At 66.2% G+C, this 57,671-nt stretch carries 47 protein-coding genes (1 of these 47 running past the window's edge); 17 read left to right on the top strand and 30 right to left on the bottom strand.

The annotated features are described in order from the left end of the window. The 13 genes from V6M49_RS13930 to V6M49_RS13870 form a co-directional block, all read right to left on the bottom strand. Positions 1–36, bottom strand: the beginning of a protein-coding gene (locus V6M49_RS13930) for an ABC transporter ATP-binding protein (protein WP_332761491.1). The gene continues 1,494 nt to the left of window position 1, outside the view; only the first 36 of its 1,530 coding nucleotides appear in the window; it begins with the start codon at positions 34–36; the stop codon falls past the left edge of the window. After that, entirely contained in the window at positions 37–783 is a 747-nt protein-coding gene (locus tag V6M49_RS13925) for an energy-coupling factor transporter transmembrane component T (RefSeq protein ID WP_332761490.1), read from the bottom strand. A 10-nt stretch (positions 784–793) separates the two neighbouring features. Then, positions 794–1,642, bottom strand: coding sequence for an ECF transporter S component (locus V6M49_RS13920; protein WP_332761489.1), 849 nt, complete (start codon positions 1,640–1,642; stop codon positions 794–796). Between the two features lie 112 nt (positions 1,643–1,754). Beyond that, on the bottom strand, positions 1,755–1,967 hold the full coding sequence (locus V6M49_RS13915; protein WP_332761488.1) for a hypothetical protein: 213 nt from the start codon (positions 1,965–1,967) through the stop codon (positions 1,755–1,757). Between the two features lie 114 nt (positions 1,968–2,081). Next, on the bottom strand, positions 2,082–2,375 hold the full coding sequence (locus V6M49_RS13910) for a Beta-galactosidase C-terminal domain (protein ID WP_332761486.1): 294 nt from the start codon (positions 2,373–2,375) through the stop codon (positions 2,082–2,084). 84 nt (positions 2,376–2,459) lie between these two features. Continuing rightward, entirely contained in the window at positions 2,460–3,485 is a 1,026-nt protein-coding gene (locus tag V6M49_RS13905; protein ID WP_141140159.1) for a nucleoside hydrolase, read from the bottom strand. A gap of 12 nt (positions 3,486–3,497) precedes the next feature. Then, positions 3,498–4,475, bottom strand: coding sequence for an aldo/keto reductase (locus V6M49_RS13900; RefSeq protein WP_332761483.1), 978 nt, complete (start codon positions 4,473–4,475; stop codon positions 3,498–3,500). 11 nt (positions 4,476–4,486) lie between these two features. Next, a complete protein-coding gene (locus V6M49_RS13895) occupies positions 4,487–5,047 on the bottom strand; it encodes a hypothetical protein (RefSeq protein ID WP_332761482.1) in 561 nt (186 codons plus the stop codon). After that, positions 5,044–5,661, bottom strand: coding sequence for a DUF402 domain-containing protein (locus tag V6M49_RS13890; RefSeq protein WP_141140156.1), 618 nt, complete (start codon positions 5,659–5,661; stop codon positions 5,044–5,046). The genes V6M49_RS13895 and V6M49_RS13890 overlap by 4 nt, the downstream gene beginning before the upstream one ends. After that, positions 5,658–7,631, bottom strand: a complete 1,974-nt coding sequence (gene dxs, locus V6M49_RS13885) for a 1-deoxy-D-xylulose-5-phosphate synthase (RefSeq protein WP_141140155.1) — start codon at positions 7,629–7,631, stop codon at positions 5,658–5,660. The genes V6M49_RS13890 and dxs overlap by 4 nt, the downstream gene beginning before the upstream one ends. Positions 7,632–7,760: 129 nt before the next feature. Beyond that, complete coding sequence (gene acnA, locus V6M49_RS13880) at positions 7,761–10,571, bottom strand: aconitate hydratase AcnA (RefSeq protein ID WP_332761479.1); 2,811 nt, start codon at positions 10,569–10,571, stop codon at positions 7,761–7,763. Between the two features lie 152 nt (positions 10,572–10,723). Continuing rightward, positions 10,724–12,139, bottom strand: a complete 1,416-nt coding sequence (locus tag V6M49_RS13875; protein ID WP_332761477.1) for a class I SAM-dependent RNA methyltransferase — start codon at positions 12,137–12,139, stop codon at positions 10,724–10,726. Next, entirely contained in the window at positions 12,136–14,112 is a 1,977-nt protein-coding gene (locus tag V6M49_RS13870; protein ID WP_141140152.1) for an APC family permease, read from the bottom strand. The genes V6M49_RS13875 and V6M49_RS13870 overlap by 4 nt, the downstream gene beginning before the upstream one ends. A gap of 120 nt (positions 14,113–14,232) precedes the next feature. On the opposite strand from V6M49_RS13870, the gene V6M49_RS13865 reads away from it, so the two are divergent. Together V6M49_RS13865 and V6M49_RS13860 are read left to right on the top strand one after the other, a co-directional pair. Beyond that, complete coding sequence (locus V6M49_RS13865; RefSeq protein ID WP_056345371.1) at positions 14,233–14,904, top strand: potassium channel family protein; 672 nt, start codon at positions 14,233–14,235, stop codon at positions 14,902–14,904. Then, positions 14,904–15,653 (top strand): potassium channel family protein, encoded by a 750-nt coding sequence (locus tag V6M49_RS13860; protein WP_332761472.1) that lies wholly within the window; start codon positions 14,904–14,906, stop codon positions 15,651–15,653. Before V6M49_RS13865 ends, V6M49_RS13860 begins: the two co-directional genes overlap by 1 nt. Here the strand turns inward: V6M49_RS13860 and V6M49_RS13855 are convergent. The 4 genes from V6M49_RS13855 to dut all read right to left on the bottom strand — a co-directional run bounded on the left by V6M49_RS13855 (position 15,620) and on the right by dut (position 18,109). Beyond that, a complete protein-coding gene (locus tag V6M49_RS13855) occupies positions 15,620–16,372 on the bottom strand; it encodes a DUF3159 domain-containing protein (protein WP_332761470.1) in 753 nt (250 codons plus the stop codon). The two genes, V6M49_RS13860 and V6M49_RS13855, sit on opposite strands and share 34 nt — an antisense overlap. Then, the gene (locus V6M49_RS13850) at positions 16,369–16,683 is read right to left on the bottom strand and encodes an OB-fold nucleic acid binding domain-containing protein (protein ID WP_058929327.1); all 315 of its coding nucleotides are present in this window, start codon (positions 16,681–16,683) and stop codon (positions 16,369–16,371) included. Before V6M49_RS13850 ends, V6M49_RS13855 begins: the two co-directional genes overlap by 4 nt. A 40-nt stretch (positions 16,684–16,723) precedes the next feature. Next, a complete protein-coding gene (locus V6M49_RS13845) occupies positions 16,724–17,461 on the bottom strand; it encodes a DUF3710 domain-containing protein (RefSeq protein ID WP_332761467.1) in 738 nt (245 codons plus the stop codon). A gap of 105 nt (positions 17,462–17,566) precedes the next feature. After that, the gene (dut, locus tag V6M49_RS13840; RefSeq protein WP_332761466.1) at positions 17,567–18,109 is read right to left on the bottom strand and encodes a dUTP diphosphatase; all 543 of its coding nucleotides are present in this window, start codon (positions 18,107–18,109) and stop codon (positions 17,567–17,569) included. A 115-nt stretch (positions 18,110–18,224) separates the two neighbouring features. Here dut and V6M49_RS13835 point away from each other — a divergent pair, with 115 nt between their 5' ends. Then, a complete protein-coding gene (locus tag V6M49_RS13835; RefSeq protein WP_332761465.1) occupies positions 18,225–18,713 on the top strand; it encodes a DUF3093 domain-containing protein in 489 nt (162 codons plus the stop codon). A 31-nt stretch (positions 18,714–18,744) separates the two neighbouring features. Here V6M49_RS13835 and V6M49_RS13830 read toward each other — a convergent pair whose 3' ends face one another. Further along, the gene (locus V6M49_RS13830) at positions 18,745–19,044 is read right to left on the bottom strand and encodes a DUF4193 domain-containing protein (RefSeq protein ID WP_056345352.1); all 300 of its coding nucleotides are present in this window, start codon (positions 19,042–19,044) and stop codon (positions 18,745–18,747) included. Positions 19,045–19,325: 281 nt separating this feature from the next. Here V6M49_RS13830 and sepH point away from each other — a divergent pair, with 281 nt between their 5' ends. Further along, the gene (gene sepH, locus V6M49_RS13825; protein ID WP_332761464.1) at positions 19,326–20,708 is read left to right on the top strand and encodes a septation protein SepH; all 1,383 of its coding nucleotides are present in this window, start codon (positions 19,326–19,328) and stop codon (positions 20,706–20,708) included. A 4-nt stretch (positions 20,709–20,712) separates the two neighbouring features. Here the strand turns inward: sepH and V6M49_RS13820 are convergent, their stop codons facing one another. From V6M49_RS13820 to V6M49_RS13810, 3 genes are read right to left on the bottom strand one after another with little or no spacing between them, the layout of a single operon-like run. Next, on the bottom strand, positions 20,713–21,957 hold the full coding sequence (locus tag V6M49_RS13820) for an alkaline phosphatase family protein (protein ID WP_332761463.1): 1,245 nt from the start codon (positions 21,955–21,957) through the stop codon (positions 20,713–20,715). Between the two features lies 1 nt (position 21,958). Then, positions 21,959–22,705, bottom strand: a complete 747-nt coding sequence (locus V6M49_RS13815; RefSeq protein ID WP_141140144.1) for a DUF5998 family protein — start codon at positions 22,703–22,705, stop codon at positions 21,959–21,961. A gap of 42 nt (positions 22,706–22,747) precedes the next feature. Then, entirely contained in the window at positions 22,748–25,432 is a 2,685-nt protein-coding gene (locus V6M49_RS13810; protein ID WP_141140143.1) for a bifunctional acetate--CoA ligase family protein/GNAT family N-acetyltransferase, read from the bottom strand. A gap of 111 nt (positions 25,433–25,543) precedes the next feature. Here V6M49_RS13810 and V6M49_RS13805 point away from each other — a divergent pair, with 111 nt between their 5' ends. Together V6M49_RS13805 and V6M49_RS13800 are read left to right on the top strand one after the other, a co-directional pair. Continuing rightward, positions 25,544–28,054, top strand: a complete 2,511-nt coding sequence (locus V6M49_RS13805) for a DNA gyrase/topoisomerase IV subunit A (RefSeq protein ID WP_141140142.1) — start codon at positions 25,544–25,546, stop codon at positions 28,052–28,054. A gap of 9 nt (positions 28,055–28,063) precedes the next feature. Further along, positions 28,064–28,582, top strand: coding sequence for a DinB family protein (locus tag V6M49_RS13800; RefSeq protein ID WP_332761460.1), 519 nt, complete (start codon positions 28,064–28,066; stop codon positions 28,580–28,582). A gap of 6 nt (positions 28,583–28,588) precedes the next feature. Here the strand turns inward: V6M49_RS13800 and cydD are convergent, their stop codons facing one another. The 3 genes from cydD to V6M49_RS13785 are packed head-to-tail and all read right to left on the bottom strand — an operon-like array spanning position 28,589 to position 34,736. Next, a complete protein-coding gene (gene cydD / locus V6M49_RS13795; RefSeq protein WP_332761458.1) occupies positions 28,589–32,065 on the bottom strand; it encodes a thiol reductant ABC exporter subunit CydD in 3,477 nt (1,158 codons plus the stop codon). Positions 32,066–32,071: 6 nt separating this feature from the next. Beyond that, positions 32,072–33,121, bottom strand: a complete 1,050-nt coding sequence (gene cydB / locus V6M49_RS13790; RefSeq protein WP_141140139.1) for a cytochrome d ubiquinol oxidase subunit II — start codon at positions 33,119–33,121, stop codon at positions 32,072–32,074. A 22-nt stretch (positions 33,122–33,143) separates the two neighbouring features. After that, positions 33,144–34,736, bottom strand: a complete 1,593-nt coding sequence (locus tag V6M49_RS13785) for a cytochrome ubiquinol oxidase subunit I (RefSeq protein WP_332761457.1) — start codon at positions 34,734–34,736, stop codon at positions 33,144–33,146. A 264-nt stretch (positions 34,737–35,000) separates the two neighbouring features. Here V6M49_RS13785 and V6M49_RS13780 point away from each other — a divergent pair, with 264 nt between their 5' ends. Together V6M49_RS13780 and V6M49_RS13775 are read left to right on the top strand one after the other, a co-directional pair. Further along, complete coding sequence (locus V6M49_RS13780) at positions 35,001–35,387, top strand: BlaI/MecI/CopY family transcriptional regulator (RefSeq protein ID WP_056345326.1); 387 nt, start codon at positions 35,001–35,003, stop codon at positions 35,385–35,387. Between the two features lie 6 nt (positions 35,388–35,393). Then, on the top strand, positions 35,394–36,431 hold the full coding sequence (locus tag V6M49_RS13775) for a M56 family metallopeptidase (RefSeq protein WP_141140136.1): 1,038 nt from the start codon (positions 35,394–35,396) through the stop codon (positions 36,429–36,431). Positions 36,432–36,449: 18 nt separating this feature from the next. Here the strand turns inward: V6M49_RS13775 and V6M49_RS13770 are convergent, their stop codons facing one another. Further along, positions 36,450–38,558 (bottom strand): DNA gyrase/topoisomerase IV subunit B, encoded by a 2,109-nt coding sequence (locus V6M49_RS13770; RefSeq protein ID WP_332761454.1) that lies wholly within the window; start codon positions 38,556–38,558, stop codon positions 36,450–36,452. Between the two features lie 257 nt (positions 38,559–38,815). On the opposite strand from V6M49_RS13770, the gene V6M49_RS13765 reads away from it, so the two are divergent. Next, positions 38,816–39,037, top strand: coding sequence for a DUF7455 domain-containing protein (locus V6M49_RS13765; RefSeq protein ID WP_056345317.1), 222 nt, complete (start codon positions 38,816–38,818; stop codon positions 39,035–39,037). Positions 39,038–39,206: 169 nt separating this feature from the next. Here V6M49_RS13765 and V6M49_RS13760 read toward each other — a convergent pair whose 3' ends face one another. From V6M49_RS13760 to V6M49_RS13745, 4 genes are all read right to left on the bottom strand, one after another. Then, entirely contained in the window at positions 39,207–40,514 is a 1,308-nt protein-coding gene (locus V6M49_RS13760) for an RNA polymerase sigma factor (protein WP_141140135.1), read from the bottom strand. A gap of 266 nt (positions 40,515–40,780) precedes the next feature. Further along, positions 40,781–42,040: a DUF4192 domain-containing protein gene (locus V6M49_RS13755; protein WP_332761448.1), complete on the bottom strand. Its 1,260-nt coding sequence runs from the start codon at positions 42,038–42,040 to the stop codon at positions 40,781–40,783. Positions 42,041–42,121: 81 nt separating this feature from the next. After that, complete coding sequence (locus V6M49_RS13750; protein ID WP_141140133.1) at positions 42,122–43,477, bottom strand: MFS transporter; 1,356 nt, start codon at positions 43,475–43,477, stop codon at positions 42,122–42,124. A 69-nt stretch (positions 43,478–43,546) separates the two neighbouring features. Next, positions 43,547–44,485, bottom strand: coding sequence for a proteasome assembly chaperone family protein (locus tag V6M49_RS13745; protein WP_332761446.1), 939 nt, complete (start codon positions 44,483–44,485; stop codon positions 43,547–43,549). 260 nt (positions 44,486–44,745) lie between these two features. On the opposite strand from V6M49_RS13745, the gene V6M49_RS13740 reads away from it, so the two are divergent. The 5 genes from V6M49_RS13740 to V6M49_RS13720 all read left to right on the top strand — a co-directional run bounded on the left by V6M49_RS13740 (position 44,746) and on the right by V6M49_RS13720 (position 50,967). Beyond that, positions 44,746–46,272 (top strand): leucyl aminopeptidase, encoded by a 1,527-nt coding sequence (locus tag V6M49_RS13740; protein WP_141140131.1) that lies wholly within the window; start codon positions 44,746–44,748, stop codon positions 46,270–46,272. A 282-nt stretch (positions 46,273–46,554) separates the two neighbouring features. Next, positions 46,555–47,937, top strand: a complete 1,383-nt coding sequence (gene lpdA, locus V6M49_RS13735; RefSeq protein ID WP_141140130.1) for a dihydrolipoyl dehydrogenase — start codon at positions 46,555–46,557, stop codon at positions 47,935–47,937. Between the two features lie 124 nt (positions 47,938–48,061). Then, positions 48,062–49,804, top strand: coding sequence for a 2-oxoglutarate dehydrogenase, E2 component, dihydrolipoamide succinyltransferase (gene sucB / locus V6M49_RS13730; protein ID WP_332761442.1), 1,743 nt, complete (start codon positions 48,062–48,064; stop codon positions 49,802–49,804). Positions 49,805–49,966: 162 nt separating this feature from the next. After that, positions 49,967–50,317 carry a hypothetical protein gene (locus V6M49_RS13725; protein ID WP_104061942.1) on the top strand — a complete coding sequence of 117 codons (351 nt, stop codon included), beginning with the start codon at positions 49,967–49,969 and terminating at the stop codon, positions 50,315–50,317. A 221-nt stretch (positions 50,318–50,538) separates the two neighbouring features. Continuing rightward, entirely contained in the window at positions 50,539–50,967 is a 429-nt protein-coding gene (locus V6M49_RS13720) for an OsmC family protein (protein ID WP_332761439.1), read from the top strand. Positions 50,968–51,093: 126 nt separating this feature from the next. Here the strand turns inward: V6M49_RS13720 and V6M49_RS13715 are convergent, their stop codons facing one another. Beyond that, a complete protein-coding gene (locus V6M49_RS13715; RefSeq protein WP_332761437.1) occupies positions 51,094–54,588 on the bottom strand; it encodes a S41 family peptidase in 3,495 nt (1,164 codons plus the stop codon). A gap of 73 nt (positions 54,589–54,661) precedes the next feature. Between V6M49_RS13715 and V6M49_RS13710 the strand changes: the two genes are divergently transcribed. The 3 genes from V6M49_RS13710 to V6M49_RS13700 all read left to right on the top strand — a co-directional run bounded on the left by V6M49_RS13710 (position 54,662) and on the right by V6M49_RS13700 (position 57,497). Beyond that, entirely contained in the window at positions 54,662–55,555 is an 894-nt protein-coding gene (locus tag V6M49_RS13710; RefSeq protein WP_332761435.1) for a TIGR01777 family oxidoreductase, read from the top strand. Positions 55,556–56,055: 500 nt separating this feature from the next. Then, positions 56,056–56,712 carry an alpha/beta hydrolase gene (locus tag V6M49_RS13705; protein ID WP_332761433.1) on the top strand — a complete coding sequence of 219 codons (657 nt, stop codon included), beginning with the start codon at positions 56,056–56,058 and terminating at the stop codon, positions 56,710–56,712. A 131-nt stretch (positions 56,713–56,843) separates the two neighbouring features. Then, positions 56,844–57,497 carry a hypothetical protein gene (locus V6M49_RS13700; RefSeq protein WP_332761431.1) on the top strand — a complete coding sequence of 218 codons (654 nt, stop codon included), beginning with the start codon at positions 56,844–56,846 and terminating at the stop codon, positions 57,495–57,497. The last annotated feature ends 174 nt before the right edge of the window (positions 57,498–57,671 follow it).

Here is a 57,671-nt window from a genome sequence, read left to right as displayed (position 1 = left end):
ACCCGCGGCCAGAGCCGGAGGTGAGCCTTGCGCCACTTAAGAAGCACCCGCCGTCGGCTGCCAGAGGCGGGCGGCGATGGCCGCCACCGCCGCCACCACCAGCACGAGGCGAACCCACCGCTGGACCGGAGAATCCTGGACCGCCCGGTAACTGGTGCGATGCCCGGCGCTGCCGAACCCGCGGGCCTGTAAGGCTGCCGCGCGGGTGCCGGCTTCCTCCACGAGGGACAGCACCAGGGGAACCGCCTGCCACCGGAACGCGCCTGCGCGCCCGACAATTCCAGGCCTGATCACCAGGCCACGCGCTTCCTGGGCCTGCCGGATCCGCCCCAGCCGTGAACTGATGGCCGGCAGCAGTGTCAGGGTGGAGGCGAGCACAAACGCGAACCGCGCGTGGACGCCGCGGGCGGACAGGGCAGCCACCAGGTCCGGGACGCTGATGGTGAAGGAACATAGCAGCAGCACCAGCACCGCAGCGGAAAGCTGTGCAGCCCGCTCGAGGGCAAAATGGAGCCCTTCCACGGTGACCCGCGCAGGGCCCCACTGCGCCAGGACCGTGGTGCCCTCCGGAAAAAAGAGTCCGTGCATGGCCAGCAGTGACAGGACCAGCGGAGCCAGGATGACCGCCCCCGCCGGCAGCATCCGGCCGGCCACTCCCCCGGCTACCGCCAAGCCCGCGGCCGCGGCGATCACGGTGAGGGACAGCGGCCAGCTGGCAGCCGCCGTCGTGATGACTGCAGTGCTGCCGGCAGCCGCCAGCGACGTCAGGGGGTGAAGACGCATCAGGGCCGGGTCAGGCGTCCTGGCCGGTGGATTCGCCGGTGGATTCGCCGATGGGCTGGCTGATGGCTGTTCCTGCAAGCACGCGGTACCGCCGGACAAACGGGAACTGCAGGCGGGTGCGGCGCGGCAGGGCATACACCAGGACGGCCACCAACGTGAAGACGATGGCCTTGTCCATGGGGTCCGAGATGAGTGCCTGCTTGGTGATGGCCGCCAGGAGGGTGTCACCCATGGAGCGGAAGGCGCTGACGATGGCGCCGGTGGCCAGGCCGGAGGTGCCGCCGAAGACGAACGCAGCAACGGGAGCGGAGACCACACCGCCGATAATGCCGGCCAGGAACCCCGCCACCGGTGCCAGGTAGAAGCGCCGGAACAGGCCGTGGCGTGCGGCGACGCCGGCCAGGAAGCCGATCAGGGCGGCACCGGCGGCGAACGGCAGGACGGTGGGGTTGAAGAAGGACCAGACAATGCTGCTGAGGGCGCCCGTGGCTGCTCCGGCGGCGGGTCCGGCCAGGACGGCGATCAGGACGGTGCCGATGGCGTCGAGGTAGAAGGGCACCAAGGTGCTGCCCACGAACTGGCCCAGGACAATATTCAGGACCAGTGCCACCGGAATCAGCACCAGCGTGGACACCGGCAGTGTGGGCAGTACGCCGATTATCAGCAGCACGGCCCCCACGAGGAAGCCGGACAGGGCGATCAGGGCCGACGCGCTGCCGGGGCCGCCGGTGATGTCCGCGGGCTGGTTCAACACCAGGTAGATGTACGTGCCGGCGATGGCCAACGCTCCGAGGGCTTCCAGCAAGCGGCGGTTCCGGGCAGTGGCCGGTGACGGCAAGGTGAGGGAGGGCGATGACATGGCGTTCCTTCTGGGATGCAGGCTGTGGCGCCCGATGGCCCGGGCGGTGCGGAACGCCGCCTATGTCACCTCGGCGGCAGCCGGGGGCGTCTGCGCCGGCCCGGTTCGCGGATCAGTCTACCGGTTCCGGACTCCCGGCATGGTGACGGGCAGGGACACCCTTGCCCTGCAGATCCGGGCCGGGATTGAGCCGCGTCACGAGGATGCCGTTCCGTGCGCGGGCGGCGAGCGGCTGCAGGTCCTGAACGGCTGCGTTGAGGCGTTCCTCGATCTGGCAGGCACTGTCAACCCGGACTTCGACGTGTTCAGCTGTGGCGATGTTCATGGCGCATCTCGACTTTCCGGTGGAATGGGCATGGAGGGCAACGCGGGGTCACTTACGGCCCGATAAACGAAGGTTATTGGGCAGGAAGTGACCCCGCGTTGCTTGAAAGTAGGGTTAACTGGCTTCGCCGCGGGTGTGGATGACGCACACCGTACCGGCGGGAATGACCGCGGTGCCGCTGATGTGCCCGCCGGCGAGGAGGTCCCGCCCGGTGGCGGGGTACTCGGCGTCGGCGTCCGTGTGGTTGATCAGGAACGTGTAGCTGTCCGTCGCGGTACTGCGGGTCACGACTTCCAGCCCTGCTGGCGGCTGGGAGCCCACTTCGATTCCTGCCGTCCGGACGGCGTCGGGCAGCACTCCGGCGACGTATCGGTCCACCAGCTCGCGCGGGGACCGTACTGGATCCATCCGGCCCTCATGGAAGTGGTGGAGAACGCCCTGCTCGCGCTGGACGTGGACTTGCCTGAAAACGCCCCGCTGTAGGGCGAACGTTCAGCGCAGCCGCGCCGCGAGGCCGCCGACGGACCGTATCAATTCCCCGAAGGCCTGCTCAGGGTTGTTGTTCGAGACGATCCGGGCATTTGGCGGGTGATTCCACAGGTTCCGGTAGTCGGCCACGGTGGTCCCCATCAGCAGGGGCGAGTCAACCTCGACGTCCACGGTGGCCAGGCGGGTTGCGTAATCGAGCGTCCCGGCGGCCACACCGGCAGCGAAGTAGTCGTGGACGTGTGCCAGGTAGCCCTGGCCGTAGAGACGGTGAAACTCAAAGTAGAAGCGCAGGGCATCGGACAGGTGCCGCACCAGCGGACTGTCGGCCGTGCTCCTGAGCCCTTCAGGCTGCTTCGGCAGGACCAGCTCCCGCTCACTGCAGCCGGCCGCCTCCGCGAGCCGCAACACATGCTCCGGCCGCAGCTCGATCCGCTCAGTGGTGTCCAGTGAACAGACAATGGGCAGCCGGTCCACCGGCAGGCCGCGGTAGGCCGCATAAACTTCCTTAGCCGCCTGCGGATCAACGTGCGTATTCCATTCGGCGGTGGGAGTGGTGTTCCCCTGGTGGTAGAAGCTGCCGCCCATGATCACCACCTTGCCCAGCAGTTCGGGCAGCCGGGGTTCGCGGCGGATGGCCAGTGCGAAGTTCGTCAGCGGCGCCGTGATCAGGGCCGTGAGTTCCCCAGGATGTGCACGGGCCGCCTCCACCCACAGGTCGGCGGCGTGCCGCGCCGAGACCGTCCCGGACGGCGGCGGCAGGACGGCGTGGCCAATGCCCTGGGGTCCATGGGTTTCCGGCGTCGTCACCAGCGGAATGCCCAGTGGAGCCAGGGCGCCGACGGCGACCTCCACCCCGGTGCGTCCGCACAGTTCCAGCATGGCGAGGGTGTTCCGCGCCACCTGGTGTGCGTCCATGTTCCCGGGCGACGCCGTCACGGCCACAAACTCCATGTCGGGCAGCGAGGCCAGGTAGGCCAGCGCCAAGGCGTCGTCGATCCCGGTGTCAACGTCCAGCAGCAGTCTGGTCATCGGCGGAGTCTCCTAAAAGAGTGCGGCTTTGGGGACCTTCGGGAAGATCGCATCCAGTTCGGCGAGTTCCGACGGCGACGGCACCCAGGCAACAGCGGCCGCATTTTCGCGGATCTGCTCCGGCCGGGTGGCGCCGGCGATCACGCTGCTGACGGCAGGCTGGGCCGCGAGCCAGGAGAAAGCCACCTGGATCTCGGTCAGGCCGCGGACTGCCGCGAAGGAACTGAAACGCTGCAGCTGGTCCCAGTCGGCGTCGCGCACCATGTTGGTCCGCGTATGGCTCAGCCGCGACCCCGCCGGAGCCGAGCCCGGCGAATACTTGCCCGTCAGCAGGCCGTTGGCCAGCGGGAAGTAGGGCAGGACACCCAGGCCGTAGGCTTCTGCCGCCGGCGTGACCTCGAGTTCTGCCCGCCGGTCCAGGAGGTTGTAGTGGTTCTGCGTCGAAATGAAACGGGTGCCGCCGGCGGCCCGGGCCACAAATTCCGCCTCGGCGATCTGCCAGCCGGCGCGGTTGGAGTGTCCGATGTAGCGGACCTTGCCGCTGGAGACAAGGTCATCGAGGGCACTCAGCGTCTCCTCGATGGGGGTCAGTGGGTCAGGCGTGTGGAACTGGTAAAGGTCGATCCAGTCCGTGCCCAGCCGCCGCAGCGAGGCCTCCACCGCACGGACAATGTAACGCCGGGACCCCCGGGCCCCAAAGTCGTTGCCGTTGGCACCCCGGACGTCCATGCCGAACTTGGTGGCTACCACCGCATCGTCCCGCTTGCCGGCCAGGGCCTTGCCCAGCATCGTCTCGCTGAGCCCGGGCTCCCGCCCGTAGTTGTCGGCGACGTCGAAAAGCGTCACCCCGGCGTCGAGGGCAGCATGGACGACGGCGTCAGTCCCCGCCTGCGATTCGGTCACCGTGTTGGCGCGGCCCAGGTTGTTGCACCCGAGCCCCACCACGGAGACGGTCAGCCCGGACTTTCCCAGGCGTCGGTAGTCAGGCATGGATTTCCCCACTAGAGGCTGAACGTGTTGGCAGGCTTCGGGGAGTGCTTGAGTCTGAAGTTGTCCGGTTCGCTGAAGGGCGCGGCGCCGATGCTGAGTTTGGTGAAGTCGAGGTCTTCGCCACGGCTGCAGACCTTGATGGCGCTCACAGCCTTGTTCACGTCGGGGCAGAGGCAGAAGATGTTCAGTTTATAGTCGCTGAACTCCGAGCGTTCCACGGTTCCCAGGCCGCGCCAGGCCAGGTGGCTGATGAGGGCGTCCTTCGCCTTTTCCTCAAGGTAGCGGTCACGGTCGGTGCCCTCCTTGGTTTTGAGGGCGAACTGCGCCACCACCCAGAACTGGTCCTCGTCGGGGATTTCGGCGAAGCCGTCCTCGGCGCACTGCACGGCAAAGGCATCCATGAGGCCCTCCACCGCTGCGGCGTCAGCCACATCGGTCTCTTCGGTTTTGCTCTGGTGGCCAACCACGCCGTAGTTCATCACGAACTGGCTGTAGTCCTCGTCGAACCAGCCTTCACGGAAGTGCAGTACTCCCTCGTCGTCCCGTTTGTAGACCCTGATGATCCCGCTCATGACCGTCCCTTCGTGAACCATTCGGCGTCTGTTCCGTCGAATGGTGCGTGCTGTGCCTTGACGGCCTGATATAGCTCGTCCGCGGCCGCTTGGATGTCATCCACCAGCAGGTCCGGGTAATTCATGGCGACGCGGTGCTCGGCGAACTCGTCCTGGTCATCGATGAAGACGCCCCGGCCGGCCATGCGGATCACGTCCAGGTCCATGTCGATCACATGGAACTCGGTGACGGCGGGGCGGATGTCCGTCCACTCGTGGGCGACGGCGAGGTCAATGTAGACCCTGACGCCGCTGGGGTGGGCGTCGTCGTAGAACGTGGCCACCCAGTCTCCGGACCGCGGCACCAGCAGCACCGCGTCGGATGCTGTGTAAAAGGCAGCGCCCGGGCGCGAACAGAATTCGTTGGTTCCCTGGAAGATCCACCAGCCGTGCCGGTCCTCGCCGAGGTACCGCCCCGGGACCACCCAGTGGGCTTGCCCGTTCCATTTCCGGTTCCGGGCCACCACCAGCTGGCCTGGCTGCAGTCCCGCGGGAACGCGGGTGGTGCTGGTGTGCCTCGCCGGGCCTGAATCCCCGACGGCGGCCGGATACTTCAGTGCGTCTTCTTCCCTCACAGGATCGGCAGGCTGCCGGTGGTGGGGTGCTCGTGGCCTGGCAGGGGGCGCGCGAAGGGGACTTTTGTGCCCAGAACCTGGGCGACGACGTCGTGCGTGATCTGCTGGGCCGTCAGCCCGACGCGCTCCAGCACCTGGCTGCGCGTGCCGTGGTCCAGGAACTCAGCAGGGAGCCCCACCTCGTTCAGGGCGGTGTCCACGCCGGCGGCGCGCATTTCCTGCCGGATCCGCGATCCGACGCCGCCTGCCCTGACACCATCCTCGATGCAGATGACCAGCCGGTGGTGCGAGGCCAGCGCGATGATGGAACGCCGCACGGGCAGCACCCAGCGCGGGTCCACCACGGTGGTGCTGATGCCTTGGGCGCCCAGGCGGTTGGACACGTCCAGGGCCAGTTCGGACATGGCTCCGACACTGACGATCAGGACGTCGTTTTCGGTGGAGCCGGCCGGCCGGCGGGCCAGCACGTCAACACCGTCGGCCAGGCGTTCGATGGCTTCCACTTCGGAGCCCACGGTGCCCTTGGAGAAGCGCACCACGGTGGGGGCGTCGCTGATGGCCACGGCCTCGCGCAGCTCTTCCCGCAGCCGGGAGGCGTCGCGCGGCGCGGCGAGGTGGAGTCCGGGAACGATCTGGACCATTGCCATGTCCCACATGCCGTGATGGCTGGCCCCGTCCGGGCCGGTGACGCCGGCCCGGTCCAGGACTATGGTGACGCCGGCCTTGTGCAATGCCACGTCCATCAGGAGCTGGTCAAAGGCACGGTTCAGGAAGGTGGCATACACGGCCACCACGGGGTGGAGCCCGCCGAAAGCCATGCCGGCGGCGGACGTCAGCGCATGCTGCTCGGCAATGCCGACATCGATCACGCGGTCCGGGTGCTTGGCCGCAAACTTGTGCAGGCCCACGGGAATGAGCATGGCCCCGGTGATGCCCACGATGTCGGGGCGTTCGTCGGAAATCTTCGCGATCTCGTCAGCAAAAACAGACGTCCAGGACTGTGCCCCGGAAACTCCCGTCGGCTCACCGGTCTCCGGATCGATAATGCCGACGGCGTGGAACTGGTCCGCTTCATGGGCCCGGGCCGGGGCGTAGCCGTGGCCCTTTTCGGTCATGGCGTGGACAATCACGGGTCCTGCGTAGTTCCTGGCCGTGGACAGTGCGTGCTCCATGGCCTGCAGGTTGTGGCCGTCAACCGGGCCGATGTACTTCATACCGAGGTCTTCGAACATGCCCTGCGGCGCCCACCAGTCCTTGATGCCCTTTTTCATGGCATGCAGGCTCTTGTAGGTGAACTGGCCTACGGGGCCGCCGTTCTGGAGCTTCTTCTTCCACCAGTCCAGGGTGCCCTCATAGGCAGGGGCGGCGCGGAACGAGTCGATGGTGGGGCGCAGTGAGGCGAGGTAGTCCGCGAAGCCGCCCACCGTGGGGGCATAGGAGCGGCCGTTGTCGTTGACGACGATCACCACGCGGCGGCGCTTGTCGGCCGCAATGTTGTTGATGGCTTCCCAGGCCATGCCGCCGGTCAGCGCCCCGTCTCCGACGACGGCGACGGTGTAGCGCTCCGACTCGCCGGTGAGCTGCCTGGCACGGGATATGCCGTCCGCCCAGGAGAGGGAGGAGGAAGCATGCGAGCTTTCCACAATGTCATGCTCGGACTCGGCGCGGGACGGGTAGCCGGACATGCCGCCCTGCTGGCGCAGCGTACTGAAGTCCTGGCGGCCGGTGAGGAGCTTGTGCACATAGGACTGGTGGCCCGTGTCGAACACAATGCTGTCCCGGGGCGAATCGAAGATGCGGTGCACGGCCAGGGTCAGTTCCACAACGCCGAGGTTCGGTCCGAGGTGTCCACCTGTCTGGGAGACGTTGGTGATCAGGAAACTCCTGACCTCAGCGGCCAGCTCTTCGAGCTGCCTTTGAGACAGCTGGTTCAGGTCCTGCGGATTCCGGATGGTGTCCAAGATTCCCAATGACCCCTCCTTCGGGTGGTAGACGTGCCTGTTAACTCTAACGCCTCGCGGAAAATGCAAAGCCGAAGCCCCGGCTGGTCGGTGACCGGCCGGGGCTTCGAAAGAGTACTGCGTGGGTTCAGATTCCGGCTAGTTGGCCGAGATCTGGCGCAGGACGTACTGCAGGATGCCGCCGTTACGGTAATAGTCGGCTTCGCCCGGAGTATCGATGCGGAGTACTGCATCGAAGGACTTGGCGGAGCCGTCTTCTGCGGTGGCGGTGACCTTGAGGGTCTTGGGCGTGGTGCCTTCGTTCAGGGCGGTGACGCCCTCAACCGCGAAGGTTTCCGTGCCGGTCAGCCCCAGGGTGGCTGCGGATTCTCCAGCCGGGAACTGCAGGGGCAGGACGCCCATGCCGATCAGGTTGGAGCGGTGGATGCGTTCGTAGCTCTCAGCGACGACGGCCTTGACGCCCAGCAGGGCGGTGCCCTTCGCTGCCCAGTCACGCGAGGATCCGGAACCGTATTCCTTGCCCGCCAGGACCACCAGCGGAGTGCCGGCTGCCTGGTAGTTCTGCGCGGCGTCGTAGACATATGCCTGCGGGCCGTCAGCCTGGGTGAAGTCGCGGGTGAAGCCACCTTCGACGCCGTCCAGGATCTGGTTCTTGATGCGGATGTTCGCGAACGTGCCGCGGATCATGACTTCGTGGTTGCCACGGCGTGAGCCGTAGGAGTTGAAGTCCTTGCGCTCCACACCGTTGGCCAGAAGGTACTGGCCGGCGGGGGTGTCCGACTTGAAGGAACCGGCCGGGGAGATGTGGTCGGTGGTGACCGAATCGCCCAGCTTCAGCAGCACGCGTGCGCCGGAGATGTCCTGGACGGGTTCCGGCTGAGCCTTGATGCCGTCGAAGTACGGGGGCTTCCGGACGTAGGTGGAGTTCGGGTCCCAGGCGAAGGTGTCACCGGCCGGCGTGTCGAGCGCCTTCCAGCGTGCGTCGCCGTCGAAGACGCCCTCGTAGCCGCGGGCGAACATGTCCTTGTCGATGGAGGAGTCGATGACCTGCTGGACCTCAACCGGGTTGGGCCAGATGTCCTTCAGGAAGACGTCGTTGCCGGCTTCGTCCTTGCCCAGGGAATCGGTGTCGAAGTCGAAGTCCATGGAACCGGCCAGGGCGTAGGCAATGACCAGCGGCGGGGAGGCCAGGTAGTTCATCTTCACGTCCGGGTTGATCCGGCCCTCGAAGTTGCGGTTACCGGAGAGCACCGCGGTGACGGAAAGGTCGTTGGCCTGGATGGCCTCGGAGATTTCGGCGTCCAGCGGTCCGGAGTTGCCGATGCAGGTGGCGCAGCCGTAACCCACGATGTAGAAGCCGAGCTTCTCCAGGTACGGCGTCAGGCCCGACTTGTTGTAGTAGTCGGTGACAACCTTGGACCCGGGAGCCACGGAGGTCTTGACCCACGGCTTCGAGGTCAGGCCCTTGTCGACGGCGTTGCGGGCCAGCAGGGCTGCGGCCAGCATCACCGAGGGGTTGGACGTGTTAGTGCAGGACGTGATCGAGGCGATGGACACCGCTCCGTGGTCCAGTTCGAACTCGCGGCCGTCTTCAGTCTTGATGTGCACCGGGTTGGTCGGACGCCCGTGGGCGCCATTCGCTGCGGACACAACACGGCTGGTCTCGGTGGTGTGCGAGTCGGCGTGCGTGAACGACGGCGCATCCGATGCGGGGAAGGACTCGTCCAGGGACTCGTCCACGCTGCCGTCTTCGATGGCGACGTAGTTGTGGATGTCCTTGCGGAACTGTTCCTTGGCATCCGTCAGCTCAATGCGGTCCTGGGGACGCTTGGGGCCGGAGATGGAGGGAACAACGGTGGACAGGTCCAGCTCAAGGTACTCGGAGAACTTGATCTCACGTGTTGCATCGTGCCAGAGGCCCTGTTCCTTGGCGTAGGACTCCACGAGTGCCACATTTTCGTCCGAGCGGCCGGTGAGGCGCAGGTAGTCCAATGTGACGTCGTCGATGGGGAACATTGCGGCGGTTGAACCGAATTCCGGGCTCATGTTGCCGATGGTGGCTCGGTTGGCCAGCGGCACTGCCGCAACACCTTCGCCGTAGAATTCCACGAACTTGCCCACAACACCGTGCTTGCGCAGCTGCTCGGTGATGGTCAGCACCACGTCCGTGGCGGTGGCGCCGGCCGGAATGGACCCGGTCAGCTTGAAGCCAACAACACGCGGGATGAGCATCGAGACAGGCTGTCCCAGCATGGCCGCTTCGGCTTCGATGCCGCCAACGCCCCAGCCCAGGACACCCAGGCCGTTGACCATGGTGGTGTGCGAGTCGGTGCCGACGCAGGTGTCCGGGTAGGCCCGGAGAACGCCGTCGATTTCGCGGGTCATGACGGTGCGGGCCAGGTATTCGATGTTGACCTGGTGCACAATGCCGGTTCCCGGGGGAACAACCTTGAAGTCATCGAATGCGGTCTGGCCCCAGCGCAGGAACTGGTAACGCTCGCCGTTGCGCTGGTATTCGATCTCCATGTTGCGCTCCAGTGCGCCGGAGTTGCCGAAAGCGTCGATCTGCACGGAGTGGTCAATGACCATTTCCGCAGGAGCGAGGGGGTTGACCCGCTTGGGGTCACCGCCGAGTTCCTTGACCGCTTCACGCATTGTCGCCAGGTCCACCACGCAGGGGACGCCGGTGAAGTCCTGCATGATCACGCGGGCAGGCGTGAACTGGATTTCTGTATCGGGCTGGGCATTAGGATCCCAGCCGGCCAAGGCACGCACGTGATCGGCCGTGATGTTCGCGCCGTCCTCGGTCCTCAACAGGTTTTCAAGCAATACCTTGAGGCTGAACGGAAGGTTTTCTGCACCTTCAACGGAGTTCAACCGGAAAATTTCGTATTCGGTTCCGGCTACATTAAGTTTGCCTTTTGAACCGAAGCTGTCCACAGTGCTCATCGCAGGACTCCTCTCGCAACAGTTTCATCTTTGTCGCGCGGTAGACCGCTTGCTAGTTAGGCAGGCCTAATTAGTGCTGGCCACACAAATTGCAGGAGGTCAGCCGTGAATACGGGGCGCGACGTGGGATTACTACCGCCATCCTAGTAGCATCACGGACCCGGCGTCAGCAGCGCTACCGTCTCCAGGTGGTGGGTGTGAGGATAGAGATCGAAGGCCCGCAAGCCCGCCAGGGACCAGCCAGCCTGCTGGAAGTACCCCACATCCCGGGCAAATGATGCCGGGTCGCAGGAGACGTAGGCGATGGCGCGGGGCCCGGCAGCGATCAGCTGGCTGACCACGGGCTTCCCGGCACCCGCCCGGGGCGGGTCCAGCACAATGGCATCGAAATTCCGCGGCTTTTGGCGGAGGACTCGTTCCACCCGGCCGTGTTCGATCTCCACCTGCGGAGCACCGTGAAGGTTCTTGCGGGCATCCCGGCTGGTTCCCGGCGCACCTTCCACCGAGAGAACGGACCCGGTCTCCCCCACCGCGTCAGCCAGGGGAGCAGTGAACAGCCCGGCCCCGGCATAGAGGTCGGCCACCACGGAACCCGGCGCCAGGAATCCGCCATTGTGAAGGAAATCTGTGATGGCCCCCACAAGCGTCCCGGGCGCGTCGCGGTGGATCTGCCAGAAACCGGCGCCCGTAACCCTGTAGTCGTGGCCGGCTGCCGACTCCTGGACCCATGTCCGGCCACGCAGCTGCGCGACTTCCCCTGTGAGGGGGTCGAACGTGGCCACGGAAACATCGTCCGGAAGCTGGGCCGCGATGGCACTAAGCCGCTTGGGCTTGGTGCCGGGTGCTGGAGCCAGCAGCACCAGTGGGCGTGAACCGTTCGACGGCGCTGCCACCTCTACGCGTTCGATGCCGGTCAGGTCGAGGTCCCACAAGCGCAGCCGGTTGATGCGCTCCGTTGCGAGCGGCATCTCCCGGACGGCAATGATGTGGTCGGAACGGTGCGCGTGCATGCCAAGTCTGCCGCCCGGAGTCACCGAGAAGCTGGCGCGCGTCCGCCACCCCAGGCCAGTGCCGGCGTCGTACGTTGGCTCAGTCTCCTGGCCGGAATCCGGCCCGCCCGCCTCCACAGCCTCCACGAGGTTTCCGAGGTCCAGCCCTTCGGGCAGGCGTTCGACGGCGGCGAGCCGCTGAAGCTGTTCGGCCAGTACCGCCGACTTGAGCGTGCGCTGTCGGGCCAGCGAGATGTGGCCGAATTCGGCCCCGCCCACCGGCGGATGCCCATGGGCCCAGGCTCGGAGGGAGTCCGCCGGACGCCAGAAGTGCTCCATCCGGTCCGGGGAGGCTTCCAGCACCTCCACAACGTCGGCGCGCCAGAACTTGGCGGACTCCCCCGCGTCGGTGAGGCGGACGCGTACCTTTTCGCCGGGGATGCCGTGCCGGACAAAGATCACCCTGCCCTCGTGCCGGGCCACGCAGTGGCCGCCGTGGGCCACCGGGCCGACGTCGAGCACCAGTTCGGTGGGGGCTGCCGTGGCAGTTGCGGGGCGGCTCTGGGTCTGGGGGTTCATCGGATATCCTGCATTTTTTTGGCTTCTTCGGACGATTTCAACTGCCACGGGACACTGGCCACCATCACGCCAGGTTCGAAATGCAGCCGGGTTTTGATACGCAGCGCCGTCTGGTTGTGAACCAGCTGTTCCCACCATTTGCCGACCACGTATTCGGGAATGTAGACCACGATCAGGTCGCGGGGGGAATCACGGCGCATGTTCTTGACGTATTCCATAATGGGCGTGATGGTTTCCCGGTACGGGCTGGCGAGGACGGTCAGCGGCACGGGGATCTCCAGCTTTTCCCAGTCGGCAACCGTGTGCGCGGTTTCTTCTGCGTTAATGTCCACCGTGATGGCGTCCAGCCGCGACGGCCTCGACGCCCGGGCATAGGCCAGGGCACGCAACACCGGTTTGCGCACGTGGGACACCAACAGTACCGCGTGGACCCTGGATGGCAGGGCCCGCGGCGAGGAGTCCTCGTCCACGGCAAGTTCCTTGGCCACGTTGTCATAGTGTGCCCGGATGCTCCACATGATCAGGAACAGGATAAACATGGCCAGCAGCGCGATCCACGCGCCTTGCTGGAACTTGGTGATCAGCACGATCACCAGCACCAGGGACGTCATGCCGAACCCGATGCTGTTGATGGTGCGGGACTTCACCATCCGGCGCCGGGTGGCTTTGTCCTTGGCGAGCTTGAGGTGCCTCCCCCAATGCCGGATCATGCCCAGCTGGCTGAGCGTAAAGGAAATAAAGACGCCCACGATGTAGAGCTGGATCAGTTTGGTGACGTCGCCGTTGAACGCGAGGATCAGCACCAGCGCTCCGGCGGCCAGGGCAAGGACACCGTTGCTGAACGCCAGGCGGTCTCCCCTGGTCCGCAGCTGGCGCGGCAGGTAGCCGTCCTGGGCGAGGATGGAGCCAAGTACCGGGAACCCGTTGAACGCGGTGTTCGAGGCGAACACCAGGATCACTCCGGTGGCGGCGACCACGATGAAGAACAGGATTGATCCCGGGCCGAAGATGGTCTGGGCGATCTGGCTGATGGCAGGACTCTGGATGTAATCCTCCGGCAGCGGCAGGCCGTTCATCAGGAATTCCGTCGCCGGATCCAGCACGATGTGCACCTTCGTGGCGTTGGCCAGAAAGATGATGCCGGCCAGCATGGACGAGGCGATGACGCCGAGCAGCAACAGCGTGGTGGCTGCGTTTTTGCTCTTCGGTTTCTGGAAGTTCGGCACACCGTTGCTGATGGCCTCAATGCCGGTCAGCGCGGCGGCGCCGGAGGAGAACGCCCGGAGCAGGAGGAAGGCGCCGGCCAGGCCCACCAGCCCTTCGTCGAAACCGGGAGCCGGGACAATCTCGAAGGCCGCCGACGATGCTTCGCCCAGCTGGCCTGTCGCGGCCTGGAAGACGCCCACCGCCGTCATGCCGAGGATCGCCGCCATAAAAATGTACGTGGGGACGGCGAAAACGCTGCCGGCTTCCTTGATGCCGCGGAGGTTAACGAGGGCAAGGATCACGACGCCGATGGTGGCGAACAGGGCCTGTTGCCCGTGCAGGGACGGCACCGCCGTGGTGAGGTAGGTGGCCGCCGAGGACATCGAGACGGCCACCGTCAGGACGTAGTCCACCAGGAGCGCCGAGGCCACAGTCAGCCCGGAAAACTTGCCCAGGTTTTCGTTGGCGATCTCGTAGTCCCCGCCGCCGGAAGGGTAGGCGTGCACGTTCTGCCGGTAGGACGCCACCACAGTCAGGAGGACCACCATGACGGCCAGGCCCACCCACGGCGAAAAGGCCACCGCACTCACGCCGGCCAGGGCCAGGGTGAGCAGGATTTCATCGGGGGCATAGGCCACCGAGGACAGTGCGTCGGAAGCGAAAACCGGAAGTGCTATCCGTTTGGGGAGCAAGGTATGGGCGAGCCTGTCATTCCTGAAGGGCCTGCCCACCAGCACCCGTTTCACGGCATTCAATATAGTCAGCACTCCACAAAGCTAGTCTGATTCCCCGCCCATGTCATGACGGCGTCCGGGCGGATGCAGCACGCGCGCTGCCGGTAGAGTTCTAGCAGCAGCAACAGGCTTACGGAAGTTGAGGGAGATACGGTGGCGCATTTCGTGATCATGGGATGTGGCCGGGTAGGGGCCACCCTGGCGCACACGCTGGAGGACGCAGGTCATTCCGTCGCCATCATCGACCAGGACGACCGCGCATTCCGCCGGCTTCGGCAGGGCTTCACGGGCCGGAAAGTCACCGGTGTGGGCTTCGACCGGGACACGCTCCAGCAGGCCGGCGTGGCAGAGGCGTACGCCTTCGCGGCCGTTTCCAGCGGTGACAACTCCAACATCCTGGCCACCCGCGTGGCGCGCGAGACCTTCCACGTCCCCCACGTTGTGGCCAGGATCTACGATCCCGGCCGGGCAGAAATCTATCAACGGCTCGGCATCCCCACCGTGGCCGCCGTCCGGTGGAGCGCAGACCAGGTCTTGCGCCGCATCCTGCCCGAACAGCATCTCGCCGGTGATTTCCGCGAGCCTTCCGGCCGGCTGGTCCTCGCCGAGGTGGACCTCGACGCCGGCTGGATCGGCCACCGGATCAGCGAGGTCGAAAAAGCTGCCGACATCCGGGTGGCATACCTCACCAGGTTCGGCGAGGGCATGCTTCCGGAAACCGGGACTTCGTACCAGGACGGCGACACAGTCCACGCCATGCTGCCGGTGGACCGCAGTTCCCAGGTCGCCCAGATTCTGGCCAAAGCACCCGCCAAGGAGTTGTAGTGAAAGTTGTTATTGTCGGCGCCGGCAGCGTCGGGTCATCGATCGCCAGGGAACTGCTGGCCCACAAGCACGAAATCCTGCTGATCGACCTCAAGCCTGAGGTCATCGGACGCAGCGGGCTGCGCGGCGCGCACTGGCTCGTGGGCGACGCCTGCGAGCTCAGCACCCTGCAGGGAGCGAAAGTGGAGGACGCCGACGTCGTTGTTTCAGCCACGGGCGACGACAAGGTGAACCTCGTGGTCTCACTCCTGGCCAAGACCGAATTCGGCGTGGGCCGCACCGTGGGCCGGGTCAACAACCCCAAGAACGACTGGATGTTCAACGACTCCTGGGGCGTGGACGTTGCCGTCAACACCCCCCAGCTGATGACCGCGCTTGTGGAGGAAGCGGTGGAGATCGGTGACCTGGTCCGGCTCCTGACGCTGCAGACCGGCGTCGCTTCGCTGGTGGAGTTCACGGTGCCGCACGATTCCCACGTCATTGGCCTTACGGTGGGCGACATCCAGTGGCCCGAGGACGCCACGCTGGTGGCAATCCTCCGGGACCACGCACCCATCACTCCCAGCCGGGATGACGTCATTGATGGCGGGGACGAGTTGTTTTTCGTCACCACTATCGCGGCCGAGGATCAGTTGCGTGCGCTGCTGTCGCCCGAATCAGCGGAGGAGCCGGAGGAGGCCTCCCCTGAGCGCGAAGGCGTGCAGCCTGCCGAAACTCAGGCGCCGGAGGACGACGGCTTCGGCGGCTGATCCGGCGTCGGGGCGTCGGCGTCCGCCGGTACCGGCCGGGTGACAAGCCACGCGATCCAGACGCCGAGGATATAGAGCGGCGCCCCCATGATGAGGCGGGTCGTGGCCAGGGCGGCGAGTCCGTCCGCGCCCATCAGGTACAGGGGAACCTGAACGATCAACCGAAGTACCAGGACAGCCACGATGATCCACGTGCCCAGGCGGTAAGCCTTAAGCCGCGCGGGATCCTTGCGCCAGTCCAGCCCTTCGTTGCGGATGATCCCGAACAGCAGGCCGGCCACCGGCCACTTGATCGCGATGGAGATCACCATGGCGAGGATGTAGGCGGTGTTCGTGAAGAAGCCCGGCAGGTAGAAGTCCTCGGCCTTGCCCGTGGTGTTGGCGAGCCAGGCCGAGATTCCCACCCCCACCACACCGGCGAGGGCCTGGGTCAGCGGGCGCCGCTGGACGAGGCGGACCACCGTAAACACCGCGGCGGAGGCCAGCGCGGCCACCAACGACGGCGTCAGGTCCCGCGTGATGGTAAACGCGATCAGGAAGACCAGGCCGGGCACAATGCTCTCGGCGATGCCCTGGATTCCTCCGGCGCTCTTGAGGACATCAATCCGGCCGTCATGGGTGCGGTGCAGGCCGGCTTTGGCTGCATAGCCCTCAGCAAGCCCCTTCACCGCGGACGGCTCGGGCTGTTTCGACGGCTCGGGCTGCGGGGGCGAGGTCATTCGTTCTCCTGGCGGGAAAGTATTTCATAGCGCGGATTGAACATGGTGGGCAGGCCTTGGCTTTGGGACAGCATGCCCTCAAGGCGGACTACGGTCCCGGCCTCGATGCCCGGCACCCGGCGCCGCCCCAGCCAGACCACACGCAGGCGGCCACCCGTTCCCTGTGCCGGTTTGGCGCCCGTCTCGCGAATGTCGGGGTCCGAGACAATGGCGGTGAATGCCGCGTTCCGGTCCGCAGGCATGTAGGTGACCGACTCGATGTGCCCCTGGCACACTACCCTCCCCCGTTCCGGCAGCCGGCTGACCGGCATCCCCGCGTCCGGGGAGGGTTCCGGGGGACCTTGGCGGGAATCACCCAATCTGGGTGGTTTCCGGACCACGTTCGGGGCCCTTGAACTCGGGGGCATTGAATTCGGGGGCACCAGGCGGCGGGGTGACGCTGGCATCCTTGGGCAGCCGCAGCTGAAGCAGGTCCCGGGGCGGCATGGGACTGTCGCCCCGGATGACCACAATCTTGCGGAAAAGGGACTCAAGCGGTGCCGCAGCCTCGCGCTCCATCGCTGCCGCGCCGCCCAGGACGCCGCGCAGGAACCACCGCGGCCCGTCGATGCCTATGAAGCGCGCCACCCGGTAGCCCTGGCTGCCGTCCTGTGCACCGGCGGGCAGTTTGGCGATCAGTTCGGTTCCGAAGCCACCCTGGACTTCCTCAACCTGCCCGCCCTGGCTTCCCACCGACTGACCGATCTGTTCGCGGATCTCGTCCCACAGCCCCTCGGTCTTGGGAGCAGCAAACGCCTGCAGCTGAAGGCTGGAGCCGTTCAGGTCCATGGTCACAGCGACCACGCGCTGGGTGGCTTCCTCAACTTCGAGCCGGAGCTGGAGCCCCTCGCTCGGGGAAATCAGCAGCGCACCGAGGTCAACATATCCCTCGCGGCTGGAGACCTCGGAAACATCAAAGGGGCCCGAAGCCCGACGCCCGGCGTCCGCCGAGGCCGTGTCAGCGGAATCCGTTGATTCCACTGAGGCCTGGGATTCGTCCGGGTCGGCCGGCTGATCCTTCTTTGATTTCCTGCCGAGCCCAAAAACCATGGGGATTGTCTCCTTAGTTGTGAAAGTGACTCGCCGGGCCCGGTGGGTACCGTCGGAAGTCTTGCTGCCGCGGGCAACCAACTCTGGTTGCCGCCGTCGGCTGTGTCAGGCGTTTGGCGAGGTGAAGCCGCCGGTGGATCCGAATCCGCCGGCTCCCCGCACCGATTCGCTCAATTCGTTGACGGGGACAAACTGCGCATATTCCACCCGCTGGATCACCATCTGTGCAATTCTATCGCCGCGCCGCAGCTCTATGGCGTTCCTGGAATCGGTGTTGAGGAGGGTCACGGAAATTTCCCCGCGATAACCGGCATCCACAGTGCCGGGCGCATTGACGATAGTCAGCCCATGCTTCGTGGCCAGGCCGGAGCGAGGGTGGATCAGGGCTACAAACCCGTCCGGCAGCGCGATGGAAACACCGGTAGCCACCAGCTTCCGCTCCCCCGGTGCCAGGACCACATCTTCCCGGGTCCGCAGGTCAGCTCCCGCGTCGCCGGGGTGGGCATAGGAAGGTGCCTCCAGCCCGGCGTCGAGCATTTTCAGCTGCACCTGCAGCGTCGGGGCCCCGTAGGCTGCGGCTGCATCCGGTGCAGAGCCGGCCAGCTCATCGTCAGGAACGGTTTCAACAGTGGCAAGTTCGTCAGTCACAGTCACTCACTCTAACGCCCAGCCGCCGTTCCGTCCTAGATTCAACGGGACGCCGCAGGCCAAGACCGGATGAACCCAAGATGAAATAGCCAGCCAAAGGTGGAAAGCTGGTGGCATGCCCGAATCCAGCTCCACCGCGCCCGTCCCTGATGCCCCCTCTGCCGGCACCCCGGCAGTTTTCCGGGAGAGGCTGTGGCCGAACGTCTGGATCTGGATCATCGCGGCGGGGATCTCCGGTGCCGGGATCCTCGTTTTCGCCCCGATCAGCATGGTTGCGGGCTATACGGCGGCCGGCGTCCTGTTCACGATCATTGCTGTCCTGCTCGTGCTGTCCACTCCGACGATCCTGGTCACCAGTGACGCCTTGACGGTAGGACGCGCCACCATTGAGCGCCGTTTCGTCGGCGACGCGGCAGCGTTCCACGGCAAAGACGCCACGGCCCAACGCGGGACCCGGCTCAACGGCCTCGCCTACCTGTGCATCCGTGGCTGGATCGACCCGGTGGTGCGGATCGAAATCACGGACCCGTCTGACCGGACCCCCTATTGGCTGACGTCGTCCAGGCGGCCCGAGGAACTCACTGCCGCGCTTTCGCGGAACTAGGGGAAATAGGCGAAATAGGGCAAATAGCCGTTCAGCCCTCGCACTCCTTGCAATAGAAGTGGCCGTCCTTTTCCCGCGCAATCTGCGAACGGTGCCGGACCAGGAAGCACGAGGAACACGTAAACTCGTCCGCTTGTGGAGGCACCACCAGGACCAGCAGCTCCTCGCCGGACAGGTCCGCCCCGGGAAGCTCGTAGCCTGCGGCGAGGTCGCTTTCGTCCACATCAACCGCGGCCGTCGGGTTATCTGATCGCCGGGTTTTCAGATCCTCCAGCGAATCCTCGGTGAGGTCTTCTTCGGATTTTCGCGGCGCATCGTAGTCGGTGGCCATCGCGGCTTAACTCCGTTCCTTTCCGGTCAGCGGGTGACACCCTTGATAACGCCGGACACTCCAGGTTTGTGCCCGGCGTGGGCTCATCCTTCCGCATGCAGACGGCAAAATCCAGACTTCAGCGCCGGCGCGGTCCGCTGGCACTGCGCAAACCCCCGCTGCTGACCGCACTGGCGTCCGAAAGTGCCGGAATATCGCGGCGCGCCCTTGCTCCTAACCCAAAAGGGTGCCGGTGAGTGGCAGAGTTTCGATTGATAGTAATGCCAGGGTGGAGGATTTGTATGCAGGATCTACGGCTTGTAGGCGTACACGACGACGGGGAGCATCTCCTGTTGAGCGGTGCCGGCGGCGAGATGTTCCAGCTGCCGATCGATGAAGCACTGCGGACGGCCAGCCGGTCTTCGGCGAAGACGGCTTCCGCGGCTGCGCCCATTGCCATGTCCCCGCGGGACATCCAGTCTCGGATCCGCAGCGGTGCCACCGCAGCGGAGGTGGCTGAGCTTTCCGGGCTTCCCCTCGCAAAGGTCGAGCGGTATGAGGGCCCGGTCCTTGCCGAGCGGGAGTATGTAGCGCAACAGGCACGGAAGGTGGAAGTGGCTTCGCCCTCCCCCGGCCATGACACCTACCGCTCCATTTTCGGCGACCACCCGGCTTCCCTCCACGACATGGTCAACCACCGGCTCTCAGCCCACGGGATTGAACCTTCCACCGTGGAGTGGGATTCGTGGCGGCGCCAGGACGGCAATTGGACCGTGGTGGCCCGTTTTGAAGCCAAAAAGGACGGCACCTCCGGCATCGGGGAAGAGCCGCCTGCGCGGTGGACGTTCAGCCCGGTCCGCAAGTCGCTGCAGAACGCCAACCGCTGGGCCCAGCAACTCAGTGAGCTGGAACCGCTGGACGGCCCCGTTCCGGCCCGCCGCCTCACTGCCGTCTCGGACCGCCCGTTTGATTTTGAAACCGACGCGGAAGCAGCGGCCGCCCGAAATTCGACCGGCCCGCAGGCCCTCCCGCAGGCCAGGGAATCTGACGGTCTCCTGGATATGCTCCGTTCACGCCGCGGCCAGCGTCTGGGTGTCGACGAAGACGCGGACGACGCCCTGGCGCTGTTGCTGACCCACGGCGTGCCCGCTGCCCATCCACGTCCCTCGGAGGTGGTCCATGAACCGGATTCCAGGGAACAGAAGTACCGGGAGCCCGAAACGCGCGAGGCAGCACCTGCCGAGTCCACCGCGCAGGATGACGCCGCGCCTGCCGCGGCCGCCGATCCCCTCACCCGCAAGCGTGATGCGCGGCCGTCAATGCTGTCCCGGCTGAGCCTCATCCCGCCGCACCGGGACTCCGAGGATGACGACATCCTGAAACTGCACGACGGCGTCAGTACCGACACGAGGGAAGTCACCATTGTGGCGTCCCCGCTTCGTCCCGCAGGGCAGGGTGCCCCCGGCGAGACAGCTCCGGGGCGTCCCGCGCCGAACGTGGGCCTGGACGAACTGCTGGGCGGCGGCAGCCCGCGCCGGGCGGCCTACGCCGCCGGCACCGACGACGCAGGATCGGGCCAGCACCACGACCATGACGCGGACCAGCCTGAACGGCAGCCCGCAAAACCGAAGCGGTCCACGGTTCCCAGCTGGGACGAGATCGTCTTCGGGACCAAGCGGGACTGACGCCTCAGCGTCGCCGTGGCTTGCCTTCGGCCTTAAAGCACAGCAGCGGTACTTCGCGTTCGGCTTTGGTCAGCGAGCCGTGCTGGCCCACCACCTCCATGGCGGCCGGGCGTCCGCGGCGGGTGTCGTAGAGGGCCAGCGCGTCCCGCGCTGCAATCATGATGTCGCCAATCCGGGGCCCGACGGCCGGGCGCAGTGCCCCGAACAGTCCGGCGGCGATGGCATCCTCCCGCGTAAAGGCCCAGATCCTGTCGCGGAAACGGGCACGCCACGCGCCCAGCAAACGCTCCCGGCCCGCGGCGTCTGCCGGATCCTCAAGGTAGAGATGTACCATCCGGGGCTCCCCCGCCGTATGCCGCACGCCGTCAACAAGCGACGCGTCCGCGGCGAAGTCGATCCGCTGCTGTTCCGGGACGTCGAGCATCCCGTGGTCCGCAGTGAGCAGGACGGTGGTCCCGGCCGGGAGCGAGGCGTGAAGCCGTTTGACGGTTGCGTCAAGCTCTTCGAGCTGGTGTTCCCACTGTTCGGACTGGCAACCGTGCCGGTGGCCGGCCTTATCCAGTTCGTTGACGTAAAAGTACATCAGGGACTTCCCGGCTGTGTCCATGGCTTCGGCGGCGGCTTCTGTGCGCGCGTGGGCCGTCACGGCTGAGACGAAATTCCCGCCGCGGAGGGCCGCCTGCGTCATGGGCGAGTTGCCGAACTGCGGCAGGCTGACCGTGGTCACATTAACTGAATCGGCAGCCCGTTCGAGGACGGTAGGAAACGGCTGCCACTCAGTGGGGTCCACCTTGGCATCCCAGTTGCCGAGCATGTTGACGACTTTGTCCTGGTCCGGGTCCAGGACGTCATAGCCCACCATTCCGTGCTGGCCGGGCGGGAGTCCCGTGCCGAAGCTGGCCAGGGCAGCGGCCGTGGTTGAGGGGAACGTGGAGTCCAGCCAGACGGGAACTTCCCCCTGCCCGGACTGCATCACGGAGCGCAGGAAGGGCGTGTGGGCGGACTTCTGTTTGAGCAGGTTCCGGCCCAGGCCGTCGGCCAGGACCACGCAGACGCGCGACGCCGGCGGAAGGCCCAGGGAGTTCGTGAAACCTTCTACCCCGAGGCTGGCCGCCGCGCTGGTGAGGACATCCCCGATGGACCGCCGGCCAAAGGCAGGCGCGGGCGGCATGCTCAGCTGCGGGGCGGCCCCTTGGGAAACCGCGGCGGAAGAGGCTGGGGAGACTGTTGCTTTCCCTTGGTCCGGCATCTCAGCGCTGCTGGTGCCCGCGGCTGAGCCGGTTTCCGAACACACCCGTCCGGGGCCGGGGCTGGAGCGTCTGGCCGGCGTGCGGCACGGGAGCCGTGGAACCGGTGTTCACGGCCCGCAGGGCGCGGGCAAAGAGTTTGGCATCCTGGACGGCCTGCAGACCGTCGGCTTCGGCGCTGATCCGCAGGACGATGTCCTCCTGGGCAATGGTGCCGCTGTAGCCGTGGTCTGCCTCGCATTGCGGGTCTCCGCAGCTGGCGGGGCCCATGTCCAGCCGCTGGCCGCCGGACCAGGCAATCGCGAGGGTGACTTCCCGGACCGGATCCGAGGGCTTGTAGTCCTGCGGCTGGGAGTACATGTAGCTCAGGACCACGGAGCGGATCTGCGCGACGGGCACGGATTCGGTGGAAATCTGGGCCACGATCTGTTCGCCGGCCTCATCGAGCTGCTGGTCGTCCACGTGGGTGATCACCAGCATGTCTGAGGTCAGGACCAGCACGGTGATGTGGCGGCGGACTTCGGCCCGGTCAAAGTGGGTTTCCAGGTGCACCAGGTGGGCCACGCATTCGCGGCCGTCCAGGGCGTCGTCAACGACGTCGGCCACCAGGCGCGGGTAGAAACCAGCCTTCTGGAGTGCACCGTCCAGGCTCTGGCCCTGGGGCGTGTGGCTGTGTGAGCTGTGGGGGCGGGTTGCCTGGCTGTCACTGCCGGAGGTGGAAGGCGTCGACGGGGAAGGCTGTGAGCTCATCCCCCCATTTTCACAGATCGGCCGGGGACATGCTAACCGCGGTCAGCCCAGCATGGCCCGACGGGCGCTGTCGGTACGCTGGGCTGCGTTGCCGATCCGGATATCAGCGGCCAGGATGGACACGCCCCGGGTTCCGCAGAGGACCGGGTTGAATTCCACCAGGGCTATTTCCGGATGGTTGTCCTTCATCCAGGCCAACCGCCCGGCGACTTCCTCCAGGGCGTCAATGTCCACGGCGGGAAGGCCCTGGTAGCCGAAGAGTTTGCGGACGGCCCGGGGCCCACGGATGAAGTCCTTCACGTCGGCCGCGGACAGCGGAGGAACGCGGTGTGCCCAGTCATCCAGCAGGTTGACGGCGTCCCCGGCGAGCCCGAAGGAGACCACCGGTCCCAGCAGCGGATCCTCAATCGCCCGGAACGTGCACGCCTGCCCCACCGGCGCCATGGACTGCACCTCCAGGGCCGGCGAACCGTAGGGTGCCAGTGAGCGCCGCATCTGCGCGATGTTGCGGCGGAGGGAATCCGGATCCTCGACGTCGAGGCGGACTCCGCCCAGGTCCAGGCGGTGGCGCAGCGCCGGGTCGGTGGTTTTCAGCGCGACCGGCCAGCCCAGCCTGCCGGCGGCAGCAACCGCCTCGTCCTCTGAGTCGAAACCGGCGGACGGGAGCACCGCAATGCCGTAGTGCGCCAGCAGCTCTGCCGCGGACCCCGGATCGAGGGTCTTGAGCTGCTCCCCGTGGACATCGCGCAGAAGCTGATCCAGCAGGATCCGTGCGGCTTCCGGATCGCAGCCGTCAGGTTGGACAAAGTGGCCGGGGTCCCGTGCCACCCATTCCGCGTAGCGCACCACGGCGGCGAGCGCCGCCACAGCCGCACCGGCGTTCGAGAAGCATGGAACTGTCCGGCCCTCACCTCCCACCATGCCCTCCACGTAGATCGAGGGATCAAGGATGCCGGTGAAGGCTGCGACTACCGGCTTTCCGGAGGCGGCCGAGCATTCGGCCAGGACCTCGGCGATATGGTCCACGGTCAGGCCACGCACCGGCAGCAGCGCGGCCACCACGGCGTGGACGGCGTCGGACGCGAGCGTGTCCTGGAGGCTGTGGCGGAGCGCCGGCAGCGCCAGTGACATGCCGGCGTCGAGATCCACGTCCGTGATGATGCCATCCACGGTCAGGCCGTGGGCCTCGGCGCTGTCCGCCACCACGTTGCCCAGCGCCAGGGAGTTGCTGAAAATGGCCAGTCCGGGCCCCGCCGGGAGCGGCTGGCCGGACACTATCTGGGTGATGTCCATCAGCTGTTCGATGGTCTCGACCCGGATGACGCCGGCCTGGCGCATCATGGCGTCCAGCGCACCGGCGGGCGCCTGGGTGGTCCGGACGGCGTGGCCGGGCGGCAGCCGCAGGCCCATGGTTTCCGATTTGGCCACCACCACGGGCTTGGTGCGGGCGAGCCGCCGGGCGATCCGGGAGAATTTGCGGGGGTTCCCGATCGACTCCAGGTAGAGGCCTACCGCGGCGGTGTCGGCGTCGTCCTCCCAGAACTGCATCATGTCGTTGCCGGAGACGTCCGCGCGGTTGCCCGCCGACAGGAACGTGGAAAGGCCCAGCCGGCGGCGGTGAGACGCCGCGTAGAGGGAAACACCGATCGCCGCCGACTGGCTGAACAGGCCCAGGCCCCCGCGCCGCGGCAGTGAGGGCGCCATGGAGGCGTTCAGTTTCACGTCGGGATGGGTGTTCACGATCCCCAGGGACGCCGGCCCGATCACCCTCATGCCGTTGGCCCGGGCCTTGCGGACCAGGTTGCGCTGGCGGGTGAGGCCGCGTTCGCCGTCGTCCGCGAAGCCCGCGGAGGCAATCACCAGCCCCTTGACCCCGGCCGCGGCGCACTGGTCAACCACGGTGGCCACTTCCTCGTACGGGACGGCGATCACGGCCAGCCCCACCGGCTCCGGGATCTCGGAAATCCGGCTGAAGGACAGCATTCCGGCGAGCTCCAGTGCCTCCGGGTTGATGGCGTAGACCTGCCCGGAAAAACCGCCTTCAATGATGTGTTCGAGCAGCTGGTACCCCACGGTCCCCCACTTGCGGCTCGCGCCGATGACTGCAATGGACGAAGGTGCCAGCAGGTCCCGGACGCTCCTCGCCTCGGCGCGGTGCTCGCGTGACTCCATCACCGCCCGGGACTTTTCGGTGGGGTCGATGTTGAACTCCAGGCTCACCACGCCGTCGTCGAAATGGCGTTTGACGTCGTAGCCGGCGTCGGCGAACACCATCAGCATTTTGCGGTTTTCAGGCAGCACTTCGGCGCTGAAGCGGCGGATCCCGTTTTCGTGGGCGGCTGCGGCAAGGTGTTCGAGCAGGATTGAGCCGATTCCCCGGCCCTGGTGGGCGTCGGCGATGTTGAACGCAACTTCGGCTTCGAGGGGGTCATCCAGCCTGTCGTAGCGGCCGATCCCCAGGATTTCGCCGCCGAAGGTGATCACCAGGGCAACCCGGTCCTTGTAGTCCACTTCGGTGAAGCGCTTGAGCTCCTTGCTGGACAGCCGGGCCTTGAATGCGAAGAAGCGCATGTAGATTGAGTTCTGCGATTGCCCGGCGTGGAAAGCCTGGACCGCGTCCGCATCGCTGGGGTGGATGGGCCTCAGATGGGCTGTGCCGCCGTCGCGGAGCACGACATCGGCTTCCCAATGTTCCGGATATTCGCCGTCCCCGGGCTGATCCACCATAGGCTTAGCCTAACCACAAACTGACGGTGCAGGCCGTGTGCCCGAAGTTATCCTCCACACCTGCGCCCAGACCACAGCACCACCCGTAACCCAGAAGGATCCACCAGCCCTATGGCCCGCCGCCAAAGCCCAGCCCCTGCCGGGGACGCACCCAAGGATTTCGTCGAGAACATCGTGGACATCGATGTCACGTCCGAGATGGAAGGCTCCTTCCTGGAGTATGCGTATTCGGTGATCTACTCCAGGGCCCTGCCTGATGCCCGGGACGGGCTCAAGCCGGTCCAGCGCCGGATCCTGTACATGATGAGTGAGATGGGCCTGCGTCCGGACCGCGGCCACGTCAAGAGCGCCCGGGTGGTGGGCGAGGTCATGGGCAAGCTCCACCCCCACGGCGATACCGCCATCTATGACGCCATGGTGCGGATGGCCCAGGACTTCTCGCTGCGCCTGCCGCTGATTGACGGCCACGGCAACTTCGGCTCCCTCGACGACGGTCCTGCGGCCCCCCGGTACACGGAGGCCCGGCTCGCGGCAGCAGCCCTGACGCTGACCGACCACCTCGACGAAGACGTGGTGGACTTTGTCCCCAACTACGACAACCAGCTGACCCAGCCGGATGTCCTCCCGGCCGCGTTCCCCAACCTGCTGGTCAACGGCGCCACGGGCATCGCCGTCGGGATGGCCACCAACATGGCCCCGCATAACCTGGTGGAGGTCATCTCCGCCGCGCGGCACCTGATCGCCCACCCGGACGCGACCCTCGATGACCTCATGCGCTTTGTACCGGGGCCGGACCTGCCAACCGGCGGCCGGATCGTGGGCCTGGACGGCATCCGGGACGCCTACGCCACCGGACGCGGTTCCTTCAAGACCCGGGCGAAGGTGGAGATCGAGCAGCTCTCGGCCCGGCGCACCGGCCTGGTGGTCACCGAGCTTCCCTACATGGTGGGTCCCGAAAAGGTGATCGAGAAGATCAAGGACGCCGTCAATGGCAAGAAACTGACCGGGATCAGTGACATCGTTGACCTGACGGACCGCCAGCATGGCCTGCGCCTGGTCATCGAGCTGAAAAACGGGTTCAACCCGAACGCCGTGCTCCAGCAGCTCTACCGCTACTCGCCGATGGAGGATTCCTTCGGCATCAACAACGTGACGCTGGTGGACGGCCAGCCGCAGACCCTCGGCCTGGTAAAGCTGCTCTCCGTGTACGTGGAGCACCGGATCGATGTGGTGCGCCGGCGGACGTCGTTCCGGCTGGGTAAGAAGAAGGACCGCCTGCACCTGGTGGAGGGCCTCCTGATCGCCATCGTGGACATCGATGAGGTCATCCAGATCATCCGCTCCTCGGATGAGGTGGCGGCGGCCAGGGTCCGGCTGATGTCCATCTACGATCTTTCCGAGATCCAGGCCAACTACATCCTGGAACTGCGGCTGCGGCAGCTGACCAAGTACTCCCGGATCGAGCTTGAAAAGGAGCAGGAGGAGCTGCGCCGCGAGATCGCGGAACTGGAAGCCATCCTCGGCTCCGAGGAGCGGCTGCGCGGACTTGTGTCCTCCGAACTCGGCGAAATCGCCGAAAAATACGGCACTCCGCGGCGGACGGTCCTGCTCGAATCCGAGGCCGTCTCCCCCACCGTGGCGGCAGCCCTGGCGGCCGCCCCCAACGGCAAGGGCCAGGCCGCGCCGCTCGCCCTGGAGATCTCGGACGATCCCTGCTGGGCCATCCTGACGGCGTCGGGCCAGATCGCGCGCACGTCCAACCAGGAGCCCCTCGCCGAGTCCGGACCGCGGGCCAGGCACGACGTTTTCCGTTCAGTGGTCAAGACCTCGGCCCGCGGGGAAATAGCGGCGGTCACCTCACAGGGCCGGATGCTGCGGCTTCAGGTCATGGACATGCCGGTGCTGCCGCCGATGTCCGGCCTGCCCAACCTCGCCGGCGGTGTTCCGGCCAAGGACTTCCTCACGCTGCTGAAGGGTGAAGCGCTGGTGGCGTTCGCCCCGCTGGATGAAGTCCTGGCCATCGGCACCGCCCAGGGTGTGGTCAAGCGGGTCCAGCCCGATTACCCCCTGAACCGCGAGGACTGGGAAGTCATTGCGCTCAAGGACAAGGACGAGGTGGTGGGTGTGGCGCCGGCCGGGTCTGAGGAGACCGATCTGGTGTTCCTGACCCGTGAGGCTCAATTGCTCCGTTTCAGCGCCGCCAACGTTCGGGCCCAGGGCCGGACGGCAGGCGGCATGGTGGGTATCAAGCTCGGCGCCGGGGACCAGGTGTTGTTCTTCGGGGCGGTCACCGCCGCCGACGACGACGCCGTGGTGGTCACCATTGCCGGCACGAGCGGCGCCCTGCCGGGCACCGCTCCGGGTGCGGCGAAAGTGACGGCCTTCGCCGAATACCCTGCCAAGGGCCGTGCAACAGCCGGCGTTCGCGCCCACAGGTTCCTCAAGGGCGAAGACACGCTGCTGCTGGCGTGGGCCGGGCACGGCCCCGCGAAGGCCTCATCGCTCGCCGGTATTGCCAGGTCGCTGCCGCAGGAGCACGGCCGGCGCGACGGTTCGGGGATTCCGCTGTCCCAGGCAGTGGACGCGGTGGGTCCGGCCATGGCCTGGAGCGATCCGTCCTAGACTGCTGCCATGCCTATCATTCCTGATGAAAAGGACTGGACCTGGGTCCTCTCCCGGCCGTGCCCCGAGTACTCCTTCGACGCTGCCACCGCCACACCGGCCACGGTGCCGGGCAGCGTGGAAAACATGCTCCCGCGCTGGCGGGCCGTCCTCCGCCGGCCTGACGTTGCAGAACGCCCCGATGACAGCACGTGGTCGGCGCTGGAATATGCCTGCCACGTCCGCGACGTCTTCACGCTGTTCGACCAGCGGCTGAACCTTATGCTCGACGCCGACGGCGCCCGGTTTGAGAACTGGGACCAGGACCAAACGGCAGTCGATAAGGATTACGCCAATGCCGATCCCGCCGTGGTCAGCGCCGAACTGACGGCCGAGGGCAAGCAGATTGCCGAGTCCTTCGCCGGCGTCCGGGAGTCAGAGTGGGGACGGCGGGGACGGCGGAGCAACGGTTCCGAATTCACGGTCCTGACGCTGGCCCAGTACTTCCTGCACGACGTCGTCCATCACCTCCACGATGTGGACGGCTGAGGGGACTCAACCCACCAGCGAAGCAGCCGGGCCCGTCCGGGACACCGCCGAGAGCTCCAGCCGGGTGTCATCCGGCTGGATGTCGGCCGGATTGTGGGTGACCATGACCACCGTGCGGTCTTTGAGGCCGGCGCGGAGGTCTGCCAGCATTTCCCGTCCCGACTGTGCGTCCAGATGAGCCGTGGGCTCATCGAGCAGGATAACCCCGGCCCCCGTCAGCAGGGTCCGCGCCACGGCCAGCCGTTGCCGCTCGCCGCCGCTGAGGAAGGAACCACCCGGCCCGATCCGGGTGTCCAGCCCGGCCGGCAGCCGCGACACCAGGGCGCTGAGGCCGACGGCGGCCAGCGCCGCTTCCAGCTCGGCTTCACCGCCGGCAGGCGCATCAGCACTAGGCACCGCCGCTGCGGAGGGGACGCCCAGCATCAGGTTGCCCCGCAGCGTCGAATCGAACAGGTGTGCCTCCTGCGGGCACCAGGCCGCCGTGCCGGTCACCGCGGCCCGGCCCGTGGCGGCGGGCAGGAATCCCAGCAGGACGGCGAGCAGCGTGGATTTCCCCGCGCCGGACGGCCCGGTTACCGCCAGCCACGTGCCGGGTCCGGCCGTGGCGGAGATCCCCGAGAACACGGGTTCCCCGCCGGGCCAGGCCGCCCCGACGCCTTCCAGTTCAACCCCCGGGGCGGCACCGGAACGGGCGGGGACAGCATGCAGGCCGTCGCCGGCCCCGGTTTCCGTGGCGCCGCCATCCAGCACCCCTGACTCACCGACCCGGCGCATAACGCTGCGTAGCGCCGGGTACTGGCGCACCGCCGTCGTCATCGCCGCGTACGGTTCCACGAGTGCAAGCTGCAGCAGGACAACAACCGCGGCGGTGGCGGGCTCCATGGTTCCTGCCAGCACCTGGGGTGCGGTCAGCACGGCAGCACCCAAGGCGGCGGTGCCGCAGGCGGCGACGGTGATGGCCTGGCCGAGACCTTCGGCCCAGGCGGAACGCTGCGATGCCCGGGTGGCCAGGCGGTCCTCGGAGCGCAGCGCGTCCAGGACTGTTGCAGCGATGCCGTTCGCGTGCAGCTCCGCCCGGGCATCCAGCGCGGCGGACGTGCGCCGCAGGACGCCTGCCCGCAGGCTCTGTTCCGCTGTGGCCGAGCGGCGGTCCCCCCACAGGGCGGCAGACGGCGCCACGAACAGACATACAGCTGCTGCCAAGGCAACGGCCGGCAGCGCGGCAGGCGCCACGAGGGCGCTTGCCACCAGCGCCGAACCGGCCACGGCGAGCGCCGTCGCCGGCGGCAGGACAACCCGCGGCAGCAGGTCGCGGACGGTGTCGACGTCGTCAATCACCGTACCCAGGACGTTGCCGCCCTGCAGGAGCCGCCGCAGTGAAAGTGCCTTGCGGCTCAGTGATTCCCAGAGCCGGCCGCGCAGGCGGGTGAGGGCGCCGAAGACGGCATCGTGCAGCAGGAGCCGTTCCCAGTAGCGCAGGACGGCGCGCCCGATCCCGAAGAACCGCACCCCGACGATGGCAGTGAGCAGGTACAGGATGGGCGGCTGTTCGCTGGCCCTGATGATGAGCCAGCCGGAGAGGCCGGACAGGGCAACGGCGAAAAGGGCGGCAAAAGTGCCCACCACGGCGGCGCCGGTGAACCGGCCAGCCACCGGTGCCAGCAGGCCGGCCACGAGGCGGGCAGTCCTGCTTGGCCGGAGATCCGCGGCGGCAAGGTTCTGCGTCCTCGCCGGGCGACGCCCGGAAATTTCCGGGGCATGCTCTTGCTCCACAATGGCCCCGGTTCCGTCGCACACGGTTCCGGACGGCCCTGTCCCTGCTGACAGCACAACTCCGTCGGAGGGCGCTGTGATGCCGTGGGCGGAAACAGGTACCAGGTGGTCAGCCACCTCGCGGGTCTGCTTGTCGTGGGCCACCAGGATGACGGTGACCTGGCCCCGGAGCGCACGGATCGAGTCCTGCACCAGCGCCGCCGACACGCCGTCAAGGTGCGCGGTGGGCTCGTCGAGAAGCAGCAAAGTGGCACCGGACTTGATGCGGGCCAGGCCGCGGGCCAGCGCAACGCGCCGCAGCTCGCCCGGGCTCAGTTCGGCCGGATGGTGGCCGGCAAGGTGCCCGGCAGCCGCAGCGGTCAGGCAATCCTTAGCTGCCTCGGCTACCTGAGTATCGTGGTGCGTTCCGCCGCCGAGGTACAGCATGACCTCCTCAAGCACGGAGTCCGCCACCATCACCGGATGCTGCGGGACCCAGGCGACCGCGTCGCGTGCCAGGCCGGAGAGGCGGCCGGAAACTGTGGTTCCGCCGCCGTCCCCGATGGTCCCGGCCAGCACGCCAAGGACGGTGCTTTTGCCGGCGCCGCTGGGACCGTCCAGGGCGGTGATCAGCCCGTGCGGGGCAGTGAACGTTAACGGCCCGACGGCGGGAGCGGACCGTCCGGAGTACGTGACACTGAGGTCGGTGACCGTCACTCCCCCGGACCCGGGCACGGAACCCCGGCTGCCGCCGTCGGACGCGGCAGCTTCGCGTCCCTGTACGGGCAGCGGCTGCGGCTCTGGTGCATCGGTGACCTTCCTGGTCTCGGCGAGGGCCGCCCGGCCGTCATCACTGGCGTGGTGGGCGGTGCCCAGCTCGCGCAGCGGCAGGTAGCAGTCCGGCGCAAGAATCAGCGCCAGGAGGCCGGCTTCAAGCGGCATGTCGCCGTGCACCAGGCGGACGCCGATGAATACGGCAACCACTGCTACGGAAATGGTTGCGATCAGTTCCAGCGCCAGTGCGGACAGGAATGCGGTGCGCAGCGTCCCCATGGTCCTGGCGCGGTATTCCTCCGAGATCTCCTCCAGGGCCTTGCGCTGCGCGGTGGCACGGCCCAGCCCCACCAGCACGGGAAGGCCCTTGGCCAGTTCCAGCATGTGTGCGGACAGCCGGGCCAGGGTTTCCTGGGCCTCGCGGACATGGTCCTCGGTGTAGCGGCCAATCAGCACCATAAACAGCGGAACGAGCGGAACTGTCAGGACAATCACCACCGCGCTGACCCAGTCAGTGAACAGGATGCGGGCCCCGAGCAGCAGCGGTATCGCGGCGCAGTTCACCAGAGCGGGGAGGAACTGCGTGTAGTAGCTGTCCAGCGCATCCAGCCCGCGCGTAGCCAGGACGGCCAGCCCGCCATCGGCAGGACCGGTACTCCGGGCACCGTTCCGCAGGGCCCGGGCCAGCAGCTCGGAGCGGAGTTCCTCCTTGATGCCCAACGCGGCGCGGCGCGCGGCGATGCCCTGGGCCCAGACAGTGGCGGACCTTAGGACAACTCCCGCCAGGCCCCAGGGCAGCTGCTCGGCCCACGACCCGTTCCCGGTGGCCAGCCCGGCCAGCATGGCAGCCACGGCCTGCCCCATCAGGACCAGTGACAGCGCCTTCAGCGCTGCCAGCAGGCCAAGCCAGTAGATGGCGGAGCGTGTGGCCGGTCCGGCCGGAAAGTCCGGGCGCACGGCCGGTCAGCCCTTCGTGGTGAATGCCCGGACGGCAATGGCCGGCAGGAAGCTGTGCGCCGCGGGGATCTGGGACGCGCTGACACGGCGCCGGAACACCCAGTAGGTCCACGCCTGGTAGGTGATGACGAGGGGCAGGCCAACGGCTGCCACCACACTCATGAGCCCGAGCGTGTATTCGGACGACGACGCGTTGGCAACAGTGAGGTCAAAGGCAGGGTCCAGGGTGGAGGGCAGCACCACCGGGAACGCCGCACCGAAGATTGATGCGCTGCCGAGGATGAGGAAGGCCCCCATCGCCATAAACGCCCTGCCTTCGGATCCCCGCCGTGCCAGGAACCAAGCGGCTGCTGCGGCAATGACGGCCACGATCACGGCAGCCCAGGTCCACGGCTTGCCCGACAGGAACTGGATGATGAGTGCCCAGCCTGCCAAAGGCAGCAGCAGGACCGGAAGCAGCCGGACGAACCAGCGGCGCGCGCGGTGGCGCACGTCGCCGTCGGTCTTCAACGCGAGGAACGCCAGCGCGTGCAGCAGGGAGAACCCCACCACGGCCAGCCCGCCCAATACGGCGTAGCCGCTGAACCACGCGAACGCACCGCCCTCGCGGTCACCGTTCGCGTTCAGCGGCAGGCCCGTGGTGGTCAAGGCCAGGGCAGCGCCGACGCCGAACGCGGCGAAGAAGGAGCCCAGGGCAATGGCCCAGTCCCAGCGCGACCGCCATACGTCCGTGTCACCCTTGCCGCGGTATTCGAACGCCACGGCACGGAAGATGAGGGCAACCAGCACCACCAGGAGCGGGAGGTAGAGGGCGGAAAACAGCGAGGCGTACCAGAGCGGGAACGCCGCAAACGTTGCGGCTCCGGCCGTGATCAGCCAGACCTCGTTGCCGTCCCAGACCGGGCCGACGGTGTTCAGCAGCACCCGGCGCTCGGTGTTGTTCCGCGCGAAAAGCTTCATCAGCATTCCCACGCCGAGGTCAAAGCCTTCAAGGAAGAGGTAGCCGGTCCAAAGCACCGCGATGACGATGAACCAGATGGTGGGCAGCAGTTCCATGCTCGAGTATCCTCTGCTCTTCTTAGTAGGCGAATGCCAGGACGTCGTCGGCGGGCTTGCCAGTGCCGGGGCCCTTGTTGGCGTCCCCGTTTTTGTCGGCCGGGGTGTGGGCCAGTTCCGGCATCGCGGACACCACACCGCCCCGGATGAACTTGACCAGGAGCTTGACCTCAACCACCAGCAGCGCGGCGTAGACGGCGGTCAGGACGATCAATGACGTCAGCAGCTCACCGGCCGAGACTCCGGGGGAGACTGCGGCCGCGGTGAACATAAACACCTGGTCGATGCCGTTCAGGTCCGGGTTGGGGGCCACCACAAACGGCTGCCGGCCCATCTCGGTGAAAATCCAGCCCGCCGCGTTCGCGCCGAACGGGGCCAGTATGCCGAAGACCGCCAGGCGCATCAGCCAGCGCGAGGCAGGCACCGTACCCTTCCGCGTCACCCAGAGCGCGAGAAGCGCCGCCAGCGCCGCAATACCGCCGAAGCCGATCATCATCCGGAAGCCCCAGTAGGTGACTTCCATAACCGGGACGTACTGGATCTCCTGGCCGGCCCGCTCGCCGTAGATCGGGTTGTCCGGCAGGTGGGTTCCGTAGTCGGCCTTGTACTGGTCCAGGAGGCTATTGACGCCCCTGACTTCCGTGGTGAAATCGCCCTTGGCGAGGAAGGACAGGATGCCCGGGACCTCGATCAGGGCCACAATCTCATCGCAGTTCTTGGAGCCAAGGTTCCCGACGCTGAGCACGGAGAAACCGGTGCCGTCGTGGCAGGCGGCCTCGGCTGCGGCCATCTTCATGGGTTGCTGCTCAAACATCAGCTTGCCTTGCAGGTCGCCGGTCAGGGCGGTGCCAGCGAACGAGATCATGGCGACGACGGCGCCGATCCGCAACGAGCGGATCCACACTTTGTAATCGGTCCGGTCCCGGCCGGGGATGGCTGCTTCGCCGGGAATCACCTTCCCGTCGGCGCCGATGGTGTCGATGCCGTCCGTGCGCCTGCGCCAGAGGTGGTACCAGGCGATGCCCAGAAGGAAACCGCCGGCAACTGCCAGCGCTCCCATCAGCGTGTGCGGAAAGGCCACCAGGGCCGTGTTGTTGGTGAACACGGCCCAGGCGTCGGTCATGACCGGCCGGCCGTCAATGATCTCCGCGCCCACCGGATGCTGCATCCAGCTGTTGGCCACGATGATGAAGTAGGCGGAGAACACCGATCCCACCACGGCCACCCAGAGGCAGGCCAGGTGGATGGCTGGCTTCAGCTGCTTCCAACCGAAGATCCACAGGCCCAGGAACGTGGACTCAACAAAGAAGGCCAGCAGCGACTCCAGGGCCAGCGGCGCCCCGAACACGTCTCCCACGAAGCGGCTGTACTCGCTCCAGGCCATGCCGAACTGGAACTCCTGCACAATGCCGGTGGCCACGCCCATGATGAAGTTGATCAGGAAGAGCTTGCCCCAGAACTTGGTCATCCGGAGGTATTCCACCTTGCCGGTGCGGTGCCAGATCGTCTGCATCACGGCCACCACCAGGCCCAGCCCGATGGTGAGCGGCACCATCATGAAGTGGTAGACGGTGGTGATGCCGAATTGCCAGCGTGCGATTTCCAGAGCTTCCACAGCAGTCCCTCGGGTTGGCGGTGCAATTTTTCTACGTGACGTAGAACTTTGACTTCTACAGAGTGTAGAACAATGCGGCGGGCACTGTAAAACCAACAGTTCCACCTGAAAGTGGCTCCCACAAGGCCGCGGCGCGCCGAGTGTTCTACCGTACGTAGAAACTTTGGCGAAAAACAGGTAAATTTGTTCTTGTATCTGTAGCGCATGGTGCAGTCACCGCGGCCGTCAACGGCCCGGTGCGGGGAAATCGAAGGAAGTATTGCAATGGCAAGTCTTGGCGAACTGGAACGGGCAGTGATGGATCTGCTCTGGGCGGGCCACGAAGCAGCCACCGCGAATACCCTGCGCGACAGACTGGCAACAACCACCGAGGCAAAAGGCGATGCTGCCGGGCATGAGGGCAAGGAGCTTGCCGTCACAACGGTCCTGACCGTCCTCTCACGGCTTGAGAAGAAGGGCCTTGTGGAGCGGGAACGCGGTATGCGTCCGCACCGCTACCAGGCCGTTTCCAGCAGGGAAGACCACACGGCGGAGCTGATGCATGAAGTGCTGGGCTCAGCGCCTGACCGTGAAGCCGTGCTGGCACGGTTCATCGGCTCCGTGACGGACAGTGAAGCGGAAACACTGCGCAAGCTGCTTGGCCACATCTAGCGGACCATGTTCTGGACCTCGTACCTTCTGGCGGTCCTCGCGATAGTCCTGGCGTGGCCAGTGCCTATCTTGCTTTCCCGTGCCTCGTGGCCTGCCCGGTCACCGTTCACGGCCATGCTGCTGTGGCAGGCCATAGCACTTGCGGGCGGGCTGTCCATGATCGGCGCCATGCTGGTCTACGGGCTTGAACCGATCGGAGACAACCTCATCTCCGGGCTTCGCGGGCTGGCTGATATGGTCCTCTTCAACGCGCCCACCACGGCCTTGGGCTTCTGGCATCTGTTCGCCCTGTCCGCCGCGGCGCTGCTCACCGCCCACCTGGTCTTCACCCTCTTGCTGACCTACTACAAGATCGAACGGCAGCGGCGTCGGCACCGGGAACTCCTGGCCCTATTGGCCGCACCGTCCGTCGACGCGGCCCGCACGGTGGTCATCAGCCACGATTCACCCGTCGCCTATTGCCTGCCCGGCGGGGCCCGCTCCGTCACGGTGCTCTCGGATGGCCTGATGGCCGCGCTGGAGCCGGCTGAGTTGCGGGCCGTCCTGAGCCACGAGAATGCCCACCTCAACCAGCGCCACCATCTCCTGCTCTGGGCGTTTGCCGCGTGGCGCCAGGCGCTCCCCTGGCTGCCCACCACCCGCCTCGCTCAGGAGGCGGTGAACTCGCTCATCGAAATGCTGGCGGACGACGTCGCGCTGAAGACGGAAAGCAAGGCCACGCTCATCAAGGCGATCGCCATTGTTGCCAGCGGTTCCACCGGAGGTATGGCGGCGGGTATGACGGCAGGGATGGGGGCGGGGATGGCGGGAAGCATGGCGGCCGCCGCCATGCCGTCCGCGCACCCCGGCCTTGCCCTGGACGGGCTTGAGGCGCCCACCGGCGCCGTCTCAGGTTCTGCCCGGACCACCATCTCCCGGGTCAGCCGGCTGCTGTCCCCTGAGCCGCAGTTGCCTGCCGCCGCCCGCGGGATGGTGCTTGCCGGCTCCGCCCTGCTCCTGGCCGTGCCCACCGCCCTGCTGATCGTGCCGGGCCTGCTGGGCTGATCCCCCCGGCGTGAGACGTCAGGCGTCGATCCGCTCCCGGTCCAGGCTGGAGGCGCCGGCGATGATGAAGTCTTTGCGGGGGGCAACATCGGATCCCATCAGCAGGTCGAACGTGTCTTCGGCATGCTTGGCGTTCTCGATCCCCACCTTGCGCAGCGTCCGGTGCCGCGGGTCCATGGTGGTCTCGGCAAGCTGTCCGGCGTCCATCTCGCCCAGGCCCTTGTACCGCTGGATCGGTTCCTTGTAGCGCTTGCCTTCCTTGGCCAGCCGGGCCAGGAGCACGTGGAGTTCCGCCTCCGAGTAGGTGTAGATCATCTCGTTGGCTTTCTGCCCGGCGTTGATGACCTCCACCCGGTGCAGCGGCGGCACGGCAGCATAGACCCGTCCGGCGTCGATCATGGGGCGCATGTACCGGAAGAAGAGTGTCAGCAGCAGGGTCCGGATGTGGGCGCCGTCGACGTCGGCGTCGGTCATGAGAATGACCTTGCCGTACCGGGCCGCGTTGATGTCGAAGCTGCGTCCGGATCCCGCACCCACCACCTGGATCAGCGCAGCGCACTCCGTGTTGGACAGCATGTCCCCTACGGACGCCTTCTGCACGTTCAGGATCTTGCCGCGGATGGGCAGCAGCGCCTGGAAGTCCGAGGACCGCGCCAGCTTGGCGGTACCCAGTGCGGAGTCGCCTTCCACGATGAAGAGTTCGGAACGGTCGACGTCGTCCGTCCGGCAGTCGGCCAGCTTGGTGGGCATGGACGAGGTTTCCAGGGCATTCTTGCGCCGCTGGGTTTCCTTGTGCACGCGCGCGGAAATCCTGGACTTCATCTCGCTGACGATTTTTTCCAGCAGCAGCGCTGAGTGGGCTTTGTCGTTCCGGTTGGCCGAATTCAGCTTTGCGGTGATCTCCTGCTCCACCACCTTCGCGACGATGGCGCGGACGGCGGAGGTGCCCAGGATTTCCTTCGTCTGCCCTTCGAACTGCGGTTCGGCCAGCCGGACCGTCAGGACAGCTGTCAGGCCGGCGAAGATGTCATCCTTCTCGATCTTGTCGTTGCCGGCCTTCAGCTTGCGGGCGTTGGCCTCCACTGCTTTCCGGAACGTCTTGACCAGCGCCTGCTCGAAGCCCGACTGGTGGGTTCCGCCTTTGGGCGTGGCAATGATGTTGACGAAGCTGCGGACGGTGCTGTCATAGCCGATGCCCCACCGCAGAGCCACGTCCACTTCGCAGTCACGTTCAACCTCGGCGAGCTGGCTGTGGCCCCGTTCGTCGAGTACCGGCACGGTTTCCTTGAATTTGCCTGAGCCGTGCAGCCGCCAGACGTCGGTCACGGCGGGATCGGCGGCGAGGAACTCGACGAACTCGGACAGGCCGCCGTCGTGGTGGAACACCTCTTCGTGGCCGGCTGCCTCACCGGGGGTACCGGCCAGCCTGCGCTCATCGCGGACGGTGAGCTTGAGTCCCGGTACCAGGAAGGAGGTCTGCCGTGCCCGTGCGGCCAGTTCGTCATAGGAGAACTTGGCGTCCGGCGTGAAAATCTGTCGGTCCGCCCAGTAGCGGATCCGGGTCCCGGTCACACCACGCTTCGCCTTGCCCACCACATCCAGCACCGAGCCGTCCACAAACGGCGCAAATACCGCGGACGGGTCCAGCTTGGATCCCTGGTCCTTGAAGCGCCCAGGCTCGCCGCGGCGGAACGACATTTTGTAGGTCTTGCTGCCGCGGTCCACTTCAACGTCCAGGCGCGCAGACAGGGCGTTCACCACGGAGGCGCCCACGCCGTGCAGGCCGCCGGAGGCCGTATAGGATCCGCCGCCGAACTTGCCGCCCGCATGGAGCTTGGTGAAGACCACCTCGACGCCGGTGAGCCCCGTCTTGGGCTCCATGTCCACGGGGATGCCGCGGCCGTCGTCGTGGATTTCCACCGAGTTGTCCGCGTGCAGGATGATCTTGATGTCGTGCCCAAATCCGGCAAGCGCTTCGTCCACCGAGTTGTCGATGATCTCCCAGAGGCAGTGCATCAGCCCGCGCGAATCGGTGGAACCGATGTACATGCCGGGGCGCTTGCGGACGGCTTCGAGGCCCTCCAGGACAGAAAGGTGCCGGGCGGTGTAATCAGAACTTGGTGCCACGGGTTGTGAACTCCTTCAGTGACGGAACAGCTGGCGCTGCGGGCGCTCCATCAAGCCTAGTCGGCGCGGCAGCAGACAGAGGGCTGCCACACTTGCTCCGGGCTGTGGGCAAGGCCACTCGTTATCTTTCCGTAACCGAAACCGGCGGGCTTGATCAATTCTTGTGGCTACGCGGACAGCGAACTTGACCCGTCCTTGCGATGGGATTGGTACGAATACTGGTTATATGGACATACAGATCTACTAAGGAGGCCGACATGACAACAGCAGTGGCAGACCGCACACTCAACGCACTGGACCGGTGCGATCGTTGCGGGGCTCAGGCATATGTCCGCGTTGTACTCGAGTCCTCCGGCGGTGAGCTGCTGTTCTGCGGCCACCATGCCCGTGCAATCGAGGCCACGCTGAGGCCGTTGAGCTCAGACTGGCACGACGAGACGGGCAGGCTTCACGAGAAGGCTCCCGTGTCCGTCGACTGACCAGGCGCACCACAACCTGATACACCTCAATGAGGACCCCTCCAGCCGGAGGGGTCCTCATTTGTCGTGAACTTACCATGAAGCCCCAGACAGGAAAACGCGGGTCCCCTTCCGCCCATCGATCCGAAGATGACGGGCGGAAGGAGACCCGCGCTGCCTGAGTCCTGATCTAGTCCAGGTAGTCCCGCAGCACCTGCGACCGTGACGGGTGGCGGAGCTTGGACATGGTCTTGGATTCGATCTGGCGGATGCGCTCACGCGTAACACCGTAGACCTTGCCGATTTCGTCTAAAGTCTTCGGCTGGCCGTCGGTGAGGCCGAAACGCATGGCCACCACGCCGGCTTCGCGCTCGGACAGGGTGTCGAGGACGGAGTGCAGCTGCTCCTGCAGGAGCGTGAAGCTCACGGCATCGGCGGGAACCACGGCCTCGGAATCCTCGATGAGGTCACCGAACTCGGAGTCACCGTCTTCACCCAGCGGGGTGTGCAGGGAGATCGGTTCGCGGCCGTACTTCTGGACCTCGACGACCTTCTCGGGAGTCATGTCCAGTTCGAGGGCCAGCTCTTCGGGCGTGGGTTCGCGGCCCAGGTCCTGAAGCATCTGGCGCTGCACGCGGGCCAGCTTGTTGATGACTTCAACCATGTGCACCGGGATGCGGATGGTGCGGGCCTGGTCTGCCATGGCGCGGGTAATGGCCTGGCGGATCCACCACGTGGCGTACGTGGAGAACTTGAAGCCCTTGGTGTAGTCGAACTTCTCGACAGCGCGGATCAGGCCCAGGTTGCCTTCCTGGATGAGGTCCAGGAACAGCATACCGCGGCCGGTGTAGCGCTTGGCCAGCGACACCACGAGGCGGAGGTTGGCTTCGAGCAGGTGGTTCTTGGCGCGCTTGCCGTCGTGGATGACGAACTCAAGTTCACGCTTGAACTTGGGGTCCATCGAGCCGTCGTCGGCGTTGATTTTCTCTTCGGCGAAGAGTCCGGCTTCGATCCGGAGCGCGAGGTCAACTTCCTGCTCGGCATTGAGCAGCGCAACCTTACCGATCTGCTTGAGGTAGTCCTTGACGGGGTCAGCCGTGGCGCCGGCCGACATCACCTGCTGGACAGGGGCGTCGTCATCATCGGCATCCGAGTAGACAAAACCCTTGCCGGTGGCTGCTGATGCGGCCTTGGCGGCGTTGATCTCGCTGTCGTCGGCGATGTTGATGTCGTCGAGGTCCTCCTCAATGTCCTCATCATCGTCCGATGCGCCGCGGGCTGATTTTCCGGCTGCTTCGGCAGCGGCTTTGGCGCCGGGCTTGGGCCCGCGCTTCTTGGGCTCAGGCTTGCCGTCCAAACCGGTGTCACCGGAGGCATCCTTGATGGCCTTGTTGGCTGCCCGCGTCGCTGCTCGCTTGGCGTTCGTTACAGCCTGCTTCGCCTCAGGGGACAAATCGTCCTGGGCGGCGGGTTCCTTCTTCGCGGAAGACGGGGTCACAGAAAACCTTTCTAGCGGCGGTCTGTGGAATCACCATACGGGCAACACCACTATGACCCTGTCAAGTCCGTGATGAATATCAGGTGCAACCACGGCCGGCAGAGTCTACAAGTAGAACTGCCGGGGCGGCTGTAATGTTCCCGACTGGGCTTCATCACATGCACTTGATTCACGGACCCAACCGGGTCTCGGCAACCATTGTCTCACGGTTTTCCCAAACCCGACCTCAACGCTGCCCCCATCCAAACCGGTCAGGCGGAATCCGGTCAGGCTGCATCCGGTTCGAATTTCCGCCAGGCGGCCTCCTTCCGTGCAGCCCAGCCGCAGAGGGTGCCGCGCCGGACCAGCTCCAGCATGAGTTCGGCGAGCCGGTAGCCTGGCTCCTCGTCAAGGGCGCGGCCGAGGTACGCAGCAGCGTAGGAGCCCCTCCCCCTGCACCACGCGATCCACCCACGCCCGGTCAGCGCGGCTGCACCGGCCTGCCCGCCGCACGCCGACAGCTGCTCCAGCACATTGTCCAGGCTGTTAAGGGTGTGCCAGGCGGGAACCACCGGGTCCAGTCCCAACAGGACTTCGCCATATCCTGGAATGCCAGGCATGCTGCGAGTACGGGGTCCGGTAGCACCTGTTCCGGCAGGCTCCCGTACTGCCAGTCCGGCTCCCGGCGCTGGAAGTCCGGATGGTATGGGACCCGGGAGTACGGGCCCCACCGGAGCCAGGATGCAGCCGACATCGAAGATCCCGAACATCTCGGCACCCGCCAGGGCAGCCGCCTGACCGGCGGCGGCCATCACCAGGACGGCGTCACGCCAGGCGGGCACCCGGAGCGACGCGCGTAGGAAGGCAACGTCATTGACGGGCAGAGGCCCAGGCTCATTGGCCAGCAGGGCCTCCCACTGGGCCATCAGCTGGCCGAACTGTTCCCTGCTCCCCCGTCGCCGGTCCAGCTGTGCCGCCCACGTGGCCTCAGAGGCAAGGACGGCTGCCCGGTCCTCGCCGGAAAGCAGGGGTGGAGGATGCGCCCCGTCCTCCGGCGCGGGCCCGACGCTGCTGCCGCGGAAGACCATCTCGGCATTAAGCATGCTGTCCCGGATCGCCTGAACAGACCGGCCCGGCGAGGGGCAGCAGGACGGATCGGTGCAAAAAGCCTCACGCCAGAAGGCGTCGCCGACATACCAGGCGTCCCGCACCGGCATCCCCGCGGCCCCTAGAACCATCTGAAGTGCATCCAACAGCCCGCGGTATGTTCCAGGTGGTTCCATCCAGCCGTCGTTGGTGAAACAGGCCAGCAGGGCGGCATCGGCATTCTCGTCAGCCAGGAGGTAGTCGCGCACCGTGCGGGCGTAGTCCCGCGGGTCCGCGAGGGTTTCCGGGCCGGGAAGATCCAGCCTCAGGGTTGCTCCCAGCCGGTTCCCCTGCAGGGTCATCGCAACCAGGCTGTCGGCCGGCCAGTAGCCCAGGGAATGCGGAATGAACCCGAGGATGTCTTCAGGGCCTCGGACGGTCAGGTGTTCTGAAGGTTTCATGGTTCCAGCTTTGGCGCCGCGCGAGCCGCGGTGAAGCGCCAACTTACCGTATGTGAATAACCTGCCTGTGCAGGAAAGGTGTCAGTCTTTGCCCGCGCGGTCCTTGGACACGGACGGCCGGCGACGCTGGTTCGCCCGCCGCTGCTGCGCCATGGCCCGAAGGAGCGGCGGCACCACAACACCCTGCGCTGCCATCTGGCGCCGCACTTTGCGCCGACAGACAATCGTCATGGCGGCGCCAAAGCCCAGCAGCAGGAACTGTACGCTGAGTGCGATCCGGAACGGTTCCAGCCCGTACAGGACGCCGTCGGAATAGCCGCTGGCCAGCAGGACGTCCAGCACCAGGCCGATCAGGAAGATGGCCACGAGGGCCGCGATGAAGCCGCCCACGTTCACGATGCCCGTTGCGGTTCCGATCCTGTGCGCCGGATTGAACGTCCGTGCGAAATCAAACCCGATCATCGAGCCAGGCCCCCCGATGGCCAGGACGACCACCAGGCACGCCAGCAGCCATAGCGGGGAACGGCCAGGCATCAGCAGCACCGCGGCCCAGGCAGCGGCCGTGGCGCCGGCGATGAGCAGGACCATCGTTGACCGGCGAAGCGGGTGGCGGGAGACAAACTGCCCAATGAAGGGGCCCACCGCCATCGCCGCCGCAACATACAAGGTCATCAGGCCGGCCACGGTTCCGGCATCCAGGCCCTGCCCCGAGATCAGGAACGGATATCCCCAGGTCATGGCGAAGACGGTGCCGCTGAACTGGATGGTGAAGTGGCTCCACATCCCCAGCCGGGTGCCCGGCTGGCGCCAGGCCCGCGCGAGCGAGGCGCCTGTGGCTTTCAACCCCTGCTGCGCCTGCGGCGCGGGCGCACCGGGCGGGTGGTCCTTCAAGAGCACCAGCACCAGGACAACCGCCATGCCCGCCATGCCCGCCAGCATCAGGAAACCGGAGGTCCAGCCGAAGGAATGCAGGACAAAGGCGAAGGGAAGCACACTGAAAAGCTGCCCGAGCTGGCCTGACATGCCCGTCAGCTGGGTGACCAGGGGAACCCTGGCCGGCGCGAACCACAACGGAATCAGGCGGATCACGGAAATAAAGGTCATGGCGTCCCCGGCGCCCACCAGAACCCGCCCCGCCACACCGCCGGGGATGGTGTCGGCGAAGGCCAACTGGAGCTGGCCAAGACCCATCAGGACGGCTCCACCGGCGATCATGGCGCGCGAGCCGAATCTGTCCACCAGCAGGCCCACGGGGATCTGCAGGCCGGCGTAGACCAGCAACTGCAGCACTGTGAAGAAGGAGATGGCGGACGCGCCGGCATGGAACCGCTCGGTGGCCTCAAGTCCCACCACACCGAATGACGTGCGCTGGGAGACGGCCACAAGGTAGGCGAAGATGCCGATGGTCCAGATCAGCCAGGCTCGGGGTGCAGTCACCCCCTCATTATGCCCGGGCTGCTGCCCGGACCAGGGCAAGCGTCTGCCAGGCGGACGCCGCGGGGCGGGCTACGGGTGCGGGTTCTCGCGGGCCAGGTAGGCCTCCACTGCCGCGCCCAGTTCGTCCCCGTTGGGCAGTTCGTCATTTTCATCGGCCAGGAGGGAGCGCCGGACGGTGCCTTCGGCCTTCTCGTCGTAGCGCTCCTCCAGCCGGGTGACCACCTGCTGCACATCGTCGGAGGCGGCCACCTGCTCGGCGATCTGGCGGCCCACTTCCCGGCCCGCTTCGCGCAGCCGGTCCGCCGGCAGCATCAGGGACGTAGCGGCACCGAGGAATTCGAGTCCGGCTACGGCGGCCGGCGGGTACTCCGCCTCAGCGAGGTAGTGCGGAACGTGGATCACGTAGCCGGCAACATTGCGCCCGGCTTCCATCAGCCGCAGCTCCAGAATGTGGCCCACGGCCGCCGGAACGTCAACGGTGGGCTTCCAGACCGAGATGCCCTCGATCAGTTCCGGACGGTTGCCGTGGACTGTCACACCTACCGGGCGCGTGTGCGGCACCGGCATGGGAATGGAGTGGATCCAGGTCACGAGGTTCACGTCCAGCTTTTCCACAATGCCGACGACGGCGCGCGCGAACCGCTCCCATTGAAGGTCGGGTTCAAAACCGGCCAGCAGCAGGAAGGGGCTGCCGAGCCCGTCCGTCAGCTTGTACAGCGCCAGCTTCGGCTGCTGATAGTCCTGCAAGTGATCCTCCACAAAGGAGATGTGGGGCCGCCGCGACCGGTAGTCGATGAGCTGGTCGGCGTCAAACACCGCCACCGGCTCGGCGTCGAGGGTGTCCAGGAGCTCCGCATTGATCTGCCTCACCACGTGGCCGGCATCGGCGAAGCCGGTGAAACCCATCACCAGGTTCAGCCCGCGGAGCGCCGGGCTGTGGAACAGCTCGATGTTGCTCGCATAGAGCGCATCGGGGTCCAGCAGGGAACCGGAAATCCGTTCAAGCACGGCGTCGTCCTTTCAAGGAGTCGGGTGAATATCTTGTACAACGCGGCCAGGCACCCCTGAATTCCGCCAGCGGGTGTGGCGCAGGTCTCAGGAGATTCCGCTGCCGCGGCCCGCAGCGGCTACGATCGTGAATGGCCCGCCGGACGGGTTTACCGGCACCCCGGCGACGTCCCGATCGGACGGCCGCCGGATTTCCATGGCCGAGCGCCTGACATCCATACCAGCGCGAACAGCCTTTTCGAGAATTGAGGACTTACCCCGTGGTCAAGAATACTGAAATCAACCTTAGTACCCTCGCCAAGGACCTGAAGAGGACCCCCAGTGACGCCGTTGTCATCGGCGTGGGACAGGGAACGGACGGCCCCGTCCTGCTTGAGAATCCGCTGACCGCAAAATCGGCTGAAGCGCTCACAGACTCCCTGAAGGTCCTGGGCGTCACCGGCGCCGCTGACCAGGTCGTCCGGCTGCCCGGCCTGCCGGAAACGGGTTCCGGGGTCCTGGTCCTCGCCGGCGTCGGCAAGGTGGCCGCTGGCCGCCCGCTGACCGAAGAGGCCCTGCGGCGTGCCGCAGGTTCTGCCGTCCGCCAGCTCAGCGGCCTGCCCACCGTTGTCCTCGCGCTCCCGACGGCGGGAGTCGCCGACGTCGCGGCGGTCGCCGAAGGTGCCGCCCTGGGAGCCTATTCGTTCACCGAGTACCGGTCGTCCAACGACGGGCTGAAGGATCCGGTCCGCAACGCAGTGATCTACACGGACGTTACCGCCAATGATGCGCTCCGCTCTGCGCTGACGCGGGCAGGCCTGATCGGCAAAGCCGTCAACGCCACTCGGTCCCTGGTCAACCAGCCGCCCAGCCACCTCTACCCCGAATCCTTCGCCGAGGCCGCCAAGGAACTGTCCAAGGGCCTGCCTGTTAAAGTCACGGTCTGGGACGAAAAGCGCCTGGAAAAGGAAGGCTTCGGCGGCATCATGGGCGTGGGCAAGGGGTCCACGCGCCAGCCCCGCCTGGTGAAGGTCGAATACGCCCCTGCAAAGGCCACCGCAAAAATCGCCTTGGTGGGCAAGGGCATCACGTTCGACACCGGCGGAATTTCGATCAAGCCGGCCCTTGGCATGGGTGACATGAAGAGCGATATGGCGGGCGCCGCCGTCGTACTTAATACTGTGCTCGCCATCGCGGGACTTGGCCTGCCGGTGAAGGCGACCGCCTGGCTCTGCATCGCGGAAAACATGCCCTCCGGTGCGGCCTCACGGCCGGCGGATGTCCTTACCATGTTCGGCGGCAAGACCGTTGAGGTGCTGAACACCGATGCCGAGGGCCGCCTGGTCATGGCAGATGGCATCGTCGCAGCGAGCCTCGAATACCCTGACGCCATCATCGACGTCGCCACCCTCACCGGTGCGCAGCTCATCGCCCTCGGCAACAGGACCGCCGGCGTGATGGGCTCTGACAGTGTCACCGGACCGCTCAAGGCCGCCGCCGACCGTGCGGGCGAGCTGGTGTGGCCCATGCCGCTGCCGGAGGAACTGCGCCCGAGCATCGACTCCCAGGTGGCCGACCTCGCCAATATCGGTGAGCGTCACGGCGGCATGATGACCGCGGCTGTCTTCCTGCGCGAGTTTGTGGGCAAGGCCAAAGACGGGGAGCAGATCCCCTGGGCGCACATCGACATCGCCGGCCCCTCCTTCAACAACGGAAGCCCTTACGGCTACACCCACAAGCAGGGCACGGGCTGCACGGTCCGCACACTGGTTGCCTACGTGGAGGACATCCTGGCGGCTGCCGCCTGACCCCAGGGGAACCCTGACCTGTGCTGTTGAGTTGTCACGCGGCCGTTGACCTGCGACCGCAGAACCGGCCGTGATCCGTTGGCCACATGGCCGCGTGACACTCGACACAAGCGCCCCACAAAGGCGGCGCCAAGGTGGAGCATGGATGAGGGGTTCGCTAAGGTGAACCCCGGTAGTCACAAATGCACGAGAACCTGCCTGCTGACATAATCACGGCAGTACAAGTTCCAAGACCAGATGATGCGCACGATCGCGTCATCGTTCACGCGAGGGAGCGTCTAAGTGGCCGATCAGGCAACTGCGCAAGAATTCGACATCCTGGTACTAGGTGGCGGCAGCGGCGGATACGCCACGGCCCTGCGTGCCGTACAGCTTGGCTTGACCGTTGGTCTGGTTGAGAAGGCCAAACTGGGCGGCACCTGCCTGCACAACGGCTGTATCCCCACCAAGGCCCTGCTGCACTCCGCAGAAGTTGCCGACCACGCCCGCGACGGCGCCAAGTACGGCGTGAACGTGGAGCTCCAGTCCATCGACATGACAGCCGTGAACGCCTACAAGGACGGCATCGTTGCCGGTAAGTTCAAGGGCCTGCAGGGTCTGATCAAGGGCAAGGGCATCACCGTCATTGAGGGCGAAGGCAAGCTCACGGCCCCGGACACCATCACCGTGAACGGCACGGCCTACAAGGGCAAGAACATCGTCCTCGCCACCGGCTCCTACTCGCGCTCCCTTCCGGGCCTGGAAATCGGCGGCCGCGTGATCACCTCTGACGAAGCCCTGAAGATGGACTACGTGCCCAAGAGCGTCATCGTCCTGGGCGGCGGCGTCATCGGCGTTGAATTCGCTTCAGTATGGAAGTCCTTCGGCGTGGACGTCACCATCGTTGAGGGCCTGCCTTCCCTGGTACCCAACGAGGACGCTTCGATCATCAAGGTCCTGGAGCGCACCTTCAAGAAGCGCGGCATCAAGTTCAACACCGGCACCTTCTTCCAGGGCGTCGAGCAGGACAACGACGGCGTCAAGGTCACCCTGGTGGACGGCAAGACCTTCGAAGCGGACCTTCTGCTCGTGGCTGTCGGACGGGGACCGTCCACGGCGGGCCTGGGGTTCGAAGAAGCGGGCGTCACCATTGACCGCGGCTTTGTCATCACCAACGAACGCCTCCACACCGGCGTCGGCAACGTCTACGCCGTCGGCGACATCGTTCCCGGCGTGCAGCTGGCACACCGCGGATTCCAGCAGGGCATCTTCGTCGCCGAAGAAATCGCCGGCATGAAGCCCGTGGTTGTCGACGACATCAACGTCCCCAAGGTCACCTTCTGCGATCCCGAGATTGCCTCGGTGGGATACTCCGAGAAGGCCGCCAAGGAGAAGTTCGGCGAAGACAAGGTTGAAAGCACGGAATACAACCTGGCCGGAAACGGCAAGAGCGCCATTCTGGGCACGGGCGGCATCATCAAGTTCGTCCGCGAAAAAGACGGCCCGGTTGTTGGCGTCCACATGATCGGCACCCGCGTCGGCGAGCAGATCGGCGAAGCCCAGCTGATCGTCAACTGGGAAGCCTACCCGGAAGATGTTGCCGGACTCATCCACGCGCACCCGACGCAGAACGAGGCACTCGGCGAGGCCGCAATGGCCCTGGCCGGTCGCCCGCTTCACGGCTAATTACAGCCAGCAGCACAGCAAGACAACAGGGCTTGGTGCACCCGGCGTGACCCGCCGGGTGCACTAAGCTCGAACAAGCCAGCCATCATCCGCACAAAAGATCAATAAGGAGAACGGGGACGACATGTCTGAATCCGTTAACTTGCCCGCCCTCGGTGAGAGCGTCACCGAAGGAACCGTCACCCGCTGGCTCAAGCAGGTAGGTGACCGGGTAGAGGTGGACGAACCGCTGCTCGAGGTCTCCACCGACAAAGTAGACACCGAAATCCCCTCTCCGATTGCCGGCATCATCGAGGAAATCCTCGTAGCCGAAGACGAGACCGCTGAAGTAGGCGCTCCCCTGGTCCGTATCGGCGACGGCTCCGGCGGCGGCGCAGCCCCCGAAGCAGCAGCACCGGCCGAGGAAGCCCCCGCCGCACCGGCTGCAGAGGCACCGGCCGAAGAGGCCCCGGCCGCAGAAGCACCGGCTGCAGAAGCTCCCGCAGCGGCTGCACCCGCAGCTTCGGACGGCGAAAGCCACGACGTCACCCTCCCGGCACTGGGCGAAAGCGTCACCGAAGGAACCGTCACCCGCTGGCTGAAGGCCGTGGGCGACTCCGTTGCAGTGGACGAACCGCTGCTCGAGGTATCCACGGACAAGGTTGACACCGAAATCCCGTCCCCCGTCGCGGGAACGCTGCAGGAAATCCGGGTCAACGAAGACGAAACCGCCGAAGTTGGCGCCGTCCTCGCTGTCATCGGCTCCGGCGCGGCAGCCCCCGCAGCCTCCGCACCGGCACCAGCAGCAGCGCCGGCACCCGCCGCCGCGCCTGCCGCACCGGCCCCGGCAGCCGCACCGGCACCCGAAGCACCCAAGGCAGAGGCTGCTCCGGCGGCACCTGCTGCGGCAGCTGCCCCTGCTCCCGTTACGGCCCCGGCACCCGCGGCCGAGCCTGCTGCCGGCGGCGAGTCCGGCTACGTGACTCCCCTGGTCCGGAAGCTGGCCAACCAGCGCGGCGTGGACGTCGCATCACTGTCCGGAACCGGCGTCGGTGGGCGCATCCGCAAGCAGGACGTCCTCGCCGCGGCAGAAGCCAAGGCCGCTCCCCCGGCAGCTGCACCGGCCAAGCCGGCCGCCGCCCCGGCCGGTCCGGCTGCCTCCTCCTTGCGTGGCACCACGCAAAAGGCTCCCCGCATCCGGCAGGTCATCGCCCGCCGTATGCGCGAATCCCTCGAAATCTCCACGCAGCTCACGCAGGTGCATGAAGTGGACATGACCAAGGTGGCCAAGCTCCGCCTGAAGGCCAAGAACTCGTTCCTGGCCCAGAACGGCGTCAAGCTCACCTTCCTGCCGTTCATTGCCAAGGCCGTGGCCGAGGCCCTCAAGCAGCACCCCAAGCTCAACGCTGCGTACGACGAGGACAAGCAGGAAATCACGTACCACAACGCCGAGCACCTGGCGATCGCAGTGGACACGGACAAGGGCCTCCTGGTTCCGGTCGTCACCGATGCCGGCAACCTGAACCTGGCCGGACTGGCCGCCAAGATCGCCGACGTTGCCGGGCGCACCCGCGACGGCAAGATCGGCCCGGACGAACTGTCCGGCGGAACGTTCAGCATCACCAACATCGGTTCGGTCGGCGCCCTGTTCGACACCCCGATCATCAACCAGCCTCAGGTCGGCATCCTGGGCACGGGCGCGATCGTCAAGCGCCCCGTGGTGGTGGCCGATGAGAACGGTGACGACTCGATCGCCATCCGCTCCATGATGTACCTGTCCCTCACGTACGACCACCGCCTGGTGGACGGCGCGGATGCAGGCCGCTTCCTCCAGACCCTGAAGGCCCGCCTTGAAGAAGGCGCCTTCGAGGCCGACCTGGGACTCTAGCCCCAGGCCAGAACCGAACGACGGCGGTGCACGCGCCGGTGGGAAACCACCGGAAGGCGTGCGCCGCCGTCGCGGTTTAAGGCGCAGCGCTGAATCCGCCGACACAGAAACTCTGCGGCCGGCCTTACTACATGATGTAGAACCCCTGCGTAGACTGGTCGCATGATTATCGTGTACAACATCGTGGTCTTCCTGCACATCGTCGGCGCCGCCATGATCGTCGGAATCTGGATCGGGAACATGAAAACCCCCACGGTCCACCCCCGGCAGTTCGACGGCGCAGCTCTTCAGCTCATCACCGGCATCGTGCTGATGGGCCTGATCCCGTCCCTGGACATGGACGCGAATTACTTCAAGCTGGGCATCAAGTTCGCGATCGCCCTGGCCGTCGGCGTGCTGGCTTTCATCGGCCGCCGCAAATACAAAAAGGGCGAGGACATCAGCAAGGGCCTGGCCCACGGAGTTGGCGGACTTGCACTGCTTAACGTGGCCATCGCCACGATGTGGAACTGAACGCCGGCTGAACCGCTCACGACGGCGCCGCCCCCCTCTGTGGGGTGCGGCGCCGTCGCTGTTTTAACGGCCTAGCGGTGAGCGCCACGCGGCTGGGTTGTCCAGTCACAATCCACTGAGAGCGGACACCCTGTGCACGGCCGCCGCTCAATCCCTAGGATTGGAACCGGCGGGGCCAGGCAACGGCCGGTCCCGGTTCGAACCGACTTTGAGGAGTGGACATGGCAGCAACACGCACCGCGCACACAGTATGGAACGGCGACCTGATCACGGGGTCGGGTCAGACCACGCTGGACAGCTCCGGCCTGGGCACATTTGAGGTTACCTGGAAGGCCCGCACCGAAGCGGCCGAGGGCAAGACCAGCCCGGAAGAACTCATCGCCGCAGCGCACGCGAGCTGCTTCTCGATGGCGTTCAGCAATATGCTCGCCCAGGCCGGACATGCTCCGGAAGAAGTCAACACCAAGGCCGACGTGACCTTCGTTCCCGGCACCGGCATCACCGGCAGCCACCTGACGGTGTCCGCAAGGATTCCCGGCATCTCCGAAGAGGAATTCCAGAAGATCGCCAGCGAAGCCAAGGTTGGCTGCCCGGTTTCCGGCGCGCTGGCCAGCATCGACATCACCCTGGACGCTACCCTGCAGTCCTGATCCAGCCAGGACTCTGCCGCGTTCGCTATGAACGCTGAGGGCTCCTGAGACAGAGCAGACCCTGCCCCGCCCGGACTATCCGGGCGGGGCAGGGCCTTCTTTGTTTCTGTTGGCGCCGGGCAGGCCTTATTCGCCGTGCCGGCGGGCGGGCAGCGGTGCGGGCTTCAGGCGGCGGTAGCCTTCGCGGACCGGGGGCTTGTCGGTGGGCAGCTCCTGGATCATTTCCTTGAGCGCACCGATGCCGTATTCCAGCTGCGGATCACGACCGGCGGCGTAGGCGTGCGGCGGGTAGAGCACTTCGATGTCGGGGTCCACTCCATAGTTTTCCACGGACCAGCCCACGCCGCCGCCGAACCAGGTGGCGTACCGCGGCTGGGTCACCCCGGTACCGTCGGCCAGGGAGAACCTGTTGTCGATCCCAACCACGCCGCCCCAGGTGCGCGTGCCGATCACCGGGCCGATCCCCCGCAGTTTGGAGACCTGGGTGATGATGTCGCCGTCGGACCCGGCAAATTCATCGGCGAGGATGATCACCGGACCCCGCGGGGCGTGGTGCGGGTAGGTCCGCGGACGTTCGCCGCGGGGCATGCTCCAGCCGGTAACCTTCCGGCCAATCAGCTCCGCCACCAGCTGGGACGTGTGTCCGCCACGGTTCCGGCGGACATCGACGATGAGTCCGTCCAGGGCAGTTTCGGTGTCCAGGTCGCGGTGCAGCTGCGCCCAGCCGTTGGCCATCATGTCCGGGATATGCAGGTACCCGTAGCGCCCGCCGGAGGCCTCCCGGACAATCCCGCGGTTCGCGGCCACCCACTCCTGGTAGCGCAGGCGCTCCTCGTCCTTGACCGGGATCACAGCAATCCGCCGCTGCTCCCCTGCCTCCACTCCATGCCCGGCTCCGTTGCGTAATGTCAGCTCCACAGCCCGTCCGGCGGCGCCCACCAGCTGCATTGCGGGGCTCACCGTGGCGGACAGCGGCACACCGTCGATAGCCAGTACTACGTCCCCGGCCATGGCGGCAGCGCCCGGCCGGGTCAGCGGCGAGGTGGCCAGCGGGTCCGAGGACTCCCCGGCCAGGATGCGGGTGATCTCCCAGCCCGCCGGTGTGAACGCGAAGTCTGCGCCAAGCCGACCCTGGCCGTTACTGCCGTTTTCCGTGACGGCTGCGGGCCGAACGTAGGCGTGCGAGGTGCCCAGCTCGCCGTGGAGCTCCCAGAGCAGGTCCACCAGGTCGTCGTGGGACCCCAACCGGTCAACGATCGGACGGTACCGCTTGTGGATCGACTCCCAGTCCTGTCCTGCCATGTCTTCGGCCCAGAAGAAATCGCGCTGCAGGCGCCAGGCTTCGTCGAACGCCTGGCCCCAGACGCTGAGGGGGTCCATCATCACGCGGATGCGCCCCAGGTCCACCTTGACCAGCTGGCCGGATTCCTCATCGGCTTTGGCAGCAGAAGGAACCACGCTGACCTGCTTGTCGTTGACCAGCACTACTTTCTTGCCATCGCCGGTGAGCCGGTAGCTGTCCAGGGCTTCCACAAGCGTGGCGGACTTACGGCGGGCAAGGTCGAACCGGACCAGGCTGGGGCGGGCGTCCTTGTCTTCCTGGCTGGCTTTGCCGTCGCCGGTGACGCCTGCCAGAGCCCAGTCCAGCCATAGCAGTGCACCCTCCGTTGACGTGAGTGACGTGTAGTTGCCCTGCGGCACCGGAACGCCGATGACCCGGTGGGCCAGCCCGGCCGGATCCACGCGGACCGCGGGACCTGCCGCGGCGTCTGCGTCCGTCGTATCCGCACTGTCCGTGTGTGCGGCAGGGGACAGGTCAACGGCGGGGCCAAACGGCGACGGCGTCGTGGCGGCCAGTGCCACCAGGTACGGCTTGATGGGGCTGGGGAAGGACAGGTCGAACGAATGCCCGTCATACACCGGATCAAAGCTGCGGTTGGACAGGAAGGCCAGGAACTTACCGTCCGGCGTGAAGCTTGGGGACCCATCGCAGAAACGGCCGTCAGTGACCTCGACGATGCCGCCCGCCAGGTCCGCGGCATTGGCCAGCCGGAGCCGGCTCCGGGAGCCGAACGAGGTGACAGGTTCGGACCAGGCAAGCCACTGGGAGTCAGGCGACCACGCGAGTTCCGCGATGCTGCCCTCGCCGATGCTGGTGACGAGGGACAGGTCCCCGGTGGCTGTGTCCGCCACATAGACATCCCCGAAGGAGGTACCCACCGCAAGCCACCGGCCATCGGGGCTAGCTTCCAGGGCGCTGGCGCGTGACGGCTTCGGGAAGGCGATGCGGGTCGGCAGGCCGGCCCGTCCTGCGTCGACGTCGGCTTCCGACGGGCCGTGGGCGGCGTCAGCCGGGGAGTCCTCGGCCCGGGAGTCATCAGGCACCGAAACAACGACGTCGGCAGTCACCGGTGCGGACGATGCCGCCGCGGGAACCGGGCGCGGCAGTGGCGCTTCCAGTTGGTCCCGAGCAGCTGCAGCGGGTACGGCAGCCGGGGCTGCCGTGACGGCAGGGACCACGGTATCGGGAACCTGCGCGGCAATCTCCTTGATGTAGATCGCCTCCACGCCGTCGTGGTCGGCGACGTAAGCGAGGCGGCCGCCGTCGAGCGGCCTGGGGAGCCGTGCCCGGACACCCGGGGTGGCCTCGACGATACGGGAGGGGCCGTCCTGGTGACGGAGCCAGTGAAGGGTCCCATGGGCCTCCACTGCGCTGGCCGAGCCGCTGTCATCCGGCACCACCGTGCCAAGGTGTTTGGAGGTTTTCAGCAGGCCTGGGCGACGCGATTGCGACGCGGAACCCAGCGAGATGTCCAGCCGTACCGCGGCAGAGGACAGATCGTGCAGGATCCAGAGCTCACCGGCAGATTCGAAGATGACCCGCCCACCGTCGGTGGACGCGTGCCGGACGTAGAAGTCCTCGTGGTCGGTGTGCCGACGAAGATCGCCGCCGCCGGGCAGCACCGAGTACAGGTTTCCGTAACCCTCGTGGTCTGACAGGAACGCGATGCGCCCGTCCACCCACATCGGATCTGCGAGGTTTCCGTCGAGGTGGGGAACCAGGCGCTCGAACTCCCCGTTTCCGTCGGCGTCAATCCAGAGCTTGCCGGCGGTGCCGCCGCGGTACCGCTTCCACCAGGCCGGTTCACGGGAGAGCACGCTGGCCAGGACAACCGGCCGCTCGTCCCCCACTTCCGGACCAAAGGCCACGGATTCGACGGGTCCGAAGGGGAGCTCCTCAGCAGACCCGCCGTCGACCGGGACGCTGTAAGCGTAGGTGTGCCGGCTTTCAGCCTGGCGGAACGCGCTGGTCACTACTGCGTCGCCGGCTGCGGTGAAGCCTTTGACCCTGGTTGTGGCGTGGCCGAAATACGTCAGTTGCCGGTAGCCACCGCCGTCCACCTCCGCCGAGACCACTTCCGGGGCGGTTCCCTGGATGACAGTCCAGACCAGCCGTTTGCCGTCAGGCGTAAACCGCGGATTGCGGGCGGGCAGCTGCAGTGATGAAACCCGCCAGGCGCGGCCGCCGCTGAGCGGCGCGATCCACACGTCGTCCTCTGCCACAAACGTGACCAGATCGCCGTGGACATGCGGAAACCGGAAGTAGCTCGAAGAAGTCATCGTTCGATCATAGTCAACTCCCGGTACGGTCCGGGGAGGTACCGACGGCGTGCGGGCCGTGGTGAGATGGATCATGCACATCGTCATTGCCGGGGCCTCAGGGCTGATCGGGACCCATTTGTCCGCAACGCTGCGAGAGGCCGGCCATGACGTGACCACGCTCGTCCGACGCGAGCCCACGTCCGCGGCCGAAATCCGCTGGGACCCCGCAGCGCGCCGCCTGGATCCGGCGGCGCTGGCCGGCGCGGACGCAGTGGTCAACCTCTCCGGTGCCGGGATCGGGGACAGACCCTGGACCAGACGCCGGATCGACGAGCTGATGACTTCGCGCTTGGCAGCCACCGGCACCCTGACCGCGGCCATGGCCACCCTTGACGACCCGCCGCGCACGTTTATCAGCCAGTCGGCGTCCGGGTACTACGGCGATTCCGGGTCCGCCCAGCTCCGGGAGAACGCGTCGCCGGGCACGGGTGTTCTGTCACGTATCTGCGTCGAGTGGGAGGCCGCCGCCCATCGGGCGCCGGCCGGCGTCCGCGTGGTCACACCACGCACCGGTGTTGTTCTCAGCCCCACAGGCGGCGCGCTGGGCCGGCTGCTGCCGCTGCTTCGCCTCGGGGTGGGCGGTCCACTCGGCCACGGCCGGCAGTACTGGCCGTGGATCACTCTTCCGGACGTCGCCGCAGCATTTATGTTCCTCGCGGACTCCGGGCTCCACGGACCGGTCAACGTCTGCGCCCCCGAAAGCGCTGACGTCAACGCGTTGGTGGGCGCCTTGGCATCCGCGCTCCACCGGCCGGCATTTTTCCGGGTACCGTCACCGGCCCTGCGCCTGGTCCTGGGTCAGCTGGCCGATGAACTCATCCTTCCCAGCCAGCGGATGGAACCGGCGGCACTGGAAGCAGCCGGCTTCCAGTGGCAGCACCCGTCACTGGCCCAGGCCGCTGCCTGGGTGGCCGGCAAGCACTGAGCCTGAGCTGACCGGCTGAGGCAACCTGCTGGTGTCATTTGCCGAAGACGCGTCTGTAGCGAATGTCCGAAGTCCCCTGCTCAAGTCTCGGTGGCGCGTGCGTTCGGGGTCCGAGGAGGTTCGGTACGGAAATTTCAGGCTAAGAGGTCATGCGGCGTCGTCTGAGCAGTCGATGGCTCGGTAGACGGGATGATCGTGGACCGAGCCTCCCACTGCTGAGCTTGACTTCGTGACCATTGAGGTGGGCGTTCGTGGATAATCGCGCCTATCTGTCGAGGAATCCGGTCAAGGTCTTGAATGTCCCGTTTGCCCTCCCTTCACCGGGCATTTTTGCGGGCGGGTCTTACGGGAATTGTGAATCGCAGGGATAAGTGGCGGCATTTTCGCAGCGCTAAATGTCACCCCTTGTGCCCGTAAACCGACCGGCTTACGGGCAGGTCATGCGGCCCGTCAGTTAGCTCAATGACCTACTGATGCGTCTCCAAACGTAGGCTGGCTGAATGAATCAGCGGATCGAAGTCGTACTCGTCCATGGATTGTGGCATCAGCCGGCCCACTTCGACCGGTTGGCGGACGATCTGCGCCGCCAATGGGCCAGCGTGCATGTTCCTCGTCTGCACAGAGGCTCGCTAGCTGCGGACACTGCAGCCGTACAGGAGATAGTCGACGGGTGCGTCCTGACGCCAATTGTCCTTGGCCATTCGTACGGCGGATCTGTCATCACGGGCCTCGAACGGGTCAGACACCTCTTGTATGTTGCGGCGTTCGTACCGGCGGCCGGTGAAAGCGGCGCGATGTTGGGTGGGCCATCAGCACTGGTCAACGACGCCGTCCGGCATAACGAGGACGGATCAACCAGTATTCATCCGGAACGGGCTCGCGAGGTTCTGTACGACGATTGCTCCGAAGCCGACAGCGCATGGGCAACCTCGCTCCTCGTGCCTCAACAACCGGGTCACGGTCGTGGCGTACCCAGGCGTATTGCTTGGGCAACCACCGAGAGCACCTATATTCACTGCGAACTGGACAAGGCGCTTAGCCCCGTTCTTCAGGAACGTATGGCTGGCCGATGTACCAACAACGTCAGTTTGAACTCGAGCCATTCACCCTTCATCAGCCAACCTAAGTGGCTCACCAAATTAATCCTGGGGATATAGGTCTCTCGTTCGGCCAACGCCAGACACCAGTGGGTCGAACCACAAGTGCGCCCGTTCAGGGATCCACCTGCGGCAACGCCCCACGGCTCGCCAGCGTCTTGTTTCGCTGATGCACACGGTAGGGTCCGAGTATGGCCGCAGCACCTCCGAGCGTTCAAGACCACGCCCGCCGCAAGCTCTCAAAGTTCCTCAGACGTTCGAGCCCCGGATTGGGTGAGCCAATCACTGCCCTGCGGGACGCGGGTGGTCACATTCCACTCCTCGAACTCACATGGCAGCGGCTTGACGAAGACACGTGGCGCATTACCGGGGTCGAAGACCAGCGGCTCGACAAGCGAATGGTGGACTCGACAATCGTTGAGTGCCGTGTGTTCTTCACTCCTGGCGAGGACTGCTATCTGCCAGAAATCGTCACTGCGCTTCAGAGCCTCCTCACACCTGAGCAGGCGAAGGCTAGGCGCTCCTTGAAGCAGCACGTGGCGCAGGTAGTCATCGGCCCGCGCATTGGGGCGTCAGGCCCGATCTTTCACTCGGGCCGCCTCGAAATGGACAACGGATTGGGCCCCTGCAAATTGCTTGGCAGCGATCTGGTCGCGATGGATTACATCTACGGGATTGCCCTGCACGAGGACGACGATCGTCTGGCCCGCCTAGAGAACGCAGGCCTCGAATCCGCGCTACAGGCAGTCGTCTACCACTTCAACGACCTTCTGCACGTGATCGCGAACGTTCGTACTCAGATCGAGCATGATCTTGAGATGGGCTACTTCGAGCTCAAACCCTAGTTCGCGATCGCGCCGAAGAGTATTCGAACCGTCGTGCTCGAACCTGCCCGGTGAGGGATCGGCCTACGGTCCGTGCTGTTTGTCTCTTTATCAGGACGGATAGGGTGGATTGGTCAGTGCATTCCAGCAAGAGGACGCTTATGCCCAGCGCAGTTACCCTCGTTCGTGCGAACA

This window comes from Pseudarthrobacter sp. (assembly GCF_036675385.1).
In the GTDB taxonomy this organism is placed as follows: Bacteria; Actinomycetota; Actinomycetes; order Actinomycetales; family Micrococcaceae; genus Arthrobacter.
This window is presented reverse-complemented; position numbering and strand designations above follow the sequence as displayed.

Bases quoted from the DNA above. Each gene is read 5' to 3' on its own strand.
- V6M49_RS13920 (WP_332761489.1), bottom strand. From the start codon at position 1,642: ATGTCATCGCCCTCCCTCACCTTGCCGTCACCGGCCACTGCCCGGAAC.
- sepH (WP_332761464.1), top strand. From the start codon at position 19,326: ATGCAGGATCTACGGCTTGTAGGCGTACACGACGACGGGGAGCATCTC.
- V6M49_RS13925 (WP_332761490.1), bottom strand. From the start codon at position 783: ATGCGTCTTCACCCCCTGACGTCGCTGGCGGCTGCCGGCAGCACTGCA.
- cydB (WP_141140139.1), bottom strand. From the start codon at position 33,121: ATGGAACTGCTGCCCACCATCTGGTTCATCGTCATCGCGGTGCTTTGG.
- V6M49_RS13720 (WP_332761439.1), top strand. From the start codon at position 50,539: ATGGCAGCAACACGCACCGCGCACACAGTATGGAACGGCGACCTGATC.
- V6M49_RS13915 (WP_332761488.1), bottom strand. From the start codon at position 1,967: ATGAACATCGCCACAGCTGAACACGTCGAAGTCCGGGTTGACAGTGCC.
- V6M49_RS13845 (WP_332761467.1), bottom strand. From the start codon at position 17,461: ATGGTTTTTGGGCTCGGCAGGAAATCAAAGAAGGATCAGCCGGCCGAC.
- V6M49_RS13835 (WP_332761465.1), top strand. From the start codon at position 18,225: ATGCCCGAATCCAGCTCCACCGCGCCCGTCCCTGATGCCCCCTCTGCC.
- V6M49_RS13895 (WP_332761482.1), bottom strand. From the start codon at position 5,047: ATGAGCGGGATCATCAGGGTCTACAAACGGGACGACGAGGGAGTACTG.
- V6M49_RS13700 (WP_332761431.1), top strand. From the start codon at position 56,844: ATGGCCGCAGCACCTCCGAGCGTTCAAGACCACGCCCGCCGCAAGCTC.
- V6M49_RS13910 (WP_332761486.1), bottom strand. From the start codon at position 2,375: ATGGATCCAGTACGGTCCCCGCGCGAGCTGGTGGACCGATACGTCGCC.
- V6M49_RS13855 (WP_332761470.1), bottom strand. From the start codon at position 16,372: ATGACCTCGCCCCCGCAGCCCGAGCCGTCGAAACAGCCCGAGCCGTCC.
- sucB (WP_332761442.1), top strand. From the start codon at position 48,062: ATGTCTGAATCCGTTAACTTGCCCGCCCTCGGTGAGAGCGTCACCGAA.
- V6M49_RS13705 (WP_332761433.1), top strand. From the start codon at position 56,056: ATGAATCAGCGGATCGAAGTCGTACTCGTCCATGGATTGTGGCATCAG.
- V6M49_RS13900 (WP_332761483.1), bottom strand. From the start codon at position 4,475: ATGCCTGACTACCGACGCCTGGGAAAGTCCGGGCTGACCGTCTCCGTG.
- V6M49_RS13765 (WP_056345317.1), top strand. From the start codon at position 38,816: ATGACAACAGCAGTGGCAGACCGCACACTCAACGCACTGGACCGGTGC.
- V6M49_RS13715 (WP_332761437.1), bottom strand. From the start codon at position 54,588: ATGACTTCTTCGAGCTACTTCCGGTTTCCGCATGTCCACGGCGATCTG.
- V6M49_RS13830 (WP_056345352.1), bottom strand. From the start codon at position 19,044: ATGGCCACCGACTACGATGCGCCGCGAAAATCCGAAGAAGACCTCACC.
- V6M49_RS13710 (WP_332761435.1), top strand. From the start codon at position 54,662: ATGCACATCGTCATTGCCGGGGCCTCAGGGCTGATCGGGACCCATTTG.
- V6M49_RS13780 (WP_056345326.1), top strand. From the start codon at position 35,001: ATGGCAAGTCTTGGCGAACTGGAACGGGCAGTGATGGATCTGCTCTGG.
- V6M49_RS13850 (WP_058929327.1), bottom strand. From the start codon at position 16,683: ATGCCGGTCAGCCGGCTGCCGGAACGGGGGAGGGTAGTGTGCCAGGGG.
- V6M49_RS13905 (WP_141140159.1), bottom strand. From the start codon at position 3,485: ATGACCAGACTGCTGCTGGACGTTGACACCGGGATCGACGACGCCTTG.
- V6M49_RS13810 (WP_141140143.1), bottom strand. From the start codon at position 25,432: ATGGTGGATCAGCCCGGGGACGGCGAATATCCGGAACATTGGGAAGCC.
- V6M49_RS13755 (WP_332761448.1), bottom strand. From the start codon at position 42,040: ATGAAACCTTCAGAACACCTGACCGTCCGAGGCCCTGAAGACATCCTC.
- V6M49_RS13875 (WP_332761477.1), bottom strand. From the start codon at position 12,139: ATGAACCCCCAGACCCAGAGCCGCCCCGCAACTGCCACGGCAGCCCCC.
- V6M49_RS13820 (WP_332761463.1), bottom strand. From the start codon at position 21,957: ATGCCGGACCAAGGGAAAGCAACAGTCTCCCCAGCCTCTTCCGCCGCG.
- V6M49_RS13815 (WP_141140144.1), bottom strand. From the start codon at position 22,705: ATGAGCTCACAGCCTTCCCCGTCGACGCCTTCCACCTCCGGCAGTGAC.
- V6M49_RS13805 (WP_141140142.1), top strand. From the start codon at position 25,544: ATGGCCCGCCGCCAAAGCCCAGCCCCTGCCGGGGACGCACCCAAGGAT.
- V6M49_RS13775 (WP_141140136.1), top strand. From the start codon at position 35,394: ATGTTCTGGACCTCGTACCTTCTGGCGGTCCTCGCGATAGTCCTGGCG.
- V6M49_RS13800 (WP_332761460.1), top strand. From the start codon at position 28,064: ATGCCTATCATTCCTGATGAAAAGGACTGGACCTGGGTCCTCTCCCGG.
- V6M49_RS13725 (WP_104061942.1), top strand. From the start codon at position 49,967: ATGATTATCGTGTACAACATCGTGGTCTTCCTGCACATCGTCGGCGCC.
- acnA (WP_332761479.1), bottom strand. From the start codon at position 10,571: ATGAGCACTGTGGACAGCTTCGGTTCAAAAGGCAAACTTAATGTAGCC.